Origin of the sequence: Motilimonas eburnea, assembly GCF_021295345.1 — a bacterium.
GTDB classification, from domain to species: domain Bacteria; phylum Pseudomonadota; class Gammaproteobacteria; order Enterobacterales; family CBDFNC01; genus Motilimonas; species Motilimonas eburnea.
In genome coordinates, this window is sequence record NZ_JAIMJB010000009.1 from 1 (window position 1) to 57671 (window position 57671).

Consider the following 57671-nt stretch of genomic DNA (forward strand, 5'->3'; position numbering starts at 1 on the left):
CTGAAAATACAGTTAGTTCAACTTAAAATATGATTTTCTTGGAAAATGAAAGATTAGCTCATAAAAGATCCATGGTGAATAAATTACCAACAATTAGACCTTACAATTAATGTTAGATCTCGCCCTGGTGCCTAACTAAGAACGCATAAAGTAAGAAACGTAGATCAAGTTAGTTATGCCGAGAAGCTGAAATAGTGCCCCAGCATATCCATAGATAAGGGCAGTGATATGACGTTTGATATTAAATGCAATAATTATGTTGCTGATAACAAATGTTAAGACTAAAAAAAGTCCAAATCCTTGAGATAAATCGGTTTGAAGAAAGAAAAATGGTAAAAAAAATGACAGCGAGGTTAATACTGACAGAGCGCAAGTGCATATCACCCTTTTTTCCTTCGTTCGACCAAAAGTGCCATTGAGTAATACGCATAAATAAAATAACCCTAGGAAAGTGTATAGGGGGCTGAGAATTATAACTAATAGGTACCCCAAAAAATAATCCCATGCAAGGTCATAGAAAAGGGTCAAATAAAGAAAAGCGACACTAAATTGCAGCCAAATGGATAAGATAAGCCAAAACGGGTGCTCGATGTCATTAAAAAACCATTTGATCCCGTCTAAGATTTTTCGAATCACCCAAGAGGTGGGATAGCTAAATGGGGTGTGAAGATTCAAACCTATGCCATCGGGTATCTGCTTGTGGCAATCTTCATAGACTTTATTAGAGCCGCACCAGCAGCGGTATCCCTTCATTTTATTGTGCTCATTGTAGATAAGGTGAGAAGGGGCTTATTGGACATGAACAATGCAAAATAATCAAGTTTATATCAAATCGCGCGGCGTTGACGATGCCGATGTTATTGCCTTATCAAAGCAGTGCTTTGCTGAGCTTCGCCAGATATACCGGCCAACGCAGCAAGCCAAGCAGAATAAAGCGGCTAGCTCGAGGGAATGGACTTGTTTTGGTTATCATAAGGATGGCCAGTTAGTTGGGGTGATTGAAACTCTGTGTCTGGATGGTGAAATTCATATTCGTGGCTTAGGGGTGGCAAGGGAGGCTCGGCGACAGGGCGTGGCAAGAAGTTTAGTTGATTTCGTTACTAGCCATTATGTTAATGCTCACCTTGCTAGCTTATGGTGCGTTGAGCAAACCGGAAATACAGCCGTATTTCAAGCGCTTGGATTTAGGGCAGTGCAGTGGGTTGAGTCTGAGCTTTGTATCTTGGTAGAGGGTTCAAAAGCAACAGAAATACAGCTGACATTAGCACTTTGAAGCGCTTCTTCGCGGTTTAAAAACCGCTCCCACATAAAGCAGAGCTCCCACTGGAATGAAACATCGGTGGGAGGCGAGCTTGCTCGGCGAATTTTGGTGAGACAGTGTGTGATGGCAGGTTTAAAAACTGCTCCCACAGAAAACCGCTCCGACAAGCACCTAACGATTCTCAAGGCGATTGTAATCCAGTAACCCTGCAGCGATGGGATCATCAAGGTGCATTTGCTTCAGTACACGGTCGCTAAAGCGCCAAAAGTCTGGCTCGGAGCGCCTGATACCAAAGTTATCCAGCCATTGGCTGTAATCATCCGCTGATGAGATGGCCTGCAATTGTTCTACTAAAGCAGGAAGCTGCTCGTTATCAGCTTGGATAAACACATTGGGGTAATCACCAATCACGCCGCGCACCACGGTTAAGGTGTCTTCTTCGGGTAAGCGATTACTGGCATCGCGTAGCAAACTTGACATATTGCTGTAAGCCGAATTTTTCAACAAGGTATATAAACGGGTTTCATCACCTTGTTGCACCGCCAATAGGGTGACTTCAGCGAGTTGATTAACGGCGATGCTGGGGATGTGCTGCAAACGTGACAAGGCAGAGGTTTCGGCCACAGGCTCGCCAGCCATACCGAGTTGATACGTATTGGTTAATGACTCACCTAGGCGCTGGTGGAGTAAATCATAAAGCTCCAGTTTTGGGTCTTGGCTTTGATAGACGATGGCGCTTGGTGCTTTAAATTGGCTCTGTTCACTATTTAAGTAATTGCGAATATCGCGCCCTGCATTGCGATACCAAAAGTCACGCTCGTTTTTACGCGCTTCAGGTGGCAATAGTGCAAGGAAGTTAAATTCGCTTTCTAAACGTAGAAAGTCCATATAAAGACGGGTATTGAGTTGATGGCCGACATTGCCATAAATATCAAAACCGGCGACCAGTAAATAATGGATCCGCTCTAAGATCGGATAATCAATTAGCCATGCTGTTTTGGGGGGGTGGCCCACGAGCCCTTTTACCACGGAAGCATTGTCAAAATGGCGAAACACGGTTAAGGCGGCATTGGGATTGCTTTGTTCACCATCCCATACCAAATTGAGATTTAACTGGTAGCCGCCGGCAAACGCCTGATCTAACGCTCGTTGTTTGGCTTTGAGATACTGTTTTTGTGCCCGCGAGTAACTCACCCAGTTGGTTAAGATGCCGGCATTGCTGGCCGATTCAGCGGGGATGCGTAGATGCTCTTTTTGCTGGGCTAAAAAAGCACTTAGCCCTTCACTTTGTTCCCAATCCCCTTCAGAAAAGAACACCCAAAAATGATCGTTAATCACATTAAGGGCCATTTGACCACGGCATACCGGCCCTTTGATAAAGGCCATAATGGTGTTTTGCGCTGTCATGCGCATAAAGTGATATCGGGCGGCAACGGGCAGTTGTTCAAAGGCGATAAAGGGATTAGCCGCCACATCAGCAGCGTAACTTGGCAATTTGGTCACGCGATAATCGGTGCGGTAGAACAAATTATTCAGCTGCGTCATCCGCTCATTGGACAAAGCGTAGGGCATATGGGTTTTAGCCAAGATCGTCTCACGCTCTTGTTGCAGCCGGTAGTAAACCCGTTCGACTTGCGGGTCGTCATAGGGGCGCAAGGTGCTGATGCGTTTTATGGCTTGCCCCGGCGGGGTAGATGAGCGCACTAAGGTAAAGAACAAGGGCTGGGTATCTGTGTGGGTCAGATCTGCAAAATACAGGTGCGATAGATATAAATGCTCAAAGATATAACGCGCGACAAGCTGAGATTTTAAACTGTCGCGGTTTAGCCAGCGCTCCCACTGATCAATTTGCTGGATCACATCTTGGGGTAAATCAGGCAGTGGGGCCATTTTAGCACCGCCTTTTAACCAGTTGGTCAAGGTTTGCATTTCATTGGCGTTGATGGCCGGCAAGCCGTAGGGCATGCCAGCAAGGGGGTTATTGCGGGCAAAGGTATCGTATTGTTCAATGGCGCTGCATTCCTGTTTGCGATCCAGTGAAAAATCAAAGGCGTCGGCATGCTCACGGGTATCAATCAAAGGGTGCTGCTGTTTTAACGCCAGAGCTCGATATATCAAGCTAGCTTGTAGATTAACCGACTCGTCTTGACGGTGTTCATTTAGCACGGGGTAAAAGCCCATTTCTCGCCACTGCGCTGTCGTATTGGCGTCTTCATATAGTCGGGTAGGTTGGGCTGCCAATAATCGGGTGCCACTGAATACACGCTCTTTGGTCATGCCGCGATCGATGGCTTCGGGTGAGGTGAACTTAAGCTGACACGGCGCATCGTAACAGCCGTGGCAAACCACACAACGTTGATTAAGTAAGGGCTGAACTTGTTGATGAAAAATGTCGGCTTCCGGCACGGAATTGGCCACCAACCGTGATTGCACTGAGCTTGGCCCATATAAATTAGCGAAGTGGCTTTTGGCGAAACTAGAACAACCTGTTAGCAATAAAGCGAGCAGTATCGTAAAAAAGACACGTAAGGGCATGAAAAACCTCTAAAGGATAAATATGAGCGTACGACAATGGCCTTCAGGCAACGATTAAGGGCGTTGGTCCAGTAGCACAAGTATGAATTCAATTGCGGCAAAATAAAATTAAAGAATGCGGAAGGCAAACATGAATCAGCTTTGCTGGGACGTTTTTTGAACAACTCATTAGGTTAACACAGGAGTGGAACACGCTTGTTTTTTAAAAAAATGTGAACAAACGTATAAAAAGCTTCACATTCGAACGGCATAGTAGCCCAGTGATTGGCGCTATTGTGGTGAAAGTAACTACTATATGATTCCCTTAAGTGTGAGTCAGCTGCCAACTGCTTTTTATTACTACAAGGAAATTAAGTATGTCGTTCAATTTTAAACATGGGCTTGTGGCTAGCGCATTATTGTTAGCATTAACTGGGTGTAACAGCGATAACAATGCAACGGATTCATCGGATGGCGAAACGCCGGTAGTGGTGGCACCGAATACCTGTGAAGGGGTGCCTTGTACCAAATTTACCATTTTACATACTAACGACAACCACGGTCGCTTTTGGCACAACAGCAGTGGTGAATATGGTATGGCCGCTCGTAAAGCCTTGATTGACCGTTTACGCAGCGAAATTGAAGCTAACGGCAGTCAATCTTTATTGCTTTCAGGCGGTGATATCAACACGGGCGTGCCTGAATCAGATTTATTAGATGCCAAACCTGATTTTATCGGCATGAACGCGATTGGCTATGACGCCATGGCAGTAGGTAACCACGAATTTGACAACCCATTATCGGTTTTAGATATGCAGCGTGAATTGGCTGAGTTTCCTATGCTAGCAGCCAACATATACAAAGCAGATGGCACGCGCTATTTTGAACCCTACCAAGTTTTTGAAGTTAACGGCTTAAAAGTGGCTGTGATTGGTTTAACCACCAAAGACACGGCTAAAATAGGTAACCCCGAATTTATTAGTGAACTGACCTTTACCGATCCACAAACAGAAATTGCTAAAGTGATAGCCGAAATTAAAGAGGCCAACGCGGCGGATTTGATTTTTGCGGCAACGCACATGGGCCACTATGTCAACGGTCAATATGGCAGTAATGCGCCGGGTGATGTGTCATTGGCTCGTTCACTAGAGCCGGGCCTATTGAACGGTATTATTGGTGGTCACTCGCAAAATCCAGTGTGTATGGAGCCTGGCTCGGATGACTACGCCGATTTTAAACCTGGCGGAGCCTGTGCACCCGATGAGCAAAATGGCGCGTTTATCATGCAAGCTCACGAATGGGGTAAATACGTTGGCCGAGCGGATTTTGAAGTGATTGAAGGCGAGCTCAAGCTGGCGCGTTATGAGTTGATCCCCGTTAACTTAAAGAAAACCTTGACCGATGAAAGCGGTGAAGCACAACGTGACGAAAAAGGGGAAAAGATCAAAGTGTTTGTGGGTGATGAGATCACGCCAGATGCCGAGCTACAAGCAACCTTACAAGCCTATCAAAACGAAGGCCAAGAAAAGTTAAATGAAGTGATAGCAACGACCGACGCACTGCTTGATGGTGAGCGTGGTAATGTGCGCTTTATGCAGACCAACCTTGGCCGTTTGATCGCAACGGCGCAAGCGCAGCAAGTCAATGCTGATATTGGGGTAATGAACTCAGGCGGTGTGCGTGCATCCATTGAAGAGGGTAATATCTCTTATCGCGACGTATTAACCGTTCAACCATTTGGTAATACCATCACTCTAAGCACCATGACAGGTAAAGAAATCAGTGATTACTTAGGTGTGGTCGCCAGCATGCAGCGTGATTCGGGTGCTTATGCGCAAATTGTGGGCGTGAAGATGAGTGTTGACTGTGTGGCGAAAACCGTTGACATCAGCGAAATCAATGGCAAAACCTACAGTGCAACTGATACCTATACCTTCAGCGTACCTAGCTATAATGCGGCCGGTGGTGACGGTTATCCAACCTTAGACCCAGTGCAAAGTGGTTATGTGGATGCCGATGTGCTGTATTCCTACTTCAAGAATAAGGGCGCGATCGTAGCGTCTGATTATGCACCAACGGGTGATATTGTTTATTTAAACTCTAACAGCCCAATGGGATGTAGCGTGACGCAATAATCATGATGCTAATCTAATACCGATGGCCTAACTCTGCCATTCGTTAGCAACACTTAACATAATGGCAATCGCTGCGCGTGTTTATCCCAAGCAAGGTGATTGCCGTTTTCTGAGTCAAATTTTCACCCTTTTTAGTTCATCTTCAGCAATCGAGTTAAGCAACTTCTATAATTGAACCGTTCAGATCCCTTTCGGCATGATTGAGAGTGCTTATGTTAAAGTCATTATTTTTGTTTTTTACCTTGCTACTCACCAGCCCTTGTTGGGCCAATTCAAAGTTATACACCATTATGACGGAAGATTTCTTCCCCTTTGGTTATTACGATAACCAAGGCGAACTGGTTGGCGTGGCGGTCGAAATTGTCGAGCAAATTATGCCTGCATTAGGCATTGAACAGGAGATCCGCGTGTTGCCATGGGCAAGAGCCGTGCGCGATCTTGATTCACATGCTGATCATGTGTTGTTTGCCATGGCGCGAACGCCCGCCAGAGAAGATAAATACCAATGGGTAGGGCCGATTTTAACTGACCGTGTGGTGCTGTTTAAGCGCCGCAGTGATGAAACGGAATACACCAGCATAGCGCAGGCGAAAGCGGCGAGCTCGATTACGGTGACGCGTGATTATCCGGAACATCAATTTTTAACATCTCAGGGTTTTGACAACCTAAAAGTGGTGACATCGCCAGACATGATGATCAGTTTTTTAATGGCTCAACGCACCCCGTTGATTGTTGGCGGTGGTGCTGTGGTGGCCGACATGGCAAAACACGCAGGTTTTAACCCTTATCACATAGAAATGACCAATATCGAGCTGTTTAGTGTTGACCTTTACATTGCGATGTCAAAAGGCACGCCAGAGCGCGAAGTAAAACGTTGGCAGCAAGCTTTAGATGATTTTAAAGCCAAACCTGACTATCGCTCATTGTTAGTGAAATACTTTTTTATCGCTGAATAAGGCTTCACTGATCTTGGCCGTTAGGTTGCGTATTATATGGCACTGATGCACTATGATATCTTTTTATTATCAAAGGGTAAGCATTTATGGCAGCAACACTGATCTCACCAAGGTTAATACTCAGGCAGTGGCAACACAGTGATCTTGCGCCATTTGCTAACATGAGCGGTGATCCTGAGGTGATGCGCTATTTTCCCTGCTGCTTAGATCGTGAGCAAAGTGATGCCTTAGCTGAAAAAGCACGTGGTTTAATTGAGCAAAACGGCTGGGGTTTTTGGGCGGTTGAGCTAAAGCAAACGGGTGAGTTTATCGGCTTGGTGGGACTGCACCAGCAAACAGAGGGATTTCCTAATGCCCCTTTTATTGAGGTCGGCTGGCGTATTGCAAGGCCCCATTGGCGTAAAGGTTATGCCAGTGAAGCTGCTCGAGCGGCCATCGATTTTGCCTTTGAACACTTAGCTCAGCCAAAGATCTTTGCGTTTACTGCCTTAACCAATCATCCTTCGCAGCAGGTGATGCTTAACTTGGGCATGTCCAATACAGGGCAAGATTTTATGCATCCGAAAATGGCGCCCGATCATCCATTAGCACCCCATTGTCTGTACGTCATCGAAAAAGAGGCTTGGCTCGCCAAGGCAAACAGATCCTGTTAATCCATGGCATGCTTTGGTGGGTCATTATTGTTTTAACATGGCTTCCTGCGCTTTACTTTCTGGGGTGGTAAAGTCTTGGTGTAATGGTGGAAGTCCATGAAGCTTAAATATGGCATCCATTTCACCTGATTTTCGCATATTAAAAAAAGCGGCATTGATTTGTTCATAAAACTCAGCTGCCGGTGAGTTAATCGGAATCGAGCTATATCGCCCAGCGAGAAGCGTGATACGAAAATCCGCAAGCGTTGCCCCAGGAATGGCAAGCAGGCGTTCCTTAAATTCAATATTGTCAGAAAGTACGATAGCCAGATCGACCCGACCAATTTCAAGCATTTGAAGAAGCTGTTCATAGGAATTCACGGATAACTTAAGTAAGTTATTCGCATCATTGTAGAGGGGGGCATAAAAACTACCACGTCGTTGCCCAATCACATGGCCTTGTAAATCTGAGAAGTGTTGGACTTTAATTTGCTTTCCGGGCGCCACAACAAACAAGACTTCGCGCTTTCGATATCCCATCAAAATAGGGAGAAGAAATTTGGCGCGCTCTTCATTCATCGAATGGCGAGGCAAAAAGTCGACTAATCCGTGTTCTGCCATTTTCTGGGTACGCTTCCAAGGCACCACTGTCCATTTTACGGTATGGCCTGCGATAGCTAAGGCCTGAACAATGGCGTCGTGGACCGGGCCACTCACTGTCTGGCTCTCCACTATCATGGCGGGAGGACGGCTCCTAAAATGGCCATTAAGCTCATAGGCGGAAACTGACATTGCAATCGCATAGAACCCTAATATGATGATAAAATTTCGCAAGATTTATCTCCTTCGATGACAGTGCTTGTTAAGGAGAATGGCCCCAAGCATTCGAAGTTAGCAACACGTTATTCAATTCTAGTTTAAGATTGGCAAAGGATGGGGGTGAAATATCATTTGCCTTTGCAAGGCGTCAATTGCTAAAGGTGAGTGAGCAAGATAAAATTAAGCCTTTACCTTGTTGGTTGCCAGTGACAGCGCTATTACCTAAATACTTTATTCTTGGTTTGCCCAGAACCGCCACGACGAGCGTCTGTCTCGCTACCTTATCTTTAGGTTTTCGAACCGCTCATACTGCTTATGTCAACCGGGCATTTGAACACGCTAACGTGATCGCCGATACCCCCGTTTTTGCTGATTACGCCCAGTTAGATACACACTTCCCTGGGGCTAAGTTTATTTATTTAAACCGCGCACGCGAGACGTGGATACCCTCGATTAGGCAGTTATTACTGCGCATGTTTGACAATTTGACCAGTGAAAGTGGTGGTTTCAATCCTGTGATCAAACGCTGTTATCATGAAATATTTGCCCCCATTGAGCGTGAAACCATTATGTGCGACGAGCACTTATGGCACTGTTATCTAAGGCATCAACAACAAGTGCTTAACTATTTTAGTGAACGTCCAGAAGACCTGTTAATGATTGAAGTGGGTCAACCGGGTAGTTATCAAGCCCTTTACGACTTTATGAGACCCTGTCATGCCGCGGATCGAGCGGGTGATTTTGTTAGGGTTAATCAAGGTGGCAAGGTAACCGCTTGGAAGCAAATTAAGCACCCATTGAAAGTAGAATCGACCCATCAAGGTCGCGTAGAAACCTTGTTTTATCAAAAGGGGCGCTAGATCGGGCCCTCAATTAAAGGTATTCGTGCGCAAACAGACTAACAGAGTCAGGCAAGGTTGCCTTAGGTCCACCTAGCCAGTTAAAATCTCGCTTTTTTAAGCCACTGGCCTTTCTATGTTTGAACTAAAATACCACACCCCGTTTACTTGGACACAAGCCGTACTCGCTGACTTTGATGCTTTTTTGCAAGATCACGCCGCAGCAGAAAAAAAAGCCGCGGGCATGGCGATGGCCATGTTATCTCATTATCCAGATCGCAAAACCTTAGTGCGTGCCATGGCGGATTTAGCCATTGAAGAGATGATCCATTTCAAGCAAGTAGTTAAGTTGCTGCAAGGGCGTGATGTCAATTTGGCCAAAGATGAAAAAGACCCCTATATAAAAGCGGTTAGAGCCCTGTTTCGAAATGGCAGCGACGCTTTCTTCATGGACAGATTACTTGTTGCAGGGGTAATAGAAGCCCGCGGCCATGAGCGTTTTTCACTGGTGGCGCAGGCTTTGCCCGAAGGCAAAGAGAAAGATTTTTACGTGACGATTGCCAAGTCAGAAGAAAAACATAAGAACTTATTTATCGAGCTGGCTTATGAATATTTTGATAAAGTCGAAGTAGATGAGCGTCTGGAGCAAATATTAGTGGCTGAAGCCGAGATTTGTAGCCAATTGCCATTTCGTGCTGCCTTACACTAAGCCCCACGCCAGCGACAAGCAGGCACCCTAGGTGCCTAACCTAACTGCAGTGTGTTGACCTGACCAAATAGAGCGAAAGCCAACTGACACGCATTGGAGGTGGTAACATTTTCAATGCACTCCTGACTTCAATTTTCAGTGTTTTTCATAGACTCTTTCATTTTATGAAGTCCATTTACACCGAGTCTTACGCCAGAAAACGCACTTAAAACAAAGTTCAAGCCATTGTTAATGTCGGTTTAATCATTTAGAGTGGCTGAACTAACCCGTGGCTTTGAGTAAGTCGGTTTCAGTTACGCTAAGTAGGCTCTTTTATGCAAGATAAAATAAACAATGACCTGTCGGATAATGCTGCTTCAGCGATTGCTGATTTGAAAGCTGCATTTAACCCGGCTGATAAAGTCGGCTCGTCAGTTCAATCAACGGCTAACCCACATTCTTCATCACATCCTAGTGCACCTGTGCATAGGCCATCACAACACCACAATCGCAAGCGAGGTGATGAGCAAAGTAATCCCATTTATAGCCTGCTACTTGACCCCGATCTAACCTTGATTGAAAAGCAACATGCCATGGCAAAAATGTTGACGTTTAGCTCTGCTCAAGATGTGAGTCAAGGATACCTAGACGATTTCAAGCAGTTTAATCTGCTGTTACAACAAGAGCATAAACAAGTCGCACAAAAAATAACGGCGATAAGTGATATTGATATTTTCTCTGAGTTAAACAGTGTCTACGACGAAACCTTCACGGCGTTAACTTCCTTTGAAGCTAAGGTAAAGGAGCTAACCGATATTGTCGACGCGATCCATGTGCTACGAAACGAGGGTATAACCTATGATGTGCTCAGAGAAATAGCCAAAGACAAAGAAGCCGATTTCAACTTGGCTTCGAAGAGAACAGCCCAAGAGCAAGCCCATGAAAGTTTAAAGCATACGATCAAAGACAAAACGCGTGAAATTGCCTTGTTAGAGCAGGATCTCACTTTGTTTGGCTTTGGTGTGCTCTCTCGTGCCTCTCGAGAGAAAATAGCCTTACTCAAACTTGACCTAGTTGAGCATAACGAAGAATTAGCTTTATTAGTTGAACAAATGGCCCAGATCCCAACAGAAGCTGTTAAAGCGACACAGTTTGCTGACTATACAGAACAAAAAGCAAAATTAAGAGAATTATTAGAGTTATCCCCATTGCAACACAAAGCGCGCCAGAAAGCCGTTGTCAATGCAGCCCAAGATTTCATTCAAAAAAGTGAGTTGAGAATAAATCGCATAGCTCAGCATATGGAAACCTTAAGTGAGCAAATTGCGCAATTAAATAAAGCGAATTTGCAGATGTGTCAGTTTTACACCATAGTGAGTGAGGCGGCGAGGAACGCTGAGAAACAAAATAAAAGCCTATACCTCGGCCTGCAAGCAGCACCCTCGTTAGAAAGTGACGATGAGCGCAATGAGCGAGAACGCCGTATGCATCATTTAAAGCAACACATTAATCTACTTAGTGACTCAGTTCGATATGCCAACGAGGTTGTGGCCGAACTGACTCATCTAGGGGACAGCATTCAGTCGATGAAAGCCAACAGTGAAGCGCAAATGGCGCGTACACACCAATTGCATAACTCAAGTAAATTGGGTATCGCTGGTTTAGCTGGCCAGCTTACATCAGTTGTACAGGCTGTGTCGTTGGCCGCATTAGGGGAGGCTTCTGATCTCGCACGTATATCACTGGAGCAAATGCAGCAAGTGACTGTCGCAATAAGTGAACAAGCGGGCGTACGTCAGGCGTTACTAACACCAAAAGTAGATAAAGCCGAGCCTGACTTATCTTATGCGTTCGCGCTCAAGGAGCAAAATGAAAAAGTGGAGCTAGATGACGCGTTGCTTGGCTCGACAAAAGGCTTATTAGAGCGCACCGACTCATTGACGAAAGAATATTAAGCATATTTGGCCATTACCATTGCCTTGGCACATAACGTTAGCCCGTCAACATTTGAGGATATCAAGATGGATCAAGAAAAGGCTTATCTGATTATTGATACTTTAGCGAACGGTATCGACCCCGTCACAGGGGAATGTTTCCCTGAAAATTCGCCCTACAACCACCCCGATGTCATACGGGCGCTTTTTTACCTTCTTCGCAACCAACCGACACACAAAAAGCAAAAAAAATCCCTTGAAGAAAAGCAACAAGAGAATGTGGCAAAAGGGTTACCAAAAAATTATGGTTTACCTTGGTCAGACGAAGCCATCGAGTACGTTATCAGTCAATATAATGCTAATATCGCAATTGATTGCATTGCCCAAGAGGTAGCAAGAAAGCCAAGTTCAATCATTGGTTTATTAAAAAAGAAAGAGGTTATCACTGAAGAGCAAGCTTTTTCTATGGGATTGCGTTATCAGACGAAAGCGGGCCGTGGATGAAACAAGCCCCCACCATTTTCTTAGGTACTGACGTTACGAAACAATCAATATAACGTCGTAAATCAGGAAATCAAAAGCCATGCAACTGACACTCAACCACCTAACGATTAGGCCGTTTACCCTCAATGATGTCGATGACGTGGCAGAGTACATGACCGATGCCAAAGCGACGTATTTCCTCGCCGAAGGTTGCTTGAGTAAAGAGGCGGTGATCCGTTTTGTGACCGAAACAAAGCAAGCGTTTGCTATCTTACATCAAGGCAGCAAAAGGTGGTGGGTCATATCGAGTTTTCCCCTTGGTTTGGTGATCATACTTATGAGATTGGCTGGATCATCCATCCTGAATTTCAAGGTCAAGGTATCGCCTATGAAGCGGCTTCGGCGGCATTGGCTTATGGCTTTGAAACGCTAAACCTTCACCGAGTGGTGGCCACCGCTCAACCCGACAATCCTGCCTCTTATCGCCTGATGGAAAAATTGGGCATGATCAGAGAAGGGCACTTTCGACAATGTATTCCAAGGCCAAATGGCCAATGGTGGGACGAATACTTTTATTCAATGTTGGCCTCTGATTACCAACGGCATATTACTTGCGCCCCAAGTAAGGTGTAACAGGCATAATAGGCTCATTTATAGCGGGGCTAGCCAGTAGGTTTAACCAAGGCCATTGGTCAATCCCCGTTAAGTCCCAATTATCTTTAAACCTTGTAAGTAGTTAAAAAAGTAAAATTAACATCATTGTTAATATCCTAACTATCAGTTAGTATCGATCTATTGATATTTGTTTGATGTCAACATGCGAAGGTCGTTTATTTATCGCCCCATTAAAGGCGCGTTAATCAGTGCGATCTCTTTCTCATTTTTGATTTCAGCTTTGCTGACTAGGATACATAATGTCGTCTAATGCACGTAGTAAGAAAAAATCATCTAATTCAATCAATCAAGTCATAGAGCAGGCGGTTAAAACGTCAAAACGGCGTTCAACCAGTGCTTCAGCTCAAACCAAAGAGCAACACCAAAGCAGCGAAAAGTTTGCGAATATTCAAAGCAATACGTTTTACGGTATTGTGCTTGACCCAAGCTTGACGCCGGCCGATAAGAAAAATGCAGTCACCCAAGCATTAACGTTTACCAATAACAAAGACGATGCCAAAGAAAAGTTAGAAGAATTTAACCAGTTTAAAGAATTCTTGCAGCATGAACGTAAACGCATGGCGCAAGAGATCATCACGCTGACAGATACGGGGGCCTTCTCTGAATTGAAAAATGTTTATGATGAAATAAACAATGCCCTTATTTCGTTTGAAACCAAAATTACTCCGTTAACCGACATTGTTGATGCGGTTTATACCTTACGTATGAACGGTGTGACCTTTGATGTATTTAGAGAAATCGCAGAAGACAAAGAAGCAGAAGCCGAACTGGCGTTACTTCGCGCGCAGCAACAGCAAGATTTAGAAGCCTTAACCAAAATCTTAAAAGAAAAGAAAAATCAAATAGCCATACTTGGGCAAGATAAATCTTGGTTTGGCTTTGGTGATGTTACCCGCGCCTCAAGAGAAAAAATTGCGGTACTTGAGCTAGAAATAGAAGGCCATAAGGATGAATTATCAAAACTGACCCAGGCCATAGCCGAAACGCCGGAGCGCCCGCAGAGCCAGTCGAACCTCGTTGAATATGCCGAGCAAAAGGCAAAATTACGTGAGCTATTGGATATCTCCTCAACCGAGCATAAAGACAGACAAAAAGAGTTAGTGACCGCGGCGCAAGACTTTATAAAAACCACTGAGGTGAGAGTGGGTAAAGTGTCTGAGCATTTTGACATGATGAATGATCAAATTGACAACCTAAATGAAGCCAACTTTAGCATGCGCGAGATTTACGCCATCATTAATGATGCGACGAAGGAAGCCGATAAAGAAAACGAAACATTACGTGACACCTTGCAACCCGATGATCCTAATGAAGGCGACATTGAGCGAATGACGCGTGAACGCCACAAACGCGATCTGGAAAACCACATTAAAGCCTTGGGCAGCTCAGCGGTGGACACCACCACGGTACTGGCTGAGTTGACTAGCTCAGGTCATCGCATCAAATCCATGCAAGATGCAAACGATCAACAGATTTCTCGTACCCGCCAGCTACACAGCTCAGGCGTTGCGGGCGTGGCTGATCAACTTAGCACTGTGCTGCAAGCCGTATCCTCAGCGGCATTGGGCGAATCATCAGAAATGGCCCGCATGTCCCTAGAGCGCATGCAACAAACCACCACAGCCTTAGGCCAAAAAGAGGTGATCCGCGTTGCACTGGGTACTCAAGAGCAAAACAGCGAACTAAGCAAAGCCCTAGAGGATTTAGAGCAATACGGCCAAGTGATTGAAACCGCAACCAGTATTACTCGAGATGGTTTATTGGAAACAAAAGATTTATTAAGTCGACTAGAAAATACCGCAAAAGATGTTCAAGCCAGCGTACAAGAGTCCATTTCTGTTGCAGCTGATGTGACGTCTGGAAAATACGAAGATGAGCAAAAAACGAAGCAACCTCAAAAGCAAGCCGAGGCCAGTCCGTTTGGTTTTTAATATCCAACGCTAAATCCATAGCCCCAACTGGGGCTATTTTTATGTCTATTTTTCCAGAGATGACTGAACAGGTAACCTATGTCACAAGATAATTTTCTGATCCGTGGTCGCGATAAATTAGCGCAATATCCAGACTTTCAACTCGTTGGCCGAGACAAAGAGCTAAAGCAACTCGCTGGCGTGTTAATGCGCAAACAAGCCAATAGCGTGTTACTCGTCGGCACTGGTGGGGTAGGCTGCTCGGCCCTTTGCTTGGGTCTACAAGCCAGTAAAAACGACCCACATGCTTCTTTTGATATCATAAACAAACGCATCTTTTGGTTAGATACCGATGGCTTGTTTGCCTCAGGTGATCCAAACGCAATGAATGAGCAATATCAAAAATTGCTGCGCACCTTAAGCCGCTCAAGAGAATCGATTTTGATCATCGAAGATGCGAGAGATTTCATTGAAGCCGCGCGCAATAACGGTTGTACTAACTTTATTAATGCCTTAGTGCGTGAAATTCGCATGAACAAGTTTCAGGTGATTTTTGAAACGCGCGATGAAGATCTCGAAGTGGTGCTAAAGTGCCATTCTGACATGCGTGAATATTACACCATGCTGGATATCAAAGAGCCGCCACATGGCTCCTTAACCGAGATCATTAGCGTGACTAGTAAACGGTTAGAGCAGCATCATAAAATTAGCATTAGCCAAGAAGCCATTGATACAGCAATTGACTTAACGAATAAATACCGCGTTCGTGAAATGAGTTTAAGCCGAGCCCAACCCGAGCGCAGTTTAAACCTATTGGATCGCGCATTAACGTCTTATCGCCAGCGGGCTCATGCCGAGCCAGCTAAACTAACGCAATTAAATTATCAGTTGAGCTTAATCGAGCTGGCGATTGCCGGCGATGAAAACAGTGATTTTTTGCATATACCGGCTGAGCAGCTTTTGAGCAAGAAAGCAGAGCTGGCGCAAGCTATCACGCAGCAGCAAGCGCAATGGCATGATATCCAGCAACAAATGCGCAAATGCTATAAAAATCAGCGTGACGGCGAAGAAGGGTTAATTGAGCTAGAAGATTCGCTGAATAAGCAACAAGCATTAGAGCAACAAAAAGACACGGCCAAACCCGAGCCTGAAACCGTTGAGCAATTTCGTGGTTTTTCGGCTTCCCTCGCGGCGGGATTTGAATCGGAGGCCATCAGCAAGATCCGCACAGAAATTGCGCAAATGGAGGCATACGTTAAAGAAAATCGGCTTAAATTTGATCAGCTGACCAGCCAAGTGAATGCCGAACTTTGTTTGGATGTGGAGAGTGTGCTGGCCGAATTCAGTGCCATTTCGGGGATTGCAACCGACAAACTTAATCAAGATGAGCGCAGTAAATTACTGAAAATACAATCGGTACTCAGCGCTAGGGTGTTTGGACAAGATCATGCGGTGGCGCAATTGGCCGATGCGGTGCGCGTGGCGCGCGTTGGCTTAAAAGATCCTGAAAAGCCGCAAGCTTCATTTATGTTTTTAGGGCCATCGGGTACAGGTAAAACGGAATTAGCTAAAGCCTTGGCCGCGGCCTTGTTTGATGATGAGCGAGCCCTGCTGCGCTTTGACATGTCTGAGTACATGGAAAAACATGGCGTTGCCAAATTGATCGGTGCGCCTCCGGGGTACGAAGGCTATGAAGCGGGTGGGATCTTGACTAATTCCATGCGAGCGAACCCTAGGGTTATTGTATTATTTGACGAGATTGAAAAAGCGCACCCGGATGTATTTAACGTCTTGCTACAAGTACTGGATGACGGTCGACTCACCGATAACCGCGGGTTAACGGTGTCATTCAGTGATGCCATCATTTTGATGACAACCAACATAGGGCAGCCCCATTTCCTTGACCAAAATCTGAGCTTTGATCAAGCGGTCGCGGAAACCATGAAAGAGCTAGATCAGGTGTATCGCCCCGAGTTTTTAAACCGCTTTAACGGCCGAGAAAACATCGTCTGCTTTAATCGCTTGGATTTAGCTGTGGTTGAAAAGATAGCCCGTCGTGAAATTGATAAGCTCAACCATCAAATTAAAGCCAGTGGCAAAAAAATCATTATTAATGTCAGTGATCAGACCTTGGCCGATATTTGTAAAGATATTTATGTCCCAGCCATTGGCGCGCGCGGCCTGCCTGGTTACATCACCACACGGATCAAACCTGCGGTGGCTAACACCTTACTGCAGACCCCACATGCTCAAGGTGAAATGGTGATTAATTATGATCCATCGGCAAAACAATTAGCGATTTCAGCGCCGCTTAGCCAAGCAACAGTGCAGCCGGCATAGCCAAGAGGGAGCCCTAAACCATGATGGAGCACAATAATGAGCCAAGGGTAAATCGTTCAGAACTATCCCAATCTGAGCTGTTAAAACAGGCCCAGCACGCCTTAGCTGAGCATGCTGTTGCCGATAAATCGGCGTCGGCAAAACAATCCATTTTGGTTAAAACCCTGACCCTTATGGTCAGGGTGATCAGTAAGGTTTGGTATGTGATAACGCGAACCGTTGCCTGGCTTAATTACCTGCTTAGTAGCCGAAATCCTGTGCTTTATGGCATCAAAATCGGGGCAATTTGGTTAGCTTATGTTCCGGATAGTCAATATCCGGGTGAGCTGACCTTTTGTGCCCGTCGTTTGGGGAAAAACAGTGCGTGGATTGGCGCACTAGGTTTGGCTGTGTATATCGCTATCACAGCGGCTTACTTTTATGGCACCCAGTTTGAGGAGCTGGTTTACACCACAGGCAAGCAAGAGATAGTCGCAGGGGAGCAGTATCAATTTACAGGTTGTACCTCGCTACCTTGCAGTACACAAGCCGACAATGGTAAATACTATAAAGTAGAGTCGAGCCATTTTTTGCCTGCCCTGTATTATCCTGAAGAAGATGTTTACGCTAATATCCCGCAACAAGACGGTGCCTGCTTAGTAAAGGGTTACGGCTTTTATTTCAGAAGCTTACGCTCACTTTACAAGTACTTTCAATGGTATCAAAAAGCCTTTGATGTCTCGTGTCGCCCTTATACCGAAGCGGAAAAGCAATTGGCGATTGGCTCGGGCGAAATACAAAAGGTGAAAGCCTGACTTATTCTCCCAGCGAATGCTTATACGAGTTAAAGGGGGGTTACCCAGACAATCATAACAGGCTTGGTAAAAGGATATTTTACACAAGCCTGATCTTATAAATTGATATGCTGGTCCCTTTGGTACTTAGCAGAAACCGCTATATCCATTATTTTATAGGCGATTCAAACCCTTTAGGTTTAAGCGCCACTAAAGAGCAATTAATGGACTGTAAAATGTTTTCTGCCGTATTACCTATTACTAAGCCAAAGATTCCAGTACGGGCAAGGGTGCCCATCACGAGCACATCGATGTGCTGTTTCGCGACGGCATCCGGTATCATGTCATCGGGTCGGCCATGTAAATAATGGACCTCAAAGTCATCGCTGATGTCGGATTTTTCAATGATTTCTTCTAACTGATTTTGATGGCGTTGTTGCACCCTTTGCTCTTCGGCAGCGAGTTGCTCGGTATCGATATCTAGCCGCGCGTGATCGGCTAAATAACTTTGAGATAAGTATTCCCAGCAAGTGAATATTTGCAGTGGGTGCTCAGTGGTATCGGCAATCGACTTTGCAATTTCAAGTAAGCGAAGGGCAAGATAATATTGTTTGTCGTCGGTCACGTTTGGGTCGAGTGCCACAGCCACTTTCTGTTGCTTTTTGGGCCGAGAAGTGGGGCGGTGTAACCAGATAGGGCAAGGACATTTTCTCAGTAATGTCATGTCGATGGCTTTAAAACCCAGTTTTGACTTGCCCACTGGCTCGGCCTCTTTGATAAGCAAATCATGGTGATGCTCAATGACGGATTTTATAATGCCAACGGCGGGCTGTTCGTGATGGAGAATAGACAATGGAAAAGGTGGTTGCGTCGGCGAAACGCCTAAGCGGCTTCGAAGCTCTTCGATATGAATGTGTATGGCACCTAGCAGTGATTCTTGGTAGCGCGTTTGGTAATGTTTCAGATCTTGCGGAAATGGCGGACACGCAATAAGACCATTTACAGTAACTTGATTACTGACCGCTAGTTCAAAAGCTTGATCTAAAGCTTGGGTATAGCCGGGCATACCCTGAGTGGCAAATAAGATATTGGCAAAGTTCTTCATGTTTACCTCGGCATCACGAAAATGGGCATGTTGATACCTTAAATGTAGTTCCCAGATTGAACATTTACGAATTCAGCGTCGACTCACTTAGCCCTTATGCATTGGTCAACATACCGGGCTAAATGTTTGTTGATTGGCCTGACTTATTCATGACTTTGTTAGATAAAGGGTGTAGGCTGAACTTTCTATGTTAAATAAGGAGTTATCATGAGCGATCAAGGTTACGTCCCGCCTAAGGTATGGGTTAATAACAGTGAAGGCGGCAACAAATGGGCCAATATCAACAGCCCTGAATCGGGTGCGAGATTTGAACGTGATCTGCCCGTGGGTGAGCATCCTTTGCAGCTATATTCACTGGGTACCCCCAATGGCCAAAAAGTCACCATTTTACTAGAGGAGCTGTTAGCCTTAGGGATCAAAGAAGCCGAGTACGATGCCTTTCTTATCAATATCGGCGATTCGGATCAGTTCTCCTCTGGCTTTGTTGGCGTTAATCCCAACTCAAAAATTCCAGCCTTAGTTGATAGATCGGGCGAACAAGCCGTTAATGTATTTGAATCGGCCTCTATTTTAGTCCACTTAGCAGAGCGTTTTGGGCATTTTTTACCTGCGAGCGGCCCCGAGCGCACCCAAACATTTAACTGGCTATTTTGGGCGCAAGGCTCGGCGCCATTTTTAGGCGGCGGCTTTGGTCATTTCTATGCCTATGCCGATGAGAAACAAGAATACCCGATCAATCGCTTTGCCATGGAAGCAAAACGCCAATTGGATGTGTTAGACAAACAACTGGCCAAGCATACCTATGTGGCCGGAGAAGAATACAGCATCGCCGATATGGCCATTTGGCCTTGGTATGGCAACTTGGCGCTGGGTAAGCTGTACGATGCAGCGGAGTTTTTACAAGTGGACAGTTATCAAAACGTGCAGCGCTGGGCTAAGCAAATAGCTGCTCGCCCTGCGGTGCAACGTGGTCGCATAGTCAATCGCACCTTTGGTGAGGTTTGGGAGCAGCTAGCCGAGCGCCATCATAGTGAAGATATCGACAAGGTGTTGGCGCTAGCGCCTTAGCTTACCTTGTGGGTACTTTTTGTGGGAGCACCAGTCATGGTGCGATTTGCTCTTAGCATTTATCGCTGCATGACTGCAGCTCCCACAAGTTCAAAACCGTACTCAAGCCCCTGTGAGAGGCGAACTCGCACAATGATAATAATCACATAAGTAAAAAGGATTAACTTGATGTTTAAACTATTATTCACTGCGATACTTGGTTGCTTTATTGCCTTCAGTGTCGGGTCTTGGGGATGGTCAAAATACAAGACTGCAACATTAGCTGTGGAAGATTTAACCTTATTGGGAACAGTGCTCACTGACGTATCAAAAGATTGGCAGTTATCTTCTTTACAAGGGCATCTAACCAATACAGGTGCGGAGCTGAATAAGGACGCTCACCAAACGATGCTTAAGCAAGCAGCTTATCTCGGTGAATTTAACCAATGTACCCTAAATCAACTCGCGTCGGGCGATGACATCACACTAGATGAAGGCATGATTGGCGGCCAATGCCAATTTGAACATGGTGAAGCTTATGTGTTGGCCCAAGTTGATCGCCATGTTGTTCCTACGCGCCTTACATTATTAATGATCCAGCCGAAGTTGAACTAAATCAGGGTGACGGAAGGAATAGATCGCCGCCTTAGTTTTTTGCGGGAGCACCAGTGATGGTGCGATTTAGCTTACTTTTAATCGCTGTATGACTGCAGCTCCCACAGGTCTGATGTTCCTATATCCCAAAACTAGCTACAAACCCACTTGGTATTGCTGATTGGTCGATGCGGGCACCAATTGCGCGATTTGTTCGCTGGCGTTCGTTTGGCCACTGAGCATCGCCTCAAAATGTTTAATCAAGCTGACTTTATCGGGTGAGGGCTTATCGCCGGCGCCGATATTGGTTAAATCAATCATAAAGCCATCAAACAGCGCTTTGAGATCGTCAATGATATCGGTGTTTAAGAACTGATCTTGATTGTAAATACTGGGGTAGCCGCCTTTTTGTTTATCAATGGCAAAAGAATCGCCTTTTAGGTTTTTGATGCTGGTGGATTTATCACAGCTCAGCATGCAACCATTGTCGATGCGCGGTTTTTCACAGCCAACGCTTTGCTGAAAGAAACACTGGCGGCTCGCCATCAGCAAAATCGGGTGATACACGCTATAAAACAGTTTGAAGTTATCTGGCCTTGCGATATGGCGAATTTGTTTCTTACTTATTTCATTAGAAATAAATGCGCCGCGACAATCAAAACCTTGCTGCAGTGCCAACAAGGCGTAAGAGTTGGTGGTATTGAGCAAGGGGCCGGCAATCCAGTTAATGCCCAAACGGTGAGCGTGATAAGCGATGCCGGTGTTATTGGTGACAATCCAGTCGGGTTTCACTTGCTCTAAAATATTGAGCGCAACATCAAAGTCTTTGCCTATCAACACAGGTGGAAACCAAGGGATCAAACGCGGGTGTTCCAGCAGCAAATCCACGTATTTAGTACAGCCACGTTTATAAGCATCTGGCAGTTTGAAATAGATATCAGCATCGGTGATGTTGGCTAAGGCGGCGTCCCTAGGATCGCATATTAACAGCGAAAGCTCTGTTTGCTCAGGCCGTGCTTTAGCGTATCGCTCAAGCTTAGGCAAGGTGACTTCATTAACCGGCGAGGCGCCTTCATTTAAGTAGGTAAGCAATGCATTTTTTAGCTCGGTGACTTCACGGTAGGGGATGCTTAACCCCGCAGGCACTTGGCTGGTATCCAGCTCGACCAACTCATAATGGGCGTTGGCAATATTTTTAAAGCGGGCGTTAAGCGCTTGCGCATCGACACTGAGTTTCTCACTGGGCAGCATAGGGCTAGCTGAATAAAACGTCTGCGTTTGCAGCTCTATCTCGCCGCCGCTGATAAAGCCCTTGGGGTGCGCTGTGGTGGCGGTTAAGGTTAACGGCTGGCCTTGCTCGGCAACAAAGTGTAGCGTCAGCTTGGCTTTTTCTATGGTTAAATGGGCGACTTTTTCGTCTACCGTGGCATTAATTTGTTGCTTGTCGGCGTGAAGCTGCTTTTTCGCATCAAAAATTTGCACCACGGAAATTTCCTCACCGTGCGCGGCTTTTAACTTGTCGACAGCGTGTGATTTAGCGTGATCGCGCGGGTTATCAATAAACATGTTTTGATTGAGATCGCCGCGTAAAAAAGCGTTGGTAAAATCACGGTTAAAGACCTTATATAATCGCTCTCCGTCTTGGGTTAGCTCGCCGGTTTCGACATAGCCATCAATCTGTTTACGAAAGCTGTCGATCACCGTATGCACATAGCTGGCCCCTTTAATGCGCCCCTCGACCTTGAATGAGTAAACGCCCGCTTTGATAAGGGCGGGCAAATCAAAAAACGCCGAGTTATCTTTAATGTTCAAAGGGAAGTTATTGCCGGCTTCGGTGGTTTCATATTCTTCGCGACACGCTTGGCTACAGCGGCCACGGTTGCCAGAGTTACCCGCGCTGGCCGAGGTGGAGTAACATAAGCCGGAAAACGCGATACAGAGCGAGCCATGGACAAACACTTCCAATAAGGTGTCGTGCGCTTTGCCCACCTCAGCCAGTGCGGTGATTTCCCGAAGGTTTAGCTCGCGGGATAAATTCACACGGCTAGCGCCAAGCTGTCTAAGAAAAGGAATTTGCCCAGCATTATGGGTGGTCAACTGAGTGGAGGCGTGAATATCCAAGGAAGGGAAGTAGCGACGCAGCACATACAACAAACCAAGATCTTGCACTATCACGCCATCTAGGGTGGTGTTCACTAAGCGATTGAGCAATTTAACCAAGCTCTTAAACTCGTGCTCTAAAATCACTATGTTCAAGGTTAAAAAGATCTGACAGTCATATTGGTGCGCCAAGCGAATAGCGCCAACGAGTTCATCGAAAGAAATATTGGCCGCACGGTTTCGCGCATTAAAGCTATCTAAACCACAATAAACGGCGTCAGCGCCTGCAATAATCGCGGCTTTTATGGCATCAATATCACCACCGGGGGCTAATAATTCAATCTTTGGCTTCATCACGTCACAGGCTCTTTTTGCAAAAGGGCGAATCTTACCTGTATCTGGCGCTAAAGCATATCGTTGAAGGGCATTTATCCTTGTTATCGTGTTGTGAAGGCTTAATCAATGGGCATGGAAAATTTGGAGTGTTGAACTTTTGGGGTTGGTTTTGCGGTGGTTTGGGCAAGCGCGAGTTAACTCATGTCCCATAATGTGATTAGCTACTCTTTGGTTGATTAATAACAATTTCATATAAAAATTTGGGGCTAAAGTATTGTTTACTCGTGAAAAAAATAATGTGATTATTGTTGATAACTTTTTACCCCGTTTGGGGGGGCAGGGAGTCCTTAGAGCTCAAGGAATATCATGGCCCATGATCTTGTTCCACATCCTCGTTATGAGAATCCAGAGCCTGGGTGTGAGGTGACAGTTGAGGGTGATATCACAAAGCAGCATGCTACAGATGTCGTGTATGCTTATTATGATATCTATACCGATCAACTTTTAACCTGCAGGAAATGCGAACGCAAATTCTATTTTTTTGCTAAAGAGCAAAAGTATTGGTATGAGGAGCTTGGCTTCTGGGTAGATGCTAGATGCGTTCATTGCTTTGAATGCCGGCTAACTATGCATAAAGTGAAGCGTCTTCAAAAAGAGTATGAGCGACTACAAAAGTTAAAAGCTCCTACGCAAAGCGAAGTAAAAAGGTTTAGGGTTGTGGCGAAAACACTTATAAAGATTGGCTGTATGAAAGACAAACGCAAGATCGATAAACTGGGTTAACAAGGCCATCAGTTTGACCGTTTTATGCTGTGCTGCCAATGGCAAATTATGCCGGAGTTAAAAGGCATCTATGGAATTGAACTCAACTATCAAAACCGCCCTTTGATATGTTCTCTTGAACAGTGTGACTGGTCACTTGGTATAGGGGTTCTTGCTAGGTTCTATGAAGATAATCAAGCAGCCGGAGCTTTAAAGTTTCTGTGTGACAGCTCGCACGAAAGGTATGAAGAGATATCTCTTCTTTCAATAGATCGTATTTTTGATCATATAAAATCTTCGTTGGAGAATGAAATGTTGCACTCCTCTATTGGTAAGCTGGTTCACTGGCAAAGTGAAATGTCTAAACAAGGCTTTAAAGGCGTTTCGCCATTATATGTTCAGCTCACAGATGCCATCTAACAATGCTAAGCAAGATCGCCAAAAAAATATTGCTGGTCCACCTCTTAGTCGGGCGCTGCAGTTAATTCTTAGATATATATTTGGAGTATCCCCATGAAAACAAAAATCCTCCTGTTTCTGGTTGTATTTCTTCCACTACTCGGTTGTGACAGGTTAAGTAAGGAGCAAGCTGTATATTTATTGAAAGGGCAAGAGCCGCTTTCATATATGGGCGGTTTATTTAGCCTAACATACCACGAGAATACTGGTGCAATGTTGAGCTTAGGTGCCACTATGCCAGATGAGCTAAGGTTTTTAATTTATACCGTTTTGGTTGGAATAGCACTTCTGGCAGGCTTAGCTTATGTATTTTATAAACCTTTGGACAAATATAGCCTTTTGATCGGTATGCTATTTCTTTCTGGTGGTTTTGGTAATTTATATGACAGGGCTTTTAATGACGGACGTGTGGTTGACTTTATGCTTATAGAATTTGGCCCACTAAAAACGGGTGTGTTTAATGTTGCTGATATTGCAATAATGCTGGGATTCTTCGGTTTTATTTTCCTGTCAACCAGATGGGGGAAAGCACTTCAAAGTAAAGGAAATGGTTAACTTTTTAACTTAGGTCTATGTTGCTAAAAGACAAAATTAGGAGTCTAACGACTTGCGCCTTATCTCTTTTTGGATAACCAATTGGCTATGATTAGCTCCTATGAGCCTAGGCCTTTTTAAGGCGAACGGGCGAAATACAAGGGAGCATAATGTCATAAGCACCATATTAATCAGAGCCAATAGGCCTAAATATGATAAATAAAAACAAAGCTTTACCTGTGCTTTATTCGTTGCGAAACTGCCCCTATGCGATGCGATCTAGAATGGCGATTTATCAAGCCAAGTTGCCTGTGTTGTTGCGCGATATTGTGCTTAAAGATAAACCAGAGGAAATGTTGGCCGCCTCGCCCAAGGGCACGGTGCCGGTATTGGTTACGGGCACTGAGATGGTGATAGAAGAAAGCCTTGAGGTGATGTTATGGGCGTTAAGTGAGCAAGATCCAGCGGATTTATTAATGAGCCGTGATGCCAATATGCTGGATGAAATGCGCGCCTTGATTTACCAATTTGACAGTGAATTTAAGCCGGATCTTGAGCAGTACCGCGCGGCTAAACGCTATCACGAACCAACCTTAGACGCATGCCGCCGCGCTTGCGAAAGCTACATCGCGCAATTAGAGCAGTGTTTAGCTCAGCATGCTTATTTAATGGCCGAACGTGAAAGTCTTGCCGACCTTGCCATCTTGCCCTTTATTCGCCAATTTGCACGGGTAGAGCGCCAATGGTATTTGCAAGCCCCATATCCTAATGTTCGTCGGTGGTTAAACCGCTATTTGCAAAGCAAGATGTTCAGTAAGGTAATGGCCAAGCATCCTCTTTGGCTGGTGGAGAGGCAAGATGTGTTGTTGGTGGGTGATTGTTAGGTAACCTGAGCTTTGGATAAGGCATGAACAGCCACAAACAAGGCTCAGTGGGAGGCGAGCTCGCTCGGCGAATAACAAAAACTTCAAAATCCCTTTCCCGGAGCGAGCTCCGGTCCCACGGTAGTCTCACCGTGATACAAACAGATAAAAAAACCGCCCGCGGCGGTTTTTTCAATTAACAGGTTTTTATCTCAAACGATTAAAAACGCACTGCTTTTTTGCCGTGGCGTGATTTAAGCTGATTCACCACTTCTTCTAGCGCTACGCCTTCGTTTTGCAGTAATACCGTTAGGTGGTATAGCAAATCGGCGCTTTCACAAATCAGCTCTTCGCGATCTTTGGCCATGGCGGCGAGGGCGACCTCAACGCCTTCTTCACCTACTTTTTGGCTGATGCGCTTAGTACCTTTGGCAAAGAGGGCTGCGGTGTAGCTTTCGCTTGGATCAGCGGCTTTGCGCTCGGCTAAAAACTGCTCTAGGTGAGCAATAAAGGTCATGGCCGGTTGCTGCTCGTTTTCAAAACAACTGACATTGCCTAAATGGCACGTTGGGCCAATCGGGTTTGCCGTGATCAGCAGGGTATCGTTGTCGCAATCTGGGGTGATTTCAACCACTTTTAAAAAGTGGCCAGAGGTTTCACCTTTACACCATAGACGCGATTTAGTGCGGCTGAAAAAGGTCACATTGCCCGATTCGATAGTGGCGCTTAACGCTTCTTGGTTAACATAACCTAGCATCAAAACCTGTGCAGACACCGCGTCTTGCACTATCACCGGCATCAGGCCGTCTACTTTATCCCAATCGAGGGCATTTAATTTTTCTTCGTTTATCATAATCTTATATCAACCCCTTGGGCGATTAAGTAAGCTTTAAGCTCACCAATATTAATGATGGCTTTATGGAATACACTGGCGGCAAGGGCACCGTCAACATCGGCTTTGTTAAATACGTCGGCAAAGTGCACCATTTCACCGGCGCCGCCCGAAGCGATTAATGGCACCTGACAGATTTCGCGCACTCTTGATAACTGCTCTAAGTCATAACCACAGCGCACGCCGTCTTGGTTCATCACGTTAAGCACGATTTCACCCGCGCCGCGTGATTGCACTTCTTTTACCCAGTCAAAGGTGTTCCAGCGGGTGGTCACGGTGCGTGATTCATCACCGGTGAACTGCTTCACCTGATAGGTTTTGGTTTCGTCGCAGTAGTAAGAGTCGATGCCCACCACAATACATTGCACGCCAAATTTATCGGCCAAGCGATTGATAAGGGATGGGTCTGCAAGGGCAGGTGAGTTGATTGATACCTTATCTGCACCAAATTCCAATACGCGTTTGGCGTCGTCTTCGGTTTTAATGCCGCCGGCAACACAAAAGGGAATGTCGATCACTTCCGCCACGCGGCTAACCCAAGATTTATCCACGACGCGAGCGTCTGAGCTGGCGGTAATATCATAAAACACCAGCTCATCGGCGCCTTCTTCGGCGTAGCGTTTAGCTAGGGGCACGATATCGCCAACAATTTCGTGGTTACGAAACTTAACGCCTTTAACCACCTTGCCGTCTTTAACGTCCAAACACGGAATAATACGTCTTGCTAGCATGTTAGGCTCCTACGTTCTCGTTCCAACAAGCAATGGCTTGCTCAACGTTGAATTTGCCTTCGAGCAGCGCGCGGCCAACAATCACGCCATCGGCGCCAGAGCGCGCTACGGCGGCGATGTCATCTAAACCGCCAATGCCGCCAGACGCTTGCCACAAGATTTGTGGAAATTGCTGCTTAAGCTCGGCGTAAAGCTCTACGTTTGAGCCCGCGAGCGTGCCGTCACGCGAAATATCGGTACAAAGCACATGCTTTAAGCCAGCAGGTGAGTAGATATCAATTAAGCTTTCAATGGTTTGGCCACTGGCTTCTTGCCAGCCAGCGATGGCGACTATCTTGTTGCCGTCGGCATCGATGTTGATGTCCAGTGCTAATACAATGTGCTCAGCGCCGTATTTTTTCATCCACTCAACCACCACTTCCGGTTGCTTAACCGCGGTTGAGCCGATCACGACGCGCTCTGCACCCGCTTCAAGTAGGTCAATTACGTCTTGCTCGCTGCGCACACCGCCGCCAATTTGGATCTTGGCTGGCGTGTTTTTGATAAGTGATGCAATCACATCCAGCTGACGTTTGGTAACGTCTTTGGCGCCGTCAAGATCAACCAAGTGTAACCAGTCGGCACCTTGGCGGTTGTAATCATTAAATTGGCTTTGTGGATCGTCGCCATAAATGGTTTTTTGGGCGTAATCACCTTGGTATAAACGGACGATGTTACCATCGATTAAATCAAGTGCTGGGATGATCATTTATAGCTCCAAAAAGTTTTTAATCAGTTGTGCGCCGGCTTTACCACTGCGCTCTGGGTGAAATTGCACGCCATAGAAATTGTCTTTACCTACGGCCGCGGTAAACGGCTGGCCGTATTCGCAGCTGGCGATGGTGTCATCGTTCACCGCAAGGGCGTAAGAGTGCACAAAGTAGAAATAGCTGCCCGCAGGAATGTCTTTAAACAGCGGATGGCCGTCAACCGGCGTAATTTGGTTCCAGCCCATGTGCGGCAGGCGTAAGTTGCCCACTTGCATTTTATCTACGCTGCCTGACACCACGCCTAAGGTGGCCAGCTCGCCCTCTTGGGAATATTCCGCCATGAGCTGCATGCCTAAACAAATGCCTAATACAGGCTGTTTAAGGTTGCGCACTTGCTCAACCAGATCGCGCTCAACAAAGTTGTTCATGGCTTCTTTAGCGGTGCCTACGCCGGGTAAAAACAGCTTATCGGCGGCTTGTAGCACGGCTGGGTCTTTTGACACGGTGACGCTGTAACCTAAGCGTTCGATGGCAAAGCGCACCGATGACAGGTTGGCGCAGCCGGTATCAATAATAACGACGTTTTGCTCAGACATTACAGCACCCCTTTACTCGAAGGCAGCTCGTTGCCTTCTTTTTTAACGCATTGGCGCAGCGTGCGACCGAAAGCTTTAAACAGGCCTTCTACCATGTGGTGGGTGTTATCACCTTCCACTTTAAGATTCAACGTGGCGCCTAAGGTTTGGCTTAATGAATAGAAGAAATGCTCCACCATTTCAGTCGCCATGGCGCCTACCATGTCGCGTGGGAATTGCGCTTTAAAGGTCAAATACGGGCGACCTGACAAGTCCATCGAGCAGCTGGCTTCGGACTCATCCATTGGCAGTACAAAACCAAAACGACCAATGCCGCGTTTGTCACCGATGGCTTCGCGGAGGGCGGTGCCAAGGGCGAGGGCGGTGTCTTCTACGCTGTGGTGATCGTCAATGTGTAAATCACCTTTTACCTTCATTTTTAGCTGAATGCCGCCGTGAGTGGCGATTTGGTCAAGCATGTGGTTGAAAAAGTCGATACCTGTGCTGATCTCATTGCCGCCACTTTGATCTAAATCCACCGCCACTTCAATGGCGGTTTCTTTGGTCACGCGCGTCACGCTGCCGGTGCGGTTGCCTTTGTTTAATAACTTGGCGGAAATGGCATCCCAACCTAAGGTTTCTTTATTGTATAAAATGCCTTCTAGGCCCATGTTTTCAGCTAATTGCACGTCGGTGATGCGATCGCCAATCACGTAAGAGTCACTGAAGTCGATACGGCCAGAAGCTAAGTATTCTTTTACCATGCCAAGGTGTGGCTTGCGACAGCTGCAATTTTCGTGAGGGAAGTGTGGGCAAAGCAGCACAGATTCAAATTTAACGCCTTGGCTAGCAAAGATTTCCATCATGGCATTTTGTGGAATATCAAAATCTTGTTGCGGGTAGCTGTCGGTGCCTAGGCCATCTTGGTTACTGACGATCACTAACACGTAGCCTGCATCTTGCAGCTTTAATAAGTTAGGGATCACCATGGGCTCAAGTTTCAGTTTTTCCAGCGAATCGACTTGTTTGTCGGTGACTGGCTCATCAATCAAGGTGCCGTCACGGTCGATAAAAAGGAATTTTTGTTTGCTCATTTACTACTTCTCCCTCTGCTTTGCAGAGCAAAAAGGCCGCACTAAGGCGGCCATCAAATTATAATGATTCAAGCGCTTTCAATGTCGCTCTCATTTCCGCTTGGCTACCTATCGATAGACGGATGCAATTTTCTAAGCGTGGCTTGTTGGAAAAATCGCGGGCGATAATGCCGGCTTGCGTCAAGGTACTAAAGGCCAGTTTAGCGTCAACAAAGCGCACCAAGATAAAGTTTCCTGTGGCGGGGAACAGCTCGCTTACGCAGTTGAAATCCGCTAATTTGGCTAACGCCGCGCGGCGCAGGTCGTTTAAGGTGGTGACCCTTTGCTCCATGGTATTTAAGCCACCGGTAGACAATGCTTGGCAAGCAATTTGCGCTACTGGGCCTGGCACTGGATAAGGCGGGATCACTTTTTTCAACATGTCAATTACGGTGCTTTGCGCGAGGGTAAAGCCACAGCGTATTGATGCTAACGCAAACGCTTTTGATAAGGTGCGGGTGATCACAAGGTTATCGTGGCTATCAATCAGCTCAACGTGTGATTGGTCAATACAAAACTCGATATAAGCTTCGTCTACCACAATCAGAGCGCGATCTTTTGCTACTTCAAGCAATTGCTTAAGGCCTTTCGCGTCAAGCATGTTGCCTGTTGGGTTGTTTGGGGCACATAAAAAGACCACTTTAACCCCATCCAGGTTGGCCGCCACGGCATCAAAATCCACGTCAAAGTTATCTTTTAACGCCACGGTTTTGATATCAACGCCACACGTATTCGCACTCACGCTATACATGCCATACGTTGGCGGACAGATTAAAATGCGGTCTTTACCCGGCTCACAAAAGGTGCGGATTAAAAGCTCGATACTTTCATCTGCGCCACGAGTCGCCAGTACTTGCTCTTCATTTAGGCCCGCATAAGAGGCATAAGCATTGATGAGCTCAGGTGGCTGAAACTCAGGGTAACGGTTCATGCGATCGCAGTTTAATTGGTACTCGCTGCAATCAGGTGCTTCGTTGGCGTTGATCCATACTTCACCTTTACCACCAATGCGACGTGCACTTTCATAAGGCACAAGATCTTGAACCGTTTGTCTCGCTAGTTGTTCGATACTCATGCCTTTGCTTCCTGTTCCATTTGGCTTAACTGATCGATACGTATGGTCACGGCGCGTTTATGGGCGGTTAAGCCTTCTGCATCGGCTAAACGGGTTACCGTGGGTGCTAGGTTGCGAAGCCCTTCTTGGCTTAGCTCTTGTACTGTGTAGCGTTTAACAAAATCAGCCATGCCTAAGCTTGAGTACGTTTTGGTATAACCGTAAGTAGGTAATACGTGGTTAGTACCACTGGCGTAATCGCCTACCGACTCCGGCGTCCAAGCGCCTAAGAAAATAGAGCCAGCATTTTGCAATTTACCCACCAAGCTGCGCGCGTCACGGGTTTGCACAATCAAGTGCTCAGGGGCATAGGTGTTTGAGATCTCAATGGCTTGCTCTAGGCTGTCGGCAATGATGATCATGCTGTGGCCCAATGCTTGCGCGGCAATGTCTTTACGGGACAGCTGCTCAAGTTGCTCTAACACGGCTTGCGCAGTTTTTTCCGCCACAATCGGGCAGGTGGTCACGAGCACAGATTGTGAATCGTGGCCGTGCTCCGCTTGAGACAGTAAGTCAGAAGCAATGAAACCAGCATCTGCGCTGTCATCAGCAATCACTAATACTTCTGATGGGCCTGCTGGCATATCAATGGCGGCGCCAGCAAAGTCCATGCTCACTTGACGTTTAGCTTCGGTGACAAACGCGTTACCTGGGCCAAATATCTTATTCACTTTATTGATGGTTTCGGTGCCATAAGCCATGGCTGCTACGGCTTGTGCGCCGCCTACAGTGTAAATTTCGTCCACGCCACATAGCTTAGCAGCATAAAGGATTTCATCGGCCAAAGGCGGTGGTGAACACAAGACTAAGCGTTGACAGCCAGCTAACTGTGCAGGTGCGCCTACCATTAATACGGTAGACGGCAGCGGTGCACTGCCTCCAGGGATATACAGGCCAACTGCTTCAATCGCTTGGGTATGCATTTCACATACCACGCCCGGCATGGTTTCAACACGTACCACGTCTTGAACTTGCGCCTGATGGAAACGACGAATTTGTGCATAAGCCACATCAATGGCTTCTTTTATATCACTGCCTAAACGCTGCTCAGCGGCATCCACTTGCGCAGCAGAAACACGAATTTGATTTGAATCCACTTTATCGAATTTCTTGGTGTATTCGAACAGGGCTTCATCACCTCGGCTGCGAATGTTGGCGATAATGTCGGTCACAATCGCAGTAATATCAGCCGAAGAATTAATAGCGGGGCGTGAAAGCAACTGAGTTTGTTGCTTTTCACTTAACGTTTGCCAGTTGACCGTTAGCATGATTACTCCAACATTTTCTCGATAGGTAATACAAGAATTGAGCTAGCACCTAGTTCTTTTAGCTCTTCCATGGTTTCCCAGAACAGGTTTTCAGTGCTAACAACATGTACGGCCACCGTGTCATCGGTACCGGCTAATGGCAGAACTGTTGGCTTTTCTGAGCCAGGCATTAAATCGATTACTTTGTCTAATTGCGTCTTAGGTGCATGTAGCATGATGTATTTGCTTTCGCGCGCTTGTTGCACACCTTGTACGCGGGTCAGGATTTTGTCGACTAGGGCTTGTTTTTCTTGGTCTAACTTACCAGCAGACTTGATTAGCACCGCTTTTGAGCGATAGATAACTTCGGTTTCTTTTAGGCCGTTGGCTTCTAGCGTGGCACCGGTAGAAACAAGATCACAAATGGCATCGGCAAGACCCGCGCGCGGCGCGACTTCTACTGAGCCATTGAGCATACAAGAGCTAAATGGCACGCCCGCTTTATCCATAAATGATTTTAAGATGCCTGGGTAAGAGGTAGCGATGCGTAAGTCGCGTAGGGATTCTGGGCCTTGGTAATCAAAATCTTCAGGTACAGCCAGAGACAAACGACAACCACCAAAGTCAAGGCGTTTTAGCAGTTCAAATTGAGCAGGCTCTTCGGTTTGGCTACGTAGTAAGCTTTCTTCTTCTAATACGTTTTCACCAATAATACCTAGGTCAACCACGCCATCCATTACTAGGCCAGGAATATCGTCATCGCGAACACGCAGTAGATCGATTGGCATATTTTCACAATGAGCAATAAGGCGTTGCTCGCGCATGTTAATTTTTAGGCCACAGGCTTTCAGCATTTGCTGAGAGTCTTTGCTTAAACGGCCCGACTTTTGTATTGCAATGCGTAATCTATTTTTATCTAACATAATGTTCACTCTTTCCTTTACCCGCTAAAACGAAAAAACCCTCTGAAGTTTTACCTTCCGAGGGTTTGAAATCTTGTATAAACCGCTGCTGGAAGTCTCATCAATTAGTCTTCCAGAACCACTCCTCCGGAAGTTACTTCGGATGATGATGGTGGTGCATTAAAGCTTTAACAGTCAGTTTACAGTTCATTTAAATTCTTATATTGAAAAACAAAACACGCACACATTACCAACGCAGGCTCAAATTGCAAATGGTTTTTTTATAAATAGTCGAACATTCGACAATTGAACTAAAATTACAGTTGATCATGCCGATACAATAACAAGTAGGGGGTGATTTATGTCAGGTCAAAGTTTAGTAAATGATGTAGTGGCTAAGCCACTACCGCGAGTAGTTGATAAAGACAGCACTATAGATCTGCACAAAGCTCAGCCATCGGGCAAATTGTCTGAAGAAGACAAGAAGCATGTAAAGACTCAACCAAAGATAACTAAGCATCCAGAGCCAGAGGAAAAAACTAAGGCGAAAGACCACGACGGAGAAATCGACCTTTACATTTAGTGTCGCTAATAGTGTCGCTAATAAACCGTGATGGAAGAGGGAATAGGTTGCTACTTGTTTGGGCATAAATGAATTTTCTGACATAATGCATTTATTTTTTGCATTTCCTATGTCCTTAGCGCAGTTCTTTTCCCAATCTGGCCCGATTGCAGATGCCATAACGGGTTATCAACCCCGTCAACCGCAAATCGATATGGCCGAAGCCGTGGCTAATGCAATCAGCGCTAAGCAAGCCCTGATGGTTGAAGCTGAAACGGGCACAGGTAAAACCTTTGCCTACCTCGCACCAGCATTACTCAGTGGTGAGCGGGCCATCATTTCAACGGGCAGTAAAAACCTACAAGAACAGCTTTATTTGCGTGATTTACCCTTGCTGTTAAAAGCCACTGGCTTTACTGGAGTGATCGCCTTGCTTAAAGGGCGCAGTAACTATTTGTGTCTTGAGCGGCTCAATCGTTTTATGTTGCAAAGTCACCAGCAAGATGCACACCTATTAGCAGACTTAGTGAAGGTTAAAAGTTGGTCGAGTAGCAGTGAACACGGTGATATAGGGGAGCTATCCGAGCTGGCCGAAGATGCTGCCATCATACCTATGGTGACCAGCACCAATGATAATTGCTTAGGCCGAGATTGCCCTTGTTATGAAGACTGTTATCTGGTTAAAGCGCGTCAACGGGCAATGGATGCAGATTTAGTGGTGGTTAATCATCATCTGTTTTTTGCCGATTTAGCGGTTAAAGAAACTGGCTTTGGCGAATTAATGCCTGATGCTGGCTTGTATGTCTTTGATGAAGCGCATTTATTGCCTGATATTGCCAGCCAATACTTTGGTGAGTCAATTTCCAGCCGTCAATTTTTCGACTTATGTAAAGACATGGATTACGTCTATCGCGCTGAGCTTAAAGACATGGCGCAGTTGGGCAAGGCGTGTGACCGTTGGCGAAGTAGCATCCAAGAGTTAAGGTTAGCTTTTAACCTTGAACAAGGCAGTGGCAGTTGGCGTGATAAACTGCGTGAAGAGCCTATCAAGCAAGCCATTACCCGTTTTATGGATGCCCTTGATTTAGTATATGAGGTGGCAAAACTCGCCTTAAACCGCAGTGAAGTGTTAGATCACTGTTTCGAAAAGCTCATTGCCTACAAAACCCTGTTTGAAAAAATGCTGGCCGTGGATGCGCCCGGCTACAGTTATTGGTTTGATTGTAATCGACTTAATTTTAGTCTGCATATTACTCCGCTAAGTGTGGCGAGTCGATTTGTGCAAGAAATGGCAAAAAGAGAAGCGGCGTGGGTGTTTACCAGCGCAACCTTAGCAGTGGCGCAGTCATTCGACCATTTTTCAACTTTACTGGGCTTAAGCGAAGCAAAAAGTTTATTACTTAAAAGTCCATTTGATTACGCCTCGCAAAGTATATTGGCCGTGCCACGATATTTACCTGAGCCAGGTAATAAGCAATTGGCTGCAACCTTAGCCACCAAGTTAGCGCCGCTGATTGAAGCCAATAAAGGCGGCTGTTTTTTCCTGTGTACCAGTCACTATATGATGAATGAATTGGCGCATCATTTTCGTGAGCGCTTAAGCCTACCCATACTGGTCCAAGGTGAAGCCAGTAAGCAGGCCTTGTTGAACGAGTTCGTTGCCAGTGGCCGAGCCCTATTAGTGGCAACGGGGGCGTTTTGGGAAGGCATTGATGTGCGTGGCCAAGCCTTGTCCTTGGTGATCATCGATAAGATCCCTTTTGCCTCACCAGACGACCCGCTATTAAAAGCGCGTATGGAAGATGCCGAGTTAAAAGGCTTAGATCCCTTTAGCCAAGTGCAATTACCGCAAGCGGTGATCACCTTAAAACAAGGGGTCGGGCGGTTAATCCGCGATGTGGATGATAAAGGCGCCGTGGTGATCTGCGACCCAAGATTAGTGACCCGAAACTATGGTAATATTTTTTTGAATAGTTTACCTTGCATGCCCCGCACGCGGGATCTCAATAAAGTCAGCGAATTTCTGCAACATTTGGAATAACTATGACCCTAGCTAATAGCACTGCTCATACCACAGCGAAGTCCATTTCACTCCTCGCTATGGATACATCAACGGAAGGTTGTTCGGTCGCCTTGTTACAACAGCAAGCACCTGCCTCAACAGTGACAGCGGATTTTATCCTCAGTCCACGAGAGCATACCCAGCGAATTTTACCTATGGTCGACACCATTTTGGCTCAAGGTAAGGCAAGCCTGGGGGAGATGAACGCTTTAGTTTATGGCCGCGGTCCTGGCAGTTTTACTGGGGTGCGTATTGGCATCGGTATTGCCCAAGGGTTAGCGTTTGGTGCAGATATCCCCATGATAGGTATTTCAACGCTTCAAGCCATGGCGCAGCAAGCCCATGCTCAATCGGGGGCCACGCGTGTACTGGCGGCAATTGATGCGCGTATGGGGGAAGTATATTGGGGCGAATATCAATGTGGCGAAAATGGCATCATGATGTTAGCAGGTGAAGAGCAAGTCGCCTCGCCAAGTGCCGTCATTGAACAATACCGAGGGCAAACATTTGATTTTGCAGCGGTGGGCACCGGCTGGCAAGCATACCCTGAATTGGCTACGGCGTTTGCGGTGACTGATGAGGTGACAGTGCGCTTTCCGAGTGCCGAATTTATGTTGCCCGCAGCCTTGGAACATTTCTTGAATGGTGAAACCGTGGCGGCCGAGCAAGCAACGCCTGTTTACTTACGCGATAAGGTAACATGGAAAAAACTGCCGGGTCGTGAGTAGCCATTTAGTCCTAGAATTTGAACTAGGGCATTAAACAGCGACTAGTGCTTTTAGCTGCAACTGGCTATAATTTTCTCTAATTGTGTTATTTCAGATAAGCTGAGATTGTTTGGCGAATGATTAATCAAGTTACTCATAACATAGACACCATTAGCTCGGGCTATCAACGCCCCAAAGCTAAGAGCAATGTTGTCTCTGCGCCTGCGCAAACCGAGCAAGCCATCGCGACGCGTCAAACTCAGCTATCTCATCGTGATATGGAAACCGTTAAATTGGCTTATGACAAGCCAGATGGCCGCAACAACAAAGCCCTTGCGTCTTATCAAGATATCGAAAAAGCGCAAATGCGGGAACAAATCTCACAAACCTTTGGCATTGATCTTTACGCTTAATGCCTGATTCTTTGCCCGTTTTCGGCAGCACTCCTGTTTCATTTCGTTTAAGTCATGGTCTGGTTAGGGGCCTGTCCTTGGGTGAGCCTGATAGCCCCATTGTTTTATGTTTGCATGGTTGGCTCGATAATACGGGCAGTTTTATGCCCTTGCTAAAAAGCTTTAGCGAGTTTGGCTTAAGCCAACACTATCACTTTATCGCCATCGACTTTCCCGGTCACGGCCAATCTGAACATCGCGCTGGCATGTATCATTTTGCCGATTGGGTAGACGATGTGTATCAAATACTGACGCAACTTGGCCCGCGTCCTGTTATCTTACTCGGCCATTCCCTTGGTGCGCTGGTGGCCAGTTGTGTGGCGGCTGCATTTGCCGAAAAAGTGGCGGCGCTAATCATGATCGAAGGGGCGGGGCCTCTTACTCAAAGTAGCAGCACGACGACCTCGCATTTGCGCCAAGCTATCTTGTCACGTCATAAACCTGTGGTGCAAAAGCCCCGGTCATTTGCGCAATTACAACAAGCCAAAGCAAAGGCGCTAGGACTTAGCTTTGAAGATGTTGCAGCCATTGTGAGTCGCGGCACCAAGCCATGGCAGCAAGGTATGATCTGGTCCCACGACGCTAAGCTAACTTGGTTGTCGCCGGTGCGCTTTGCCGAGCAGCAAGCACAGCAGATTATTAAAGACATTCAATGCCCCACGTTAGTGCTATTAGGTAAGCAAGGTTATGACCAAATTAAACAGCAATTAACCCAGCGTTCCTCCTTGTTTCATCGACTCACTCAGCTGACTTTAACAGGCAACCATCACCTGCATTTACAAAATAACCCGCAAGTTGCAGCGGCAATAAAAGAATTTTTGGTTACACTTTAAATTGTTAGCCACAAGTGATTGGTAAAGTTGACGAACCTTCTTATACTTCAGCCATTCTTAAAACAGCGACTTGCGAAAAAGGACGCCGATATGGAAAAAATTTGGCTAAAGCGTTACCCAAATGATGTAGCGCCGGAAATAGACGTAGACCAATACGACTCAGTGGTCGATTTGTTAGAAGAGAGTGTAAACAAATACCCAGATCAAGCCGCCTACATCAACATGGGGCAGGCCATGACCTATCGCCGCCTTGAAGAGCTATCGAGAAATTTTGCGGCATATTTGCAAGAAGAGCTCAAGCTCAGCAAGGGTGATCGCGTGGCCATCATGATGCCAAACTTATTGCAATATCCTATCGCCATGTTTGGTGTATTGCGTGCAGGCATGGCGGTGGTGAACGTCAATCCCCTTTATACCCCGCGTGAGTTAAAGCATCAGTTGACCGATTCTGGCGCCAAAGCCATAGTGATAGTGTCAAATTTTGCCCATACCTTAGAAAAAGTGGTTCACGACACCCCAGTTGAGCATGTGATCTTGACTCGACTTGGCGATCAGCTAAACCCGATCAAGGGCACCTTAGTGAACTTTGTGGTCAAATACGTGAAAAAAATGGTGCCAAAATACCATTTACCCAATGCCAATTCTTTTCGCCACGCGCTAAAAAAAGGGCAATACCTGCAATACGTTAAGCCTAAGATCAAAGCCGATGATTTGGCCTTTTTGCAATACACTGGTGGTACAACAGGCTTGTCTAAAGGCGCTATGTTAACCAATCGCAATATCATAGCAAACCTACTGCAAGCCCTTGGCGCGTATGGCCCAGTGCTAAAAGAAGGTAAAGAAATCATAGTGACCGCGCTGCCCCTTTATCATATTTTTGCGTTAACGGTGAACTGTTTATTATTTATGCGCTTGGGTGCGACTAACTTACTCATCACCAATCCGCGTGATATTCCAGGCTTTGTTAAAGAGCTTGCCTCTGTGCCTTATACCGCGTTAACCGGGGTCAATACCTTGTTTAACGCGCTGGCCAACAATGACGATTTTAAACAGCTTGATTTTAGTTCGCTGCGCTTAACCATAGGCGGCGGCATGGCGGTGCAACAAGCGGTTGCTGAACAATGGCAGAGCATTACGGGTTGTCGGTTATTAGAAGGCTATGGCTTAACCGAATGTGCCCCCTTGGTGACGGTCAATCCCTACGATTTAGACGGCTATAACCACAGTATCGGTTTACCTATGCCGTCGACCGAGGTGCGCTTTGTTGATGACAATGGCGAGCCTGTTGCATCAGGCGAAGTGGGCGAGATGCAAGTGCGCGGACCGCAAGTGATGGCCGGCTATTGGGGCAAGGAAACCACCCCTGAGATAAATGAACAAGGCTGGCTAAGTACGGGCGATATTGCGCGCATGGATGACCAAGGCTTCATCTACATTGTGGATCGCAAAAAAGACATGATTCTGGTTTCTGGGTTTAACGTTTACCCTAATGAAGTCGAAGACGTGGTTGCCCGCCATCCAAAAGTATTGGAAGTCGCCGCCATTGGTGTGCCCAATAAAGAATGCGGCGAAGCGGTCAAAGTGTTTGTGGTGAAAAAAGAGGCATCCCTTCAGGAAGACGAATTAATTCTATTTTGTCGCAAAGAGTTGACTGCCTATAAGGTACCAAAACTGATAGAATTTAGGGACGAACTTCCTAAAACCAATGTCGGTAAGATTTTAAGACGGGTATTAAGGGAAGAAGAATTAGCTAAACTGGCGCCAGCTGACCATCCAGCATAAGTAACGAGATATCAACTTGTGCAACTTAGGATCGTGGCCGCGTCAGCGGTCATGAGAGTGCCAATTTGAATTTCACATTTATTAATAGCCAGCCTGAGTTACAGCAATTATGTGCTGGCTTATCCAACGAATTACTCGCCCTAGACACAGAGTTTGTGAGAACTCGCACCTTTTACGCCAACCTTGGCTTGTTACAGCTGGCTCATCAGGGAAAGTACTATTTAATTGATCCGCTAGCCGTGGGCGACCTGAGCCCGTTTTGGCAACAATTATCCAGTAAAACAAGCCTTTGGCATTCATTTGGTGAAGATCTTGAGATCGTTCTCAATCACAAAGGCGATTTGACCGGTGAATACCTAGATACCCAAGTCGCTTGTGCCTTTCTTAATATGGGGCACTCTTTAGGCTATGCTGCCATGGTAGAGCAGTTAACCGGCGTGGTACTTGATAAAGGCGAAGCCAGAACCGATTGGTTAGCCAGACCGCTACAGCCAGCCCAGCTTGATTACGCCATTAAAGACGTGGTGTATTTGCAGCAATGCTATGAGCAACTTGCTCAGAAGTTGGAGCAAAAAGGCATGACCGCTTTTTTTAAACAAGAATGTCAGAATCTAGTTGAAAAGAGACTGCAAAAGGTGGAGCCGGATGCCTTGTATCTAGACATAAAAAATGCCGCTAAGCTCAATCGGCGTAGCCTGGCTATTTTAAAACCCCTTGCCAGCTGGCGATTCCAAACGGCGCAAAATCGTAACTATGCCCTTAATTTTGTGGTGAAAGAGGCTCACTTGTGGGAAATTGCCAAACATGCCCCGAAAAGTAAAGCCGAATTAGCTAACATTGGCGTGACAGATCAAGAAATACGTATTCATGGCAACACCATTCTGAAACTAGTTAAACAAGGTTTAGCCGTTTCTTCTGCCGAGTGTCCAGAAAAGATCAAGCCCATCAATGAGTATTCTGGTTACAAAAAAGAATTTAAACGACTTAAAGAAGGGGTGGCCAGCGCCGCGCAGCAATATGATTTGCCTGTTGAACTCATTGCTTCAAAGAAAACCATACATCAATACTTAGCTTGGTTATGGCAATTAAGTGACCAAGATAAAGCTAATGTGAGTAAGCCCGCTTTACTATCAGGTTGGCGTTTTGAATTAATGGCCAAGCATCTTGGCCAATAATAAAGAGAAGTCGTGAATTCAGGACTTCTCTTTATTTACGATTGAACAAAAGCCACTTAAACAGTGGCTTTTATTGACTACTTCTCTTCAGGCAACATCACGTTCAGCTCAAGCACCGACAAATTGCCATTTTTTTGCTCCAACTGCACCGAAACTTGATCCGGTGAAATCTCAACGTACTTACGGATCACTTCAAGTATGTCATTGCGTAACTGTGGTAAATAGTCTGGGGTTGATCGTTGGCCACGCTCATGGGCAACAATGATCTGTAGTCGCTCTTTAGCAAGTTGTGCTGTGTTGTTCTTATTTGATCTAAAGTAATCAAGTAAAGACATGTTATCCTCCAAATATGCGACTCAGTAGCCCTTTCTTTTCTTCTTGAATGAAACGAAAATCACGGTTTTCGCCAAGTAAACGATCAACCGCGTCTTGATAGGCCATGCCGGCATCACTTTCTTTATCAAGGATAACGGGTTCACCCGAGTTAGAGGCTTTTAATACCGCTTGTGATTCTGGGATCACCCCAAGCAGTTTAACAGCCAAAATGTCATTGATGTCATCAACACTGAGCATATCGCCCGAGTTAACGCGTTTAGGTGAGTAGCGGGTGATCAACAGGTGTTCAACGATGGGCTCTAGCCCTTGCTCTGCACGGCGTGATTTACTCGACAGCATACCTATGATGCGGTCAGAGTCACGTACCGATGACACTTCAGGATTAGAAGTAATAATGGCTTCGTCAGCAAAGTACAAGGCCATCATGGCTCCTTTTTCAATACCTGCAGGCGAATCACAAACAATATAGTCAAAGCGCTCTGCTAAATCATTTAACACTTTTTCAACGCCTTCTTTTGTGAGGGCGTCTTTATCCCGGGTTTGCGAAGCCGGAAGTATGTATAAATCTTCTACACGTTTATCTTTAATCAAAGCTTGATTTAAGTTAGCTTCATCATTGATGACGTTAACGAAATCATAAACAACGCGGCGCTCACAGCCCATAATTAAGTCTAAGTTTCTCAGACCAATATCAAAATCCACAATCACGGTTTTTTTACCTGCTAGGGCTAAACCGGTACCGATGGCCGCACTGGTGGTGGTTTTGCCCACACCGCCTTTACCTGATGTGACGACAATAATTCTTGCCATTCGCGATGTTCCTTTCTTTTAATCTAGTCTTGAAATAATAAGTTGATCATTTTCTAAAGAAACCGTTGCAGCTTGTTGCCAGCATGTTTCTTGTAGTGTTTCACTTAATTTATAGTTGCCGTTGATAGAAATAAGTTCTGCTTCTAAGTTACGGCAAAAAATGCGTGCACTGCTATCACCCTTTGCGCCAGCAATGGCTCTGCCGCGTAGATGGCCATAAACATGAATACTACCATCTGCAATCACTTCTGCTCCAGCACTGACCGAGCCAATGATGACTAAGTTTTTATCTTTTGCATATATTTGCTGGCCAGATCTAAGTTGGCCGTGGTGAAATTGAGTGGCCGGTGTTTGCTGATGCTGCACTTTTATCTGGGTTTTTACTTTTGTTTCAATATGAGTCGTTTCCGCTGCTGGGACAACCGGATTCGCGTTGGCCGAAGGCGCGGGCACATCAATGGGAGTGAGGGGGCCAGATTTTAACACTGCTAAGCCGGCTTGGCGTGCGGCTTGTTTGATCTCTTCATTTTGGCTACCTGTAATGCCCACCAACACAAACTGCTGACTTTTGAGCACTTCTGCTAAACCTAGGAAGTCGATTTCTTGCTCACATTGGCTGACATTAATCACAATCGGTGCACCACTGAAAAAGGCGGGTGCTTGTTGAACTTTATCGAATAATGCTTGTTGTACAGATGAGAGGTCATTATTAATAAGCGACAACACAAAAAGGGTAAAATTGGAGCCTTTTAATTCAATGTTATTTTCGGCCATACCGTGGCGAGTTCCTATAAATAAAAAATCGTACAATTCTATTATTTGCCTAATGTTCGTCATGTTATAGTCTGTGCTTACGTTAGGCAAGGAATCACCGAGAAGCATCTTATGTTGTGTGCGATATATAAAAGTTTAAAGAAAGACGAAACCTATTTGTATTTGGCGAAGAAAGACGATTTCTCTCGTGTGCCTGAAGCCTTGATGACGATGTTTGGTAAGCCTCAATTGGCTTTAGTCATTAATCTAGCTCAGAAAAAGCAACTGGTTCGAGCTGATATCGATAAAGTAAAAAAAGCCTTAGATGAAGATGGATTTTTTCTTCAATTACCTCCTCCTCCGATTAACTATTTAGAGCAACATAAAGCTCAGCAGAAAAAGGATATTGACTAAACTATGCGCGCGATGATGTTAACTAGCTTGTTCTGGTCTGCGGCCATTTTTGCACAATCTCCGGCTAAACCCGACTACAATACTTACCTTCAGGGCATCAAAAGCCAGGCCGTGGAGCAAGGTATCAGTCAAGCCACCGTCGATAAGGCCCTTTCTCAAGCAACCTTTATTGAGAGAGCCGTTAAACTCGACAAGTCTCAACCTGAATTTAAACTCACCTTAGATACCTATTTACCCAAAGCCGTGCCTAAGTGGAAAATTAAACAAGCACGCGATTTATACAAAAAGCATTTACCTGAGCTAACCGAAATCGGTGAAATGTATGGCGTGCAGCCGCGTTTTATCGTGGCGCTATGGGGCATAGAAACGAACTTTGGCGGTTATACAGGTAACTTTGACGTGGTGTCGGCACTGGCTACATTAGCGTATGATGGCCGCCGCGAAGCCTTTTTCAAAGAGCAATTGTTTGCTGCTCTGCAAATTCTTGATGAAGGCCATATCAGTTTAGATAAAATGAAAGGCTCTTGGGCGGGCGCCATGGGGCAATGTCAGTTTATGCCAACGTCATTTTTAACTTTTGCTGTTGATCATGATGGCGATGGTCGTAAAGATATTTGGCAAACTAAAGTGGATGTATTTGCTTCGGCTGCCAACTACCTAAAACAATCGGGCTGGAATGATGACTTAACTTGGGGTCGCCAAGTGCAAGTCCCAGCAAATCTTGATTTATCGATTACGGGCTTAAAGCAACCGCAAAAAACACTGGCGCAGTGGCAAGCCATGGGCGTGCGTAAAACCGATGGTTCGGATTTGCCTACCCGTGATATTTCAGCTTGGTTAGTGTTACCGGATGATAAAGACGGTCGCGCCTATTTGGCCTATGACAATTACGCCACCTTAATGAAATGGAATCGCTCGAACTACTTCGTCGCTGCTGTAGGCACACTAGCCGATAGCATTGCCTACCCGCCGATTAAGTAGTGTATAATCAGCTTCAGTGAGTGACAAGGTGTGCTTAGCACACCTTTTTTTTGAGTGATGTGATGACCAAAAGAATCAATATAAAACAGATAACGAGCCCATTTTGGCAAGAGAAAACCCTAGCCAAGATGACCGCGCAAGAGTGGGAGCTACTTTGTGACGGCTGCGGCAAATGCTGTTTAAGTAAACTGATTGATGATGACACCGACGAGCTGCATTACACCAATGTTGCCTGTAAGTTGTTGAATACCAAAAGCTGCCAATGTAAAAAATACGACAAGCGTTTTAAACATGTGCCCGATTGCATCAAGGTATCTCTTGATAACATTGACCAATTTCAATATTTACCGGGAAGCTGCGCCTATCGCCGTTTAGCCGAAGGCAAACCATTGCCCGAATGGCACCCCTTACTCACCGGCAGCACCAGTGCCATGCACGCAGGCGGCCACTCAGTACGCGGCAAGGTGATCACGGAATTTGACGAAATAGACCTACAAGATCATATCGCCACTTGGCCGACGCAGTGATCTGAAATCGAGTGGGAGCCGCAGTTATGCGGCGATAGCATTAAGACCAAATCGCACCATGGCTGGTGCTCCCACGAGCGAACATAGCTTCAACTCATTGAAATAACATTATTTATCGAGGTTTAAAAACTACTTATAAGGGTTTGCTTCTGGGTCGGGGTGAGGTATATATGGCGCATTTGAGCCATGTTAGCCATAGCCTCAATATTGCAGGATCTTATCTCTCGCCGTTGCCCCCTCCATGAATTGACTATTTCATGATGATTTGTTTTTATTTGTATCATTGAAACAAAGCAAGGTAAAACGATGAAGGTGATGACATTACTATTGGCTGTGCTGTTGGCCCAGCCAGTATTGGCCAATGAGTACCGTGACTATAAGCAACAGACTAGGGTGTTACTCAAAGAAAAAAAGCTTGAACAAGCAGCAGAGCTGGGTTGGCAAGCTAATAAAGTTGCAAAATCACAGTTTAAAAAGGCGGGATCAGGCTGGGACCCCTTTAAATTGGGCGATGTCGAAGATTCCTATCTGATGCTAAATCGTATTTATTTTAGCCAAAAAGACTTTATACAGTTAGAACAAGTCTATGCTGATGCGGTTGAATTTTATGCTCAGCTTGAAAACCAAGCCAAAGATCAAGATCAGTACGTGTTTTACATGTCCTACACCAATCATCTTGCCAGCTTAGCAAGCGTCAGCGTCAAAAATGATTCCGGTGAGTTAAATCGAATCAACACGTTAGTGAAAAAAGCTTATTTGGAAGAAAAGAAATACTATGAATTATACCCTGATAACGCGCGAGAAAGTCTAACCAGAACTATGCTGAGGTTCGTTGAAGTGTATATGGATCTTGGGCATCGCAACCAAGCACTAAAATACCTTTCGTTAGCGGGAGAGCACCTTAAGCGCATGGGGGAGCAGTATTTTTGGAAAGACCTCTATATTGCAACCGGAAAACATTTCTTTGAACTCAATGAGTACGAGAAGGTGATTGATTACTATGGGAGCTTGGTTGAGCAAGGCACAGCAAGAAAGCAGTGGCGCGCGAATAGTGAACTGGCTGAAATCATGCTCATTACAGGTCAATCACATTATGAGTTAGGTCGACCAAATAAAGATAAATCGCATTTTGCGCAGGCTAAAAAGCACTTTGATGTGGTACTGCGGATAGAAGAAAAGATGAAAAAAAGTCAGTCACCTGAGCCATGGGGATTAGAAGCGCGAGAAGGCTTAAAAAGACTCGAGCTGTAAAGCTCGATTGATGTCATTAAATGGCTCGGTCACGATAGTCTTGTGGCGCCTTGCTCACTGTTTTCGCAAAACATTCAAGCCAGTGGGGATCTTGCTCAAACAGTGATATTTCAGTTGCACTCAGTAATATGTCCATGTGAGCATCAACATAGCTTTTTGGCGAGTAGTATACGCGAAGTGTGTATTGCTCAAAGGCGTCGCGATATAGGGTATACACCCATGGTACCTCTTTGACTATCCTGAGGTGAGTGTGATTGCTGGGGACAAACTTGGTCTGGGTGTTAGGCGTGTTAGCTTGTGGCGAGGCCAAGCTTAAATCCAACAAACTAAAGCGCATTTCAGCGGGTAAAGCCGCTGGATAAATGGCCTTGTTGTAACCGAAAGGGCTTAAGGTGAGTATGTAGCGCCCTGGTTCCCAAACGCAGAGTTTACAAAGCACTAATACCTCTAACAGATGGTGATACAGCGATGCGTTTTGCTGGCATATCGGCAGTTGAGTTAAGCGCATTATCTCGTTTATCAACTGTAATATGGACTCACTTGTTGAGAGCTGAGTGGGGGAAGCCTCATCAAGGGCATTGATGATTTCAAAGCGCTCATCGCCGCAAAAGTCTTCAAACACAGCGGTGTTTTCTGGGTGATAACAGCAATATAAAGGCGTTGAGCGGGTTGTGGAATTAGACTCCGTATGGGATCCTGATGCCGTTAGAATGATGGTTGCCATCTAAAGCCTTCTCTTAGTTCACTGCCGTTGAGTTAGTGCTGAGATAATATCACTAAGCGCCATGCTAGGTTGGGTGGGTTGACTAGCTTGTGAGTCAGTTTGCAATGTCTCTGGTGACAAAGCATGTAATCAAGGATAAGAGATAAAAGGAAACGGGCTTATGCAAAATACAGATTCAGTCATAGAGCAGGAATTAGCTGTGATAAAGGCCAGTTTAGTCGAGCTGCAAATGATCCATGAACTGCTTAAAACAGAGTGGCAGCCTGGCGCGCCGTATGAGCTTAGCTATATTGATTATCCGCTGGCTTGTATCAAGCGTTATATCGAGCTAGTGGATCATTGCGCATCAGAGCAGATAGCCGCTGAGCAAGGTATTGCTGCCATCTGTGAGGTTATCGAAAGTTTTTCTCGTAATGCCGAGCGCCCGTTTTTTCAAACCCGACACGCACAGCGTATCGATGCTCTCTTTGGCGAGCTATTCGCTGCTAAGGCGAAGTTAAGGTAACCACCCGTTATCTTATCTTGCTAAGGGTAAAACCGTTCGGCCATTCAAACAGCCAGCTTAGTGTCCAGCAGATGCGCCGTGGACACTAAGCTGCTGTATCTACGTTGTAATTAAATCGCCAGTGGCGATTTTAGTACCAACTCAACGCGGCGATTTTTTTGCATATTGCCGTCGCTGTCATTGGCCGCTTTAGGCGCAACGGGACCAACACCAACGGGGTGTAAACGCGACGCGTCAATTTGGTAGTTTTGACTGAGCACTTTAGCGACTTCGGCAGCGCGCTTTTGGGCCAAGGTTTGGTTGTAGTCAAATGCACCTTTATTATCCGTATGACCCACCACATATAGGGTAATGTTTGGCTGCTGCTTAAGAAATTCAGCGATCTCGTTTAACTGTGCCGTAGAGCTTTCTTTAATGGTGTGTTTGTTAAAATCAAATTCAATGCCATATAAAGACACACTGCCTTTTGTGGCTATCTCTTTTGTTAAGCCGTCACTGTCAATATTCAGGTCGGCTTTGCTAACGGACTTTTCCTCAATGATGTCGGCTACAAAGTCTACTTCATATTTACCACTGGTTTGATAACTATACATAGAGGTATAAATCTTACCTTGGGGGGTCTGCTTCTCTGCAGTGAAGAAGTAATAGTGACTCTTTGTACTCATGTTGTAAAAGTCAGCTTTGTGATTTTTGGCAAACACTGTATCTTGCAAATTATCACGGACCAGCATTTTACCGCAGGTGGCGGCGGCGCATTCAAAAATGATCTGAAAGTCATTTTCAACCAAGGCATCCATGTAGTTTTTATGGACGGCGTAGGGGCCAACACGCTTATCAATTTTGTAGTTTAAAGTGGTGACTTTTCCCTCCACCCTTTTGGTCGGGATAGTCTTGTTATAAGGGCCGACAATTAGCGGATAAGACTCAAAGTCATTACGGCTTGACCAAGTTAGAAAACTGCCTGGAAATCGGGTCAGCATAGGATGGTCAGCGGTATTTGGTGCATCTTTTTTTCTGGGGGTTAGCTGTGAAAAGTCGAGAGGTGCAATGGTAAAACTGTTATCCACCTTAACCCCGGCATTAGGCATGGGGGTGCTCGAGACCTGCTCATAGGCAAGCATTAACTCGTCACTTCTTGTTTGCTTGGCAAAAATAATCACGGCATCCGTTTGCTCGCCTGAGGTTTTGAGCGCAGTGAGGTAACCAAATTGATTTTTATTGGTATTGGTATAGCCCACTTTATAGAGGCCATCTTGACGAAAGGTGTCTTCAATCATCGCGCGATACACTTTTGAACTACAATCTTGCGTACAGGCAAGGCTTACCTGATAGCCTGCCACGGTCAGCTTGCTTTTAACTTCACTTAGCCAATGGCTGAAATGTAAGCCGTGTTTGGCATCGATTTCTAGCACATAAGAGGCGTAAGCACCGTGAAGGGTTTGCGTATTACTGCCAGAGTCGTCGGAATGAACCTCAACCGGCACATAGGCATATCGAGTGGTGGCAAGAGATTCACCTTGCTCGTGTTTAGGAATAATAAATTGATCATTATTAGCCAAGGCTAGGCCATTCAGACTAAAAAGAAATAAAGCCGGAAGCAGATAGCGCATACCAAATCCTTATCGATGCATACTTGGCTGGCTAGGGTATCGGGTTGAACGCTGTTTGTCGAGTGAGAAGCGTTATCAATCCAGTATTTCACATATTAAAAGTTGATTTATTGGGGAGTAAATTTTCAGGAAGGGTTGTATATAGGTAAAAAGCATTAAGCTTTTGAAATGAATGTCTAATCGCGGTTTAAAAACCGCTTCTGCTTGGCCCACACAGTGATCTGAAATCGAGTGGGAGCCGCAGTTATGCGGCGATAGCATTAAGACAAAATCGCACCATGACTGGTGCTCCCACGAGAACTTTATATTAATCGCAACATTTTCGGCGGCTGAATTGGCCCAACAAAACCACTAAAAAGATCACGCTATAAATAGCAAAACAAACCACTAACCATTGTGGCATGCTGTAGCCAAAAAATTGCCAAACAATATCGGCGCAATCGCCGGTTGGGTTAAATAGCCAAGGAACCCATTGATGCAGGGGCATCCACTCGGGGAAATTAGGGATAAAATCACAGGTGTAAAAGGGTGAGGGGTTCATTTGATATTCAACATGCTCTAGGGCAAGTTGTAAACCCCAATAAGCACTGACGCCCCAAAGCACAAATGCGGCCCAGCGGGTAACAAAAAAGTCGGGCTTAATCGCACCCAGCAAACCCGTCGCGATGATCCCAAGCATGGCAATGCGTTCATAAATACACATCACACAAGGCTCAAGTTTCATCACGTGTTGGAAATAAAGTGCGGTAAGCTCCAAACAAAAAGCGGAGAAGGCTAAAAGTAACCAAGGCCAACGCTTAGTAGCTAACTCGTTGAGGTACTGCATAAATCTTCGTTCCTTGAAATGTAAAAAACCCAGTAAGTATACTGGGTTTTAGGCGTGTAAAACTATGATCTTTACACCCGCTATACAAAACTCTGTGACTAACGGCGCGATAATGCGCCGTGGTCCACTATTTAGTGAGCCGCGCCAGAATTAATGGCTTCATCAACCGTGTGATGATGGATTAATTCGTTTAGGTATAACCATTCGGTTGAGCCTTCTAAGAAGAACATAATACCAATCATACCTACAATCGCCAGTACGATGGTGTAAGGTAGCGCCATCCAAACCATACGGCCGTATGACAAACGCACTAAAGGTGCGATAGCCGAGGTGAGTAGGAATAGGAAGGCTGCTTGACCGTTTGGTGTGGCCACAGACGGTAAGTTAGTCCCTGTATTGATAGCGACTGCAAGCAAGTCAAATTGATCACGGGTGATTTGACCGTTAATCAAGGCAGCTTTTACTTCGTTAATGTAAATGGTTCCAACAAATACGTTGTCGCTGAGCATAGACAATATGCCATTAGCCACATAGAACAGGGCTAACTGGGACTGACCGTCTTGCATTAATACTGCTTGGATTACCGGCTTGAATAGCTCTTGGTCGATGATCACAGCAACGATAGTGAAAAACACAGCTAAAAGTGCAGTAAACGGCAGGGCTTCTTCAAATGCTTTACCGAGTGCGTGCTCTTCAATAATACCGGTAAATGACGTTGCTAACACGATAACAGATAGACCGATAAGGCCAACCGGCGCAAGGTGTAAAGCGAGACCAATAATTAGCCAGATACCGATAATGCCTTGCACAACCAGTTTAGCGACATCACGCTGGCTCATTTTTGCATCAGCTTGCTTGTCGTAATCGACCATGATTTGGCGAACCGCTGAAGGCAGCTTAGAGCCGTAACCGAACCAACCAAGTTTCTCAACTAGGTAACAGGTTATAAGACCACAGATAAACACAGGCAGGGTAACCGGTGCCATGCGTAGGGCAAATTCAATGAAATCCCAGCTAGCTTGGTCGGCAATGATCAAGTTTTGTGGCTCACCGACTTGAGTACAAACACCACCTAGTGCAGAGCCCACGCCTGCGTGCATTAATAAGCTACGCAGGAAGGCACGAAATTTCTCTAAATCTTCACGTCGTTGATCTTGTAAATTGTTGTCACAGGTGTGGTCATGATCAAGGGCGCTGTTATCTTTGCCCGATGCCACCTTGTGGTAAATGCTGTAAAAGCCAACCGCAACACTGATGACCACGGCGATAACGGTTAACGCATCGAGAAAGGCAGATAAGAAGGCTGCTGCAAAACAGAAAGATAAAGAAAGTAATGCTTTAGATTCAACTTTAATCAACAGTTTAGTGAAAATATAAAGCAATAAGCTCTTCATGAAATAAATACCGGCTACCATAAAGATAAGCAGCAGGATAACCTCAAAGTTGGCGGCTAACTCATGCTCAACTTGTTTCGGGGACGTCATACCGATGACAACGGCTTCGATAGCTAATAAACCGCCTGGCTGAAGGGGATAACACTTTAAAGCCATTGCAAGGGTAAAGATGAACTGACCAACCAGTAGCCAACCAGCTACAAATGGGTCAATTGCAAAGATAATTGGGTTGACTACAAGAAAAGTAATGATGGCCCATTTGTACCACTTCGGCGCGTTACCAAGAAAATTTCGGCAACCAGCAATCAGTAAGTCTGACATTGTTTTAATAACTTCCTTTGTCCAATATAATAATATCGGCTAGCTTATGGGGTATTACATTCATTCCTGGCGGAAATAATTGATTTTTGCCATGCCGATTGGTTAGCACTGTGTGCTTGATTTGGGGGGCACAAAGTATGCCTTAAGAAATCGGGCGTATTGTAGCCAGATTGACGCAATTATGATGCAGCCAAGGTGTAAAAAAAGTGTGATGTAAATCACGAACCGCATCATACACCCAAGTGTTCATTTTTTCTTTACAATTTTGCAAAACAATCATGCTTTTTGATGAGATATGTCAATAAGCAAGATAAATATTTATGAGTGGTAATATGGTTTTTAAAGCGCAAAGTCCAGCGGGTGTAGCCGAAGAATATTTAATTGACTCGATCTGGAATGCTCGTTTTCCGCCGGGATCAATATTACCCGCCGAGCGTGAACTGTCTGAAATGATTGGCGTAACGCGCACCACATTGCGTGAAGTACTTCAGCGGTTAGCGCGTGATGGCTGGTTAACCATACGCCATGGCAAACCCACTCAAGTTAATGATATTTGGCAAACTTCAGGCTTGAACATTTTAGAGACCCTTGCTCGCCTTGAGGGAGATAAAGTGCCATTACTCATCGACCAGCTGCTATCGGCGCGCACTAACATCAGCGCCATTTTTATCCGCGGTGCCATTAAACGTAATCCTGAGCGAGTGCTTGAGGTTGTCGCACAATTACCCGATGCCGACGCTGACAGCCAAACCTTTGTCGACTTTGATTACCGCTTTTATCATCAACTGGCGATGGCCTCAGAAAACATGATTTATGTGTTGGTGCTAAACGGCTTTCGTAACCTCTATCAAAAGCTGGGAATATTGTACTTTGCTCAGCCAAAGGCAAAACAGCTTGCTCGCGAGTTCTATCTCGCGCTGGCCGAATGTTGTCAATCGCGTCGCAATGACCAAGTGGTCGATGTGGTTCGCCGTTATGGGATGCAAAGTGGATTAATTTGGGAAAGCGTTAAATCGGATATCCCGCAACATATCGCGCAATGATCTCTAAAGGGACAGCGCCTGTCCCTTTGCCTTCAATCCTATATCTGCAGCGCATCCTTGTTTTCAGGGATGTCAGGTACTCTGGCTAATACATGGCTTTTATTGTCTTCCTGCACTTGCTCTAAGCTGACATTAAAGCCCCATAACCGATGTAAATGTTTTAAGACTTCTTGAGTCGAATCGCCAAGTGGAATATTTTGATGCGGCACGTATCGCAATTTAAGTGACCGATCACCTTTTAAATCAACACTGTAGACTTGGATGTTAGGCTCGATATTGCTCAAGTTGTATTGTGAGGCTAACTGCTCTCGGATTTTTTGATAACCCTGTTCGTTATGGATAGCATCAACCTGAATGTAGGATTTGGTGTCGTCATCAACTACGGCAAACAGTTTAAAATCGCGGATCACTTTCGGTGACAGGTACTGACCAATAAAGCTTTCATCTTTAAAGTTCTGCATAGCAAAGTGCACGGTTTCTAACCAATCGCTGCCGGCCATGTCGGGAAACCAGGCTTTGTCTTCCTCCGTTGGGTGTTCACAAATACGACGAATGTCAGTGAACATGGCAAAGCCTAGCGCATAAGGGTTGATCCCCGAATAATAGGGCGCATTGTAAGGAGGTTGCAGGGTGACATTGGTGTGGTTATGCAGTATTTCGAGCATAAACTTATCACTGAGCTTACCTTCGTCATACAAATGCTGCATCAAGGTATAATGCCAAAACGTCGCCCATCCTTCGTTCATCACTTGGGTCTGTTTTTGTGGATAAAAATATTGGCTGATTTTTCTTACAATGCGCACAATTTCGCGTTGCCAAGGCTGTAATAAAGGTGCGTGCTTTTCAATAAAATAGAGGATGTTTTCTTGTGGCTCTTGGGGGAAACGTTGGCTTTCTTCATCCACTTGTTTACTTCTGACCGGAATAGTGCGCCACAGCGCATTGACTTGGCTTTGCATGTATTGAGCACGTTCTTCCTGACGGCGCTTTTCTTCACTTAATGACAGCTTTTGCGGGCGTTTGTATCTGTCTACCCCGTAATTCATTAAGGCATGGCAAGAATCAATGATTTCTTCCACTTCATCAATGCCGTATTTTTCTTCACAGTCTTCAATGTATTGCTTGGCAAATAACAAGTAATCAATGATAGAGCCGGCATCGGTCCAAGTTTTAAATAAATAATTGTTTTTGAAGAATGAATTGTGGCCATAACAGGCATGCGCGATGACCAAGGCTTGCATTGGTAGGGTATTCTCTTCCATTAAATAGGCAATACAAGGGCCGGAGTTAATTACAATTTCATACGCCAGCCCCATTTGACCACGTTTATAGGTTTGTTCTGTTTCAATAAACTTCTTGCCATAAGACCAGTGCCGATAGCCAATGGGCATGCCCACGCTAGAGTAGGCATCCATCATTTGCTCGGCTGTGATCACTTCGATTTGATTGGGGTATGTGTCTAAGCGATAGAGCTGGGCAACCCGTTTAATTTCCTGATCATAGCGCTCAAGTAATTCAAAAGACCAATCTGGGCCATGGGGTAATTGTTCGGCTTTATCCATAACGCCTCCTAAAAAAACAGGTCGAAACTACGCGGCCTGCTTTTTAAATAATTCACGAAATACGGGGTAAATGTCTTTCACACTGCGAATGTGTTGCATGGCAAATTGAGGATAGGCATCAACCAGTTTTTCATATTCTCGCCATAAGGATTGATGTGGGCGATTGGTGATCTCTATGTAGGCGTAATAACGCAGTTTAGGCAACAATTCTTGTGCCAATATTTTACTGCACATGGGGGAGTCGTCCGCCCAATTGTCGCCGTCAGAGGCTTGGGCGGCATAGATATTCCACTGGTTTTCAGGATATCTGTCTTTCACAATTTCATTCATTAGTTTCAGTGCGCTAGACACTATGGTGCCGCCGGTTTCTTGTGAATAGAAAAACTCCTGCTCATCCACTTCTTTGGCCTGAGTATGGTGGCGAATAAACACCACATCAATCTGTTTGTAACTGCGGGTGAGAAATAAATAGAGCAAGACATAAAAGCGTTTTGCCATCTCTTTGGTGGCTTGATCCATGGAGCCTGACACATCCATCAGGCAAAACATCACCGCCTGACTACTGGGCACTGCGCGTTGGGCAAAATTGTTGTATTTCAGATCAAAGGTATCAATAAAGGGTAAATTCTTAAGGCGCTTTTCGAGCTCAGCAATTTGATCCTTTAGGGCACAGATCGCCGGCTCATGTTTGCGCTTATTCTTGGCTTTGCTGGCGCTCGCTTCAAGCTCGGCCAGCTCGGCCTTGAGTTCATTCAATTTGCGTTTTTTACCCGCGCCAAGGGCCGTGCGTCGCAGCAGTGAATTTTGCAATGAACGTACTATGTTGATATTGGCGGGAACCCCATCGGAGGTAAAACCGGCGCGGTAGGTCTTGTATTCAATGAGCTTGTCTAATTGTTTTTGTTCCAAGTTGGGTAGGGCTAAATCCTCAAAGATGAGATCTAAGTATTCATCTTTAGAAATTTGAAACACAAAGTCATCATTGCCTTCACCTTGATTGCTGGCTTCACCCTCACCACTGCCACCGCCGCCTTCTTGCGGGGGTGGACGCTTAATTTTATCGCCATCAATAAAATTATCGTTACCTGTGTGAACACGACCGCGAACCCCCCCATTGCCTTGATGAAAAAATGGCTCAGTCATGTCTTTTTGTGGAATGCTGACACTTTCACCTGAGGTAACATCTTGAATACTACGTTCGGTGACGGCATCGGCGACGGCTCGCTTGATCTGTTTTTTGTAGCGACGCATAAAACGTTGGCGGTTAACCGTACTCTTATTCTTCGAGTTTAAACGCCGATCGATAAAATGTGACATAGCGCTCTCCCTAACGCGTTGCAGTTACGACGCTTTACGCACGCGTAAGTACCATTCCGCCAGTAACCTGACTTGCTTACGGGTATAACCTTTCTCCATCATACGGGCGACAAAATCGTCGTGTTTTTTCTGATCATCGGCAGAGGTTTTGCCGTTAAACGAGATCACTGGTAGCAAGTCTTCGGTATTAGAGAACATTTTCTTCTCGATAACGGTACGCAGTTTCTCATAGCTGGCCCAGTTAGGGTTTTTACCTTGATTGCCCGCGCGAGCACGGAGCACAAAGTTGACGATTTCATTACGAAAATCTTTCGGGTTACTGATGCCAGCCGGCTTCTCGATTTTTTCTAGTTCGTTATTAAGGGCAGCGCGATCAAACAGTTGGCCTGTTTCTGGGTCTCTGAATTCTTGGTCTTGGATCCAAAAGTCTGCATAGGTGACATAACGGTCAAAGATGTTTTGACCGTATTCTGAATAGGATTCAAGGTAGGCCGTTTGGATCTCTTTACCGATGAAATCGACGTATTTAGGGATCAGATAGCCTTTGAGGAACTCAAGGTAGCGCTCAGCTACTTCAGAGGCAAATTGCTCACGCTCTATTTGTTGCTCAAGCACATAAAACAGGTGCACCGGGTTGGCAGCGATCTCGGTATCGTCAAAATTAAATACGCGAGACAAAATTTTAAACGCAAAGCGGGTAGATAGCCCCGTCATGCCCTCATCAACGCCGGCATAATCACGGTATTCTTGGTACGATTTGGCTTTGGGATCGGTGTCTTTAAGGCTTTCACCGTCATAGACCCGCATTTTAGAGTAGATACTCGAGTTTTCTGGCTCTTTAAGGCGAGAAAGGATGGAGAATTGGGCCAAGGTTTCGAGGGTGCCAGGGGCACATTTTTCTCCGGCCAGTTCACTGTTTTTAAGTAGCTTGTCGTAAATTTTGACTTCTTCGCTCACCCGTAAACAATACGGCACTTTAACAATGTAAACCCGATCGAGAAACGCTTCATTATTTTTGTTGTTTCTAAAGGTCATCCATTCAGACTCATTAGAGTGAGCCAAAATGATGCCTTCAAATGGCAGCGCAGACAGGCCTTCGGTGCCGTTATAATTGCCTTCTTGGGTGGCGGTTAATAAAGGATGAAGCACCTTAATGGGCGCTTTAAACATTTCAACAAATTCCATCAAGCCTTGGTTTGCTCTACACAGTGCGCCCGAGTAAGCATAAGCATCGGCGTCGTCTTGTGCATAATGCTCCAATTGGCGAATATCGACCTTACCAACAAGGGATGATATATCTTGATTATTTTCATCGCCAGGCTCGGTTTTGGCGATTCCGACTTGATTCAAAATAGAAGGGTAGACCTTCACCACCTTGAATTGACTAATGTCTCCGCCGAATTCTTTTAAGCGTTTAGCCGCCCAAGGTGACATGATGTTGTGCAAATAACGTTTTGGGATCTTGTATTCGCTTTCTAAAATATGGCCATCTTCGTTCGGGTCAAATAAGCAAAGTGGGCTGTCGTTAACGGGCGAGCCTTTAAGCTTATAGATAGGCACTTTCTGCATTAATTGTTTTAGCTTTTCTGCTAAAGAGGATTTACCACCGCCTACGGGGCCAAGCAAATACAGAATTTGTTTACGCTCTTCAAGCCCTTGAGATGCATGTTTAAGGTAAGACACGATCTGCTCGATGGCATCTTCCATGCCAAAGAAATCTTTAAATGCCGGATAGCGATGAATTAAGCGGTTAGAAAATATCCGGCTTAGCACCGGGTCTTTGGCGGTGTCGATGGTTTCCGGCTCGCCAATGGCGATAAGTAAACGCTCAGCGGCTGAGGCATAAACACTGCGATCTTCACGACATAACTCGAGATATTCACTGATGCTGAATTCTTCTTCTCGCGCTTCTTCGTAACGTGATTTGTAATGTTGAAAAATGCTCATAACCTTCACTCCCTCAGTTATGTCAACTTTGATACTCGACTTATCAAAGTCCCTCTCGGTACCTAGGTCTAAAATGCGACTAGCGGATAAAATGCCTTGCGAGACTGAGTGATCTCTCGTGTGCGACAAAAACAAAGATCACCAAGCCAACGCTCTGTCTATAAGACTAGCTCTAAGTTTGAAAATTGCCTTATTAACGAAGTGTTTTTAAAGCAATTTTTTCTCTATAGCTGAAAAATAGCTAAGGTCAAGCGGGGTGACTAAGGTATGTGCATGGCATAGCCGTTATTGGCGTGGCGGCAACTCGGTACCACAGTGATTGCAAAAGCGCGCATCCATATCATGGCCGCTGCGCTCACAGTGCACACAATGAATCAAGTTTCGCTCACGCTGGATTTCTTGGGCTAATTCCGCAGTGATAATGCCGGTAGGGACCGCTAATATGGCATAACCTACCAGCATGGTAATTGATGCGATGGCTTGGCCAAGGGGAGTTGTAGGGCTGATATCACCATAGCCCACCGTCGTGATGGTGACGATGGCCCAATAAATACTGTTTGGGATACTGGTAAAGCCATTTTTTGGGCCTTCAATCAGGTACATCAAGCAACCAAAAATAACAATCAAGATGGCAACGGAAAATAAAAACACAAAAATTTTGCGCTTAGAGGCGAG

Annotated in this window: 54 protein-coding genes, 1 pseudogene and 1 other annotated feature (1 of these 56 running past the window's edge); of the genes and pseudogenes, 31 read left to right on the forward strand and 24 right to left on the reverse strand. The window is 45.6% G+C overall.

The genetic code is table 11. The annotated features are described in order from the left end of the window. Positions 1–135 precede the first annotated feature (135 nt). Positions 136–753: an SEC-C metal-binding domain-containing protein gene (locus K6Y21_RS21460; protein ID WP_432757989.1), complete on the reverse strand. Its 618-nt coding sequence runs from the start codon at positions 751–753 to the stop codon at positions 136–138. Between the two features lie 52 nt (positions 754–805). On the opposite strand from K6Y21_RS21460, the gene K6Y21_RS10440 reads away from it, so the two are divergent. Continuing rightward, entirely contained in the window at positions 806–1273 is a 468-nt protein-coding gene (locus tag K6Y21_RS10440; protein ID WP_233071787.1) for a GNAT family N-acetyltransferase, read from the forward strand. A gap of 159 nt (positions 1274–1432) precedes the next feature. On the opposite strand, the gene K6Y21_RS10445 is transcribed toward K6Y21_RS10440, so the two are convergent. Then, positions 1433–3694 (reverse strand): fatty acid cis/trans isomerase, encoded by a 2262-nt coding sequence (locus K6Y21_RS10445; protein WP_233071788.1) that lies wholly within the window; start codon positions 3692–3694, stop codon positions 1433–1435. A gap of 458 nt (positions 3695–4152) precedes the next feature. Here K6Y21_RS10445 and ushA point away from each other — a divergent pair, with 458 nt between their 5' ends. The 3 genes from ushA (at position 4153) to K6Y21_RS10460 (ending at position 7519) form a co-directional block, all read left to right on the forward strand. Continuing rightward, positions 4153–5910, forward strand: coding sequence for a bifunctional UDP-sugar hydrolase/5'-nucleotidase UshA (ushA, locus tag K6Y21_RS10450; protein ID WP_233071789.1), 1758 nt, complete (start codon positions 4153–4155; stop codon positions 5908–5910). 212 nt (positions 5911–6122) lie between these two features. Further along, positions 6123–6866: a substrate-binding periplasmic protein gene (locus tag K6Y21_RS10455; RefSeq protein ID WP_233071790.1), complete on the forward strand. Its 744-nt coding sequence runs from the start codon at positions 6123–6125 to the stop codon at positions 6864–6866. An 86-nt stretch (positions 6867–6952) separates the two neighbouring features. Beyond that, positions 6953–7519, forward strand: coding sequence for a GNAT family N-acetyltransferase (locus K6Y21_RS10460; protein WP_233071791.1), 567 nt, complete (start codon positions 6953–6955; stop codon positions 7517–7519). Positions 7520–7543: 24 nt separating this feature from the next. Here the strand turns inward: K6Y21_RS10460 and K6Y21_RS10465 are convergent, their stop codons facing one another. Next, entirely contained in the window at positions 7544–8332 is a 789-nt protein-coding gene (locus K6Y21_RS10465; RefSeq protein WP_233071792.1) for a substrate-binding periplasmic protein, read from the reverse strand. 146 nt (positions 8333–8478) lie between these two features. On the opposite strand from K6Y21_RS10465, the gene K6Y21_RS10470 reads away from it, so the two are divergent. From K6Y21_RS10470 to K6Y21_RS10505, 8 genes and pseudogenes are all read left to right on the forward strand, one after another. Beyond that, on the forward strand, positions 8479–9177 hold the full coding sequence (locus tag K6Y21_RS10470) for a sulfotransferase (RefSeq protein WP_233071924.1): 699 nt from the start codon (positions 8479–8481) through the stop codon (positions 9175–9177). A 115-nt stretch (positions 9178–9292) separates the two neighbouring features. Then, positions 9293–9865 carry a MiaE family protein gene (locus tag K6Y21_RS10475; RefSeq protein WP_233071793.1) on the forward strand — a complete coding sequence of 191 codons (573 nt, stop codon included), beginning with the start codon at positions 9293–9295 and terminating at the stop codon, positions 9863–9865. Between the two features lie 314 nt (positions 9866–10179). Then, positions 10180–11799, forward strand: coding sequence for a hypothetical protein (locus K6Y21_RS10480; protein WP_233071794.1), 1620 nt, complete (start codon positions 10180–10182; stop codon positions 11797–11799). A 66-nt stretch (positions 11800–11865) separates the two neighbouring features. After that, positions 11866–12282 (forward strand): hypothetical protein, encoded by a 417-nt coding sequence (locus tag K6Y21_RS10485; RefSeq protein ID WP_233071795.1) that lies wholly within the window; start codon positions 11866–11868, stop codon positions 12280–12282. A 240-nt stretch (positions 12283–12522) separates the two neighbouring features. Next, positions 12523–12894 (forward strand): annotated as a pseudogene (locus K6Y21_RS10490) (GNAT family N-acetyltransferase); the annotation flags it as partial. 281 nt (positions 12895–13175) lie between these two features. Next, entirely contained in the window at positions 13176–14867 is a 1692-nt protein-coding gene (locus K6Y21_RS10495; RefSeq protein ID WP_233071797.1) for a coiled-coil domain-containing protein, read from the forward strand. 78 nt (positions 14868–14945) lie between these two features. After that, positions 14946–17186 (forward strand): AAA family ATPase, encoded by a 2241-nt coding sequence (locus K6Y21_RS10500; RefSeq protein ID WP_233071798.1) that lies wholly within the window; start codon positions 14946–14948, stop codon positions 17184–17186. Positions 17187–17206: 20 nt separating this feature from the next. Continuing rightward, positions 17207–17980 (forward strand): hypothetical protein, encoded by a 774-nt coding sequence (locus tag K6Y21_RS10505; RefSeq protein WP_233071799.1) that lies wholly within the window; start codon positions 17207–17209, stop codon positions 17978–17980. A 148-nt stretch (positions 17981–18128) separates the two neighbouring features. Here the strand turns inward: K6Y21_RS10505 and K6Y21_RS10510 are convergent, their stop codons facing one another. After that, entirely contained in the window at positions 18129–19064 is a 936-nt protein-coding gene (locus K6Y21_RS10510; protein ID WP_233071800.1) for a universal stress protein, read from the reverse strand. Between the two features lie 207 nt (positions 19065–19271). Between K6Y21_RS10510 and yghU the strand changes: the two genes are divergently transcribed. Together yghU and K6Y21_RS10520 are read left to right on the forward strand one after the other, a co-directional pair. Then, positions 19272–20132 (forward strand): glutathione-dependent disulfide-bond oxidoreductase, encoded by an 861-nt coding sequence (gene yghU / locus K6Y21_RS10515; RefSeq protein WP_233071801.1) that lies wholly within the window; start codon positions 19272–19274, stop codon positions 20130–20132. Positions 20133–20300: 168 nt separating this feature from the next. After that, complete coding sequence (locus K6Y21_RS10520) at positions 20301–20726, forward strand: hypothetical protein (RefSeq protein WP_233071802.1); 426 nt, start codon at positions 20301–20303, stop codon at positions 20724–20726. A gap of 135 nt (positions 20727–20861) precedes the next feature. Here K6Y21_RS10520 and K6Y21_RS10525 read toward each other — a convergent pair whose 3' ends face one another. Further along, a complete protein-coding gene (locus K6Y21_RS10525) occupies positions 20862–23159 on the reverse strand; it encodes a peptidase U32 family protein (protein ID WP_233071803.1) in 2298 nt (765 codons plus the stop codon). Between the two features lie 348 nt (positions 23160–23507). On the opposite strand from K6Y21_RS10525, the gene K6Y21_RS10530 reads away from it, so the two are divergent. The 4 genes from K6Y21_RS10530 to K6Y21_RS10545 all read left to right on the forward strand — a co-directional run bounded on the left by K6Y21_RS10530 (position 23508) and on the right by K6Y21_RS10545 (position 25780). Continuing rightward, entirely contained in the window at positions 23508–23924 is a 417-nt protein-coding gene (locus K6Y21_RS10530) for a zinc-ribbon domain containing protein (protein ID WP_233071804.1), read from the forward strand. Between the two features lie 48 nt (positions 23925–23972). Next, on the forward strand, positions 23973–24323 hold the full coding sequence (locus K6Y21_RS10535) for a hypothetical protein (protein WP_233071805.1): 351 nt from the start codon (positions 23973–23975) through the stop codon (positions 24321–24323). Positions 24324–24416: 93 nt separating this feature from the next. Then, positions 24417–24917 carry a signal peptidase II gene (locus K6Y21_RS10540; protein ID WP_233071806.1) on the forward strand — a complete coding sequence of 167 codons (501 nt, stop codon included), beginning with the start codon at positions 24417–24419 and terminating at the stop codon, positions 24915–24917. Between the two features lie 191 nt (positions 24918–25108). Beyond that, positions 25109–25780, forward strand: a complete 672-nt coding sequence (locus tag K6Y21_RS10545; protein ID WP_285229736.1) for a glutathione S-transferase — start codon at positions 25109–25111, stop codon at positions 25778–25780. A 199-nt stretch (positions 25781–25979) separates the two neighbouring features. Here K6Y21_RS10545 and hisIE read toward each other — a convergent pair whose 3' ends face one another. Genes hisIE through hisG form a run of 8 tightly spaced genes read right to left on the reverse strand, consistent with a single transcriptional unit; the run spans position 25980 to position 33123 of the window. Further along, positions 25980–26612, reverse strand: coding sequence for a bifunctional phosphoribosyl-AMP cyclohydrolase/phosphoribosyl-ATP diphosphatase HisIE (gene hisIE / locus K6Y21_RS10550; protein ID WP_233071808.1), 633 nt, complete (start codon positions 26610–26612; stop codon positions 25980–25982). Then, positions 26609–27382: an imidazole glycerol phosphate synthase subunit HisF gene (hisF, locus tag K6Y21_RS10555; RefSeq protein ID WP_233071809.1), complete on the reverse strand. Its 774-nt coding sequence runs from the start codon at positions 27380–27382 to the stop codon at positions 26609–26611. The genes hisIE and hisF overlap by 4 nt, the downstream gene beginning before the upstream one ends. A 1-nt stretch (position 27383) precedes the next feature. Next, the gene (gene hisA / locus K6Y21_RS10560) at positions 27384–28130 is read right to left on the reverse strand and encodes a 1-(5-phosphoribosyl)-5-[(5-phosphoribosylamino)methylideneamino]imidazole-4-carboxamide isomerase (RefSeq protein WP_233071810.1); all 747 of its coding nucleotides are present in this window, start codon (positions 28128–28130) and stop codon (positions 27384–27386) included. Beyond that, on the reverse strand, positions 28131–28727 hold the full coding sequence (gene hisH / locus K6Y21_RS10565) for an imidazole glycerol phosphate synthase subunit HisH (protein WP_233071811.1): 597 nt from the start codon (positions 28725–28727) through the stop codon (positions 28131–28133). Further along, complete coding sequence (gene hisB / locus K6Y21_RS10570; RefSeq protein WP_233071812.1) at positions 28727–29800, reverse strand: bifunctional histidinol-phosphatase/imidazoleglycerol-phosphate dehydratase HisB; 1074 nt, start codon at positions 29798–29800, stop codon at positions 28727–28729. The genes hisH and hisB overlap by 1 nt, the downstream gene beginning before the upstream one ends. A gap of 58 nt (positions 29801–29858) precedes the next feature. Then, positions 29859–30914, reverse strand: a complete 1056-nt coding sequence (gene hisC / locus K6Y21_RS10575) for a histidinol-phosphate transaminase (RefSeq protein ID WP_233071813.1) — start codon at positions 30912–30914, stop codon at positions 29859–29861. Next, positions 30911–32221, reverse strand: a complete 1311-nt coding sequence (gene hisD / locus K6Y21_RS10580; RefSeq protein WP_233071814.1) for a histidinol dehydrogenase — start codon at positions 32219–32221, stop codon at positions 30911–30913. Before hisD ends, hisC begins: the two co-directional genes overlap by 4 nt. Positions 32222–32223: 2 nt before the next feature. After that, complete coding sequence (hisG, locus tag K6Y21_RS10585) at positions 32224–33123, reverse strand: ATP phosphoribosyltransferase (protein WP_233071815.1); 900 nt, start codon at positions 33121–33123, stop codon at positions 32224–32226. A gap of 29 nt (positions 33124–33152) precedes the next feature. Beyond that, positions 33153–33281, reverse strand: a sequence feature (His leader region). A 182-nt stretch (positions 33282–33463) separates the two neighbouring features. Here hisG and K6Y21_RS10590 point away from each other — a divergent pair. From K6Y21_RS10590 to rnd, 7 genes are all read left to right on the forward strand, one after another. Next, entirely contained in the window at positions 33464–33685 is a 222-nt protein-coding gene (locus K6Y21_RS10590; protein WP_233071816.1) for a hypothetical protein, read from the forward strand. Positions 33686–33770: 85 nt separating this feature from the next. Further along, positions 33771–35705: a DNA repair helicase YoaA gene (yoaA, locus tag K6Y21_RS10595; protein WP_233071817.1), complete on the forward strand. Its 1935-nt coding sequence runs from the start codon at positions 33771–33773 to the stop codon at positions 35703–35705. Positions 35706–35707: 2 nt separating this feature from the next. Next, entirely contained in the window at positions 35708–36454 is a 747-nt protein-coding gene (tsaB, locus tag K6Y21_RS10600) for a tRNA (adenosine(37)-N6)-threonylcarbamoyltransferase complex dimerization subunit type 1 TsaB (RefSeq protein ID WP_233071818.1), read from the forward strand. A gap of 116 nt (positions 36455–36570) precedes the next feature. Next, entirely contained in the window at positions 36571–36846 is a 276-nt protein-coding gene (locus tag K6Y21_RS10605) for a hypothetical protein (protein WP_233071819.1), read from the forward strand. Beyond that, complete coding sequence (locus K6Y21_RS10610; RefSeq protein WP_285229737.1) at positions 36846–37718, forward strand: alpha/beta fold hydrolase; 873 nt, start codon at positions 36846–36848, stop codon at positions 37716–37718. Before K6Y21_RS10605 ends, K6Y21_RS10610 begins: the two co-directional genes overlap by 1 nt. A gap of 90 nt (positions 37719–37808) precedes the next feature. Beyond that, positions 37809–39500, forward strand: a complete 1692-nt coding sequence (gene fadD, locus K6Y21_RS10615; protein WP_233071821.1) for a long-chain-fatty-acid--CoA ligase FadD — start codon at positions 37809–37811, stop codon at positions 39498–39500. A gap of 65 nt (positions 39501–39565) precedes the next feature. Then, entirely contained in the window at positions 39566–40675 is a 1110-nt protein-coding gene (gene rnd / locus K6Y21_RS10620; RefSeq protein WP_233071822.1) for a ribonuclease D, read from the forward strand. A 77-nt stretch (positions 40676–40752) separates the two neighbouring features. Here rnd and minE read toward each other — a convergent pair whose 3' ends face one another. The 3 genes from minE to minC are packed head-to-tail and all read right to left on the reverse strand — an operon-like array spanning position 40753 to position 42595. Continuing rightward, entirely contained in the window at positions 40753–41010 is a 258-nt protein-coding gene (gene minE / locus K6Y21_RS10625) for a cell division topological specificity factor MinE (RefSeq protein WP_233071823.1), read from the reverse strand. A 1-nt stretch (position 41011) separates the two neighbouring features. Then, complete coding sequence (gene minD / locus K6Y21_RS10630; RefSeq protein WP_233071824.1) at positions 41012–41821, reverse strand: septum site-determining protein MinD; 810 nt, start codon at positions 41819–41821, stop codon at positions 41012–41014. 18 nt (positions 41822–41839) lie between these two features. Further along, a complete protein-coding gene (gene minC / locus K6Y21_RS10635) occupies positions 41840–42595 on the reverse strand; it encodes a septum site-determining protein MinC (protein WP_233071825.1) in 756 nt (251 codons plus the stop codon). A gap of 111 nt (positions 42596–42706) precedes the next feature. Between minC and K6Y21_RS10640 the strand changes: the two genes are divergently transcribed. The 4 genes from K6Y21_RS10640 to K6Y21_RS10655 all read left to right on the forward strand — a co-directional run bounded on the left by K6Y21_RS10640 (position 42707) and on the right by K6Y21_RS10655 (position 45747). Continuing rightward, complete coding sequence (locus K6Y21_RS10640) at positions 42707–42988, forward strand: YcgL domain-containing protein (RefSeq protein ID WP_233071826.1); 282 nt, start codon at positions 42707–42709, stop codon at positions 42986–42988. Between the two features lie 3 nt (positions 42989–42991). Beyond that, a complete protein-coding gene (locus K6Y21_RS10645) occupies positions 42992–43969 on the forward strand; it encodes a lytic murein transglycosylase (protein ID WP_233071827.1) in 978 nt (325 codons plus the stop codon). Between the two features lie 62 nt (positions 43970–44031). Continuing rightward, complete coding sequence (locus K6Y21_RS10650; RefSeq protein WP_233071828.1) at positions 44032–44496, forward strand: YcgN family cysteine cluster protein; 465 nt, start codon at positions 44032–44034, stop codon at positions 44494–44496. A gap of 306 nt (positions 44497–44802) precedes the next feature. Then, positions 44803–45747, forward strand: coding sequence for a hypothetical protein (locus K6Y21_RS10655; protein ID WP_233071829.1), 945 nt, complete (start codon positions 44803–44805; stop codon positions 45745–45747). A 16-nt stretch (positions 45748–45763) separates the two neighbouring features. Here K6Y21_RS10655 and K6Y21_RS10660 read toward each other — a convergent pair whose 3' ends face one another. Further along, positions 45764–46471 (reverse strand): hypothetical protein, encoded by a 708-nt coding sequence (locus K6Y21_RS10660; protein ID WP_233071830.1) that lies wholly within the window; start codon positions 46469–46471, stop codon positions 45764–45766. A 160-nt stretch (positions 46472–46631) separates the two neighbouring features. Between K6Y21_RS10660 and K6Y21_RS10665 the strand changes: the two genes are divergently transcribed. Continuing rightward, positions 46632–46976: a hypothetical protein gene (locus K6Y21_RS10665; RefSeq protein WP_233071831.1), complete on the forward strand. Its 345-nt coding sequence runs from the start codon at positions 46632–46634 to the stop codon at positions 46974–46976. Between the two features lie 110 nt (positions 46977–47086). Here K6Y21_RS10665 and K6Y21_RS10670 read toward each other — a convergent pair whose 3' ends face one another. The 3 genes from K6Y21_RS10670 to nhaB all read right to left on the reverse strand — a co-directional run bounded on the left by K6Y21_RS10670 (position 47087) and on the right by nhaB (position 51127). Then, positions 47087–48586 carry an OmpA family protein gene (locus K6Y21_RS10670; RefSeq protein ID WP_233071832.1) on the reverse strand — a complete coding sequence of 500 codons (1500 nt, stop codon included), beginning with the start codon at positions 48584–48586 and terminating at the stop codon, positions 47087–47089. Positions 48587–48893: 307 nt separating this feature from the next. Beyond that, complete coding sequence (dsbB, locus tag K6Y21_RS10675) at positions 48894–49412, reverse strand: disulfide bond formation protein DsbB (protein WP_233071833.1); 519 nt, start codon at positions 49410–49412, stop codon at positions 48894–48896. A 131-nt stretch (positions 49413–49543) separates the two neighbouring features. Further along, on the reverse strand, positions 49544–51127 hold the full coding sequence (gene nhaB, locus K6Y21_RS10680) for a Na(+)/H(+) antiporter NhaB (protein ID WP_233071834.1): 1584 nt from the start codon (positions 51125–51127) through the stop codon (positions 49544–49546). Positions 51128–51447: 320 nt separating this feature from the next. Here nhaB and fadR point away from each other — a divergent pair, with 320 nt between their 5' ends. Continuing rightward, complete coding sequence (gene fadR, locus K6Y21_RS10685; protein ID WP_233071835.1) at positions 51448–52170, forward strand: fatty acid metabolism transcriptional regulator FadR; 723 nt, start codon at positions 51448–51450, stop codon at positions 52168–52170. Between the two features lie 38 nt (positions 52171–52208). On the opposite strand, the gene K6Y21_RS10690 is transcribed toward fadR, so the two are convergent. The 4 genes from K6Y21_RS10690 to K6Y21_RS10705 all read right to left on the reverse strand — a co-directional run. After that, positions 52209–53732: a SpoVR family protein gene (locus K6Y21_RS10690; RefSeq protein ID WP_233071836.1), complete on the reverse strand. Its 1524-nt coding sequence runs from the start codon at positions 53730–53732 to the stop codon at positions 52209–52211. A 27-nt stretch (positions 53733–53759) separates the two neighbouring features. Further along, positions 53760–55049 (reverse strand): YeaH/YhbH family protein, encoded by a 1290-nt coding sequence (locus tag K6Y21_RS10695; protein ID WP_233071837.1) that lies wholly within the window; start codon positions 55047–55049, stop codon positions 53760–53762. 24 nt (positions 55050–55073) lie between these two features. Continuing rightward, on the reverse strand, positions 55074–56996 hold the full coding sequence (locus tag K6Y21_RS10700) for a PrkA family serine protein kinase (RefSeq protein ID WP_233071838.1): 1923 nt from the start codon (positions 56994–56996) through the stop codon (positions 55074–55076). A gap of 285 nt (positions 56997–57281) precedes the next feature. Continuing rightward, positions 57282–57671: the end of an ion transporter gene (locus tag K6Y21_RS10705; RefSeq protein ID WP_233071839.1), read on the reverse strand. It continues 417 nt past the right edge of the window; only the last 390 of its 807 coding nucleotides appear in the window; the start codon falls outside the window, past its right edge; the stop codon is at positions 57282–57284.

Bases quoted from the DNA above. Each gene is read 5' to 3' on its own strand.
- K6Y21_RS10645 (WP_233071827.1), top strand. From the start codon at position 42,992: ATGCGCGCGATGATGTTAACTAGCTTGTTCTGGTCTGCGGCCATTTTT.
- K6Y21_RS10525 (WP_233071803.1), bottom strand. From the start codon at position 23,159: ATGAAGCCAAAGATTGAATTATTAGCCCCCGGTGGTGATATTGATGCC.
- hisH (WP_233071811.1), bottom strand. From the start codon at position 28,727: ATGTCTGAGCAAAACGTCGTTATTATTGATACCGGCTGCGCCAACCTG.
- minD (WP_233071824.1), bottom strand. From the start codon at position 41,821: ATGGCAAGAATTATTGTCGTCACATCAGGTAAAGGCGGTGTGGGCAAA.
- K6Y21_RS10590 (WP_233071816.1), top strand. From the start codon at position 33,464: ATGTCAGGTCAAAGTTTAGTAAATGATGTAGTGGCTAAGCCACTACCG.
- K6Y21_RS10640 (WP_233071826.1), top strand. From the start codon at position 42,707: ATGTTGTGTGCGATATATAAAAGTTTAAAGAAAGACGAAACCTATTTG.
- K6Y21_RS10475 (WP_233071793.1), top strand. From the start codon at position 9,293: ATGTTTGAACTAAAATACCACACCCCGTTTACTTGGACACAAGCCGTA.
- K6Y21_RS10520 (WP_233071802.1), top strand. From the start codon at position 20,301: ATGTTTAAACTATTATTCACTGCGATACTTGGTTGCTTTATTGCCTTC.
- K6Y21_RS10605 (WP_233071819.1), top strand. From the start codon at position 36,571: ATGATTAATCAAGTTACTCATAACATAGACACCATTAGCTCGGGCTAT.
- hisIE (WP_233071808.1), bottom strand. From the start codon at position 26,612: ATGATAAACGAAGAAAAATTAAATGCCCTCGATTGGGATAAAGTAGAC.
- K6Y21_RS10700 (WP_233071838.1), bottom strand. From the start codon at position 56,996: ATGAGCATTTTTCAACATTACAAATCACGTTACGAAGAAGCGCGAGAA.
- K6Y21_RS10650 (WP_233071828.1), top strand. From the start codon at position 44,032: ATGACCAAAAGAATCAATATAAAACAGATAACGAGCCCATTTTGGCAA.
- fadR (WP_233071835.1), top strand. From the start codon at position 51,448: ATGAGTGGTAATATGGTTTTTAAAGCGCAAAGTCCAGCGGGTGTAGCC.
- K6Y21_RS10660 (WP_233071830.1), bottom strand. From the start codon at position 46,471: ATGGCAACCATCATTCTAACGGCATCAGGATCCCATACGGAGTCTAAT.
- minC (WP_233071825.1), bottom strand. From the start codon at position 42,595: ATGGCCGAAAATAACATTGAATTAAAAGGCTCCAATTTTACCCTTTTT.
- nhaB (WP_233071834.1), bottom strand. From the start codon at position 51,127: ATGTCAGACTTACTGATTGCTGGTTGCCGAAATTTTCTTGGTAACGCG.
- tsaB (WP_233071818.1), top strand. From the start codon at position 35,708: ATGACCCTAGCTAATAGCACTGCTCATACCACAGCGAAGTCCATTTCA.
- K6Y21_RS10665 (WP_233071831.1), top strand. From the start codon at position 46,632: ATGCAAAATACAGATTCAGTCATAGAGCAGGAATTAGCTGTGATAAAG.
- hisD (WP_233071814.1), bottom strand. From the start codon at position 32,221: ATGCTAACGGTCAACTGGCAAACGTTAAGTGAAAAGCAACAAACTCAG.
- ushA (WP_233071789.1), top strand. From the start codon at position 4,153: ATGTCGTTCAATTTTAAACATGGGCTTGTGGCTAGCGCATTATTGTTA.
- K6Y21_RS10545 (WP_285229736.1), top strand. From the start codon at position 25,109: ATGATAAATAAAAACAAAGCTTTACCTGTGCTTTATTCGTTGCGAAAC.
- K6Y21_RS10530 (WP_233071804.1), top strand. From the start codon at position 23,508: ATGGCCCATGATCTTGTTCCACATCCTCGTTATGAGAATCCAGAGCCT.
- K6Y21_RS10495 (WP_233071797.1), top strand. From the start codon at position 13,176: ATGTCGTCTAATGCACGTAGTAAGAAAAAATCATCTAATTCAATCAAT.
- K6Y21_RS10485 (WP_233071795.1), top strand. From the start codon at position 11,866: ATGGATCAAGAAAAGGCTTATCTGATTATTGATACTTTAGCGAACGGT.
- hisC (WP_233071813.1), bottom strand. From the start codon at position 30,914: ATGAGTATCGAACAACTAGCGAGACAAACGGTTCAAGATCTTGTGCCT.
- K6Y21_RS10460 (WP_233071791.1), top strand. From the start codon at position 6,953: ATGGCAGCAACACTGATCTCACCAAGGTTAATACTCAGGCAGTGGCAA.
- K6Y21_RS10505 (WP_233071799.1), top strand. From the start codon at position 17,207: ATGATGGAGCACAATAATGAGCCAAGGGTAAATCGTTCAGAACTATCC.
- dsbB (WP_233071833.1), bottom strand. From the start codon at position 49,412: ATGCAGTACCTCAACGAGTTAGCTACTAAGCGTTGGCCTTGGTTACTT.
- K6Y21_RS10455 (WP_233071790.1), top strand. From the start codon at position 6,123: ATGTTAAAGTCATTATTTTTGTTTTTTACCTTGCTACTCACCAGCCCT.
- K6Y21_RS10670 (WP_233071832.1), bottom strand. From the start codon at position 48,586: ATGCGCTATCTGCTTCCGGCTTTATTTCTTTTTAGTCTGAATGGCCTA.
- hisF (WP_233071809.1), bottom strand. From the start codon at position 27,382: ATGCTAGCAAGACGTATTATTCCGTGTTTGGACGTTAAAGACGGCAAG.
- K6Y21_RS10610 (WP_285229737.1), top strand. From the start codon at position 36,846: ATGCCTGATTCTTTGCCCGTTTTCGGCAGCACTCCTGTTTCATTTCGT.
- K6Y21_RS10510 (WP_233071800.1), bottom strand. From the start codon at position 19,064: ATGAAGAACTTTGCCAATATCTTATTTGCCACTCAGGGTATGCCCGGC.
- K6Y21_RS10440 (WP_233071787.1), top strand. From the start codon at position 806: ATGCAAAATAATCAAGTTTATATCAAATCGCGCGGCGTTGACGATGCC.
- hisG (WP_233071815.1), bottom strand. From the start codon at position 33,123: ATGTTAGATAAAAATAGATTACGCATTGCAATACAAAAGTCGGGCCGT.
- K6Y21_RS21460 (WP_432757989.1), bottom strand. From the start codon at position 753: ATGAAGGGATACCGCTGCTGGTGCGGCTCTAATAAAGTCTATGAAGAT.
- K6Y21_RS10540 (WP_233071806.1), top strand. From the start codon at position 24,417: ATGAAAACAAAAATCCTCCTGTTTCTGGTTGTATTTCTTCCACTACTC.
- hisA (WP_233071810.1), bottom strand. From the start codon at position 28,130: ATGATCATCCCAGCACTTGATTTAATCGATGGTAACATCGTCCGTTTA.
- K6Y21_RS10695 (WP_233071837.1), bottom strand. From the start codon at position 55,049: ATGTCACATTTTATCGATCGGCGTTTAAACTCGAAGAATAAGAGTACG.
- K6Y21_RS10500 (WP_233071798.1), top strand. From the start codon at position 14,946: ATGTCACAAGATAATTTTCTGATCCGTGGTCGCGATAAATTAGCGCAA.
- minE (WP_233071823.1), bottom strand. From the start codon at position 41,010: ATGTCTTTACTTGATTACTTTAGATCAAATAAGAACAACACAGCACAA.
- yoaA (WP_233071817.1), top strand. From the start codon at position 33,771: ATGCATTTATTTTTTGCATTTCCTATGTCCTTAGCGCAGTTCTTTTCC.
- K6Y21_RS10535 (WP_233071805.1), top strand. From the start codon at position 23,973: ATGCCGGAGTTAAAAGGCATCTATGGAATTGAACTCAACTATCAAAAC.
- K6Y21_RS10655 (WP_233071829.1), top strand. From the start codon at position 44,803: ATGAAGGTGATGACATTACTATTGGCTGTGCTGTTGGCCCAGCCAGTA.
- K6Y21_RS10690 (WP_233071836.1), bottom strand. From the start codon at position 53,732: ATGGATAAAGCCGAACAATTACCCCATGGCCCAGATTGGTCTTTTGAA.
- K6Y21_RS10480 (WP_233071794.1), top strand. From the start codon at position 10,180: ATGCAAGATAAAATAAACAATGACCTGTCGGATAATGCTGCTTCAGCG.
- fadD (WP_233071821.1), top strand. From the start codon at position 37,809: ATGGAAAAAATTTGGCTAAAGCGTTACCCAAATGATGTAGCGCCGGAA.
- yghU (WP_233071801.1), top strand. From the start codon at position 19,272: ATGAGCGATCAAGGTTACGTCCCGCCTAAGGTATGGGTTAATAACAGT.
- hisB (WP_233071812.1), bottom strand. From the start codon at position 29,800: ATGAGCAAACAAAAATTCCTTTTTATCGACCGTGACGGCACCTTGATT.